The sequence below is a fragment of the Kitasatospora sp. NPDC056531 genome (genome assembly GCF_042794375.1).
Lineage (GTDB): Bacteria > Actinomycetota > Actinomycetes > Streptomycetales > Streptomycetaceae > Kitasatospora.
The window spans coordinates 150,746-198,475 of the sequence record NZ_JBHTTU010000003.1 but is presented as its reverse complement, the minus strand read 5'-3'; the positions used below and the strand labels follow the sequence as shown (position 1 = coordinate 198,475).

The 47,730-nt window shown below is 74.0% G+C and carries 46 protein-coding genes, 1 other RNA gene and 1 riboswitch (1 of these 48 running past the window's edge); of the genes, 20 read left to right on the top strand and 27 right to left on the bottom strand.

Going from position 1 to position 47,730, the window contains the following annotated elements; all coding sequences use genetic code 11:
• Positions 1-98 precede the first annotated feature (98 nt).
• The 3 genes from ACFQ87_RS05620 to ACFQ87_RS05610 all read right to left on the bottom strand — a co-directional run bounded on the left by ACFQ87_RS05620 (position 99) and on the right by ACFQ87_RS05610 (position 2,371).
• On the bottom strand, positions 99-488 hold the full coding sequence (locus ACFQ87_RS05620; protein ID WP_380609284.1) for a DUF3040 domain-containing protein: 390 nt from the start codon (positions 486-488) through the stop codon (positions 99-101).
• A gap of 464 nt (positions 489-952) precedes the next feature.
• Positions 953-1,705, bottom strand: coding sequence for a methyltransferase domain-containing protein (locus ACFQ87_RS05615; protein WP_380609283.1), 753 nt, complete (start codon positions 1,703-1,705; stop codon positions 953-955).
• Positions 1,706-1,750: 45 nt separating this feature from the next.
• Positions 1,751-2,371 carry an SAV_6107 family HEPN domain-containing protein gene (locus ACFQ87_RS05610; protein ID WP_380609282.1) on the bottom strand — a complete coding sequence of 207 codons (621 nt, stop codon included), beginning with the start codon at positions 2,369-2,371 and terminating at the stop codon, positions 1,751-1,753.
• A 580-nt stretch (positions 2,372-2,951) separates the two neighbouring features.
• Here ACFQ87_RS05610 and ACFQ87_RS05605 point away from each other — a divergent pair.
• Together ACFQ87_RS05605 and ACFQ87_RS05600 are read left to right on the top strand one after the other, a co-directional pair.
• Entirely contained in the window at positions 2,952-3,569 is a 618-nt protein-coding gene (locus tag ACFQ87_RS05605; RefSeq protein ID WP_380609281.1) for a DUF4126 domain-containing protein, read from the top strand.
• A gap of 11 nt (positions 3,570-3,580) precedes the next feature.
• Positions 3,581-5,074, top strand: a complete 1,494-nt coding sequence (locus tag ACFQ87_RS05600; RefSeq protein ID WP_380609280.1) for a phytoene desaturase family protein — start codon at positions 3,581-3,583, stop codon at positions 5,072-5,074.
• 18 nt (positions 5,075-5,092) lie between these two features.
• Here ACFQ87_RS05600 and ACFQ87_RS05595 read toward each other — a convergent pair whose 3' ends face one another.
• Positions 5,093-5,947, bottom strand: coding sequence for a hypothetical protein (locus ACFQ87_RS05595; RefSeq protein ID WP_380609279.1), 855 nt, complete (start codon positions 5,945-5,947; stop codon positions 5,093-5,095).
• Positions 5,948-6,165: 218 nt separating this feature from the next.
• Entirely contained in the window at positions 6,166-7,080 is a 915-nt protein-coding gene (metF, locus tag ACFQ87_RS05590; RefSeq protein WP_380609278.1) for a methylenetetrahydrofolate reductase [NAD(P)H], read from the bottom strand.
• 174 nt (positions 7,081-7,254) lie between these two features.
• Between metF and ACFQ87_RS05585 the strand changes: the two genes are divergently transcribed.
• Positions 7,255-8,361 carry a polyprenyl synthetase family protein gene (locus tag ACFQ87_RS05585; RefSeq protein ID WP_380609277.1) on the top strand — a complete coding sequence of 369 codons (1,107 nt, stop codon included), beginning with the start codon at positions 7,255-7,257 and terminating at the stop codon, positions 8,359-8,361.
• Positions 8,362-8,386: 25 nt separating this feature from the next.
• On the opposite strand, the gene thiE is transcribed toward ACFQ87_RS05585, so the two are convergent.
• The 3 genes from thiE to ACFQ87_RS05570 form a co-directional block, all read right to left on the bottom strand.
• Positions 8,387-9,034, bottom strand: coding sequence for a thiamine phosphate synthase (gene thiE, locus ACFQ87_RS05580; RefSeq protein WP_380609276.1), 648 nt, complete (start codon positions 9,032-9,034; stop codon positions 8,387-8,389).
• Positions 9,034-9,399 (bottom strand): Rv2175c family DNA-binding protein, encoded by a 366-nt coding sequence (locus tag ACFQ87_RS05575; protein WP_380609275.1) that lies wholly within the window; start codon positions 9,397-9,399, stop codon positions 9,034-9,036. The genes thiE and ACFQ87_RS05575 overlap by 1 nt, the downstream gene beginning before the upstream one ends.
• A gap of 157 nt (positions 9,400-9,556) precedes the next feature.
• The gene (locus tag ACFQ87_RS05570) at positions 9,557-10,759 is read right to left on the bottom strand and encodes an NAD(P)/FAD-dependent oxidoreductase (RefSeq protein ID WP_380609274.1); all 1,203 of its coding nucleotides are present in this window, start codon (positions 10,757-10,759) and stop codon (positions 9,557-9,559) included.
• Positions 10,760-10,887: 128 nt separating this feature from the next.
• Positions 10,888-11,000, top strand: a riboswitch (TPP riboswitch).
• Between the two features lie 3 nt (positions 11,001-11,003).
• On the opposite strand from ACFQ87_RS05570, the gene thiO reads away from it, so the two are divergent.
• The 4 genes from thiO to pknB all read left to right on the top strand — a co-directional run bounded on the left by thiO (position 11,004) and on the right by pknB (position 15,065).
• Positions 11,004-12,179: a glycine oxidase ThiO gene (gene thiO, locus ACFQ87_RS05565; RefSeq protein WP_380609273.1), complete on the top strand. Its 1,176-nt coding sequence runs from the start codon at positions 11,004-11,006 to the stop codon at positions 12,177-12,179.
• On the top strand, positions 12,176-12,385 hold the full coding sequence (gene thiS, locus ACFQ87_RS05560; RefSeq protein WP_380609272.1) for a sulfur carrier protein ThiS: 210 nt from the start codon (positions 12,176-12,178) through the stop codon (positions 12,383-12,385). Before thiO ends, thiS begins: the two co-directional genes overlap by 4 nt.
• A gap of 3 nt (positions 12,386-12,388) precedes the next feature.
• On the top strand, positions 12,389-13,186 hold the full coding sequence (locus tag ACFQ87_RS05555; protein WP_380609271.1) for a thiazole synthase: 798 nt from the start codon (positions 12,389-12,391) through the stop codon (positions 13,184-13,186).
• A gap of 100 nt (positions 13,187-13,286) precedes the next feature.
• Positions 13,287-15,065 carry a Stk1 family PASTA domain-containing Ser/Thr kinase gene (gene pknB / locus ACFQ87_RS05550; protein ID WP_380609400.1) on the top strand — a complete coding sequence of 593 codons (1,779 nt, stop codon included), beginning with the start codon at positions 13,287-13,289 and terminating at the stop codon, positions 15,063-15,065.
• A gap of 12 nt (positions 15,066-15,077) precedes the next feature.
• Here pknB and ACFQ87_RS05545 read toward each other — a convergent pair whose 3' ends face one another.
• On the bottom strand, positions 15,078-15,707 hold the full coding sequence (locus tag ACFQ87_RS05545; protein ID WP_380609270.1) for a molybdopterin-dependent oxidoreductase: 630 nt from the start codon (positions 15,705-15,707) through the stop codon (positions 15,078-15,080).
• Positions 15,708-15,938: 231 nt separating this feature from the next.
• Here ACFQ87_RS05545 and bfr point away from each other — a divergent pair, with 231 nt between their 5' ends.
• Positions 15,939-16,418 (top strand): bacterioferritin, encoded by a 480-nt coding sequence (gene bfr / locus ACFQ87_RS05540; protein ID WP_380609269.1) that lies wholly within the window; start codon positions 15,939-15,941, stop codon positions 16,416-16,418.
• Here bfr and ACFQ87_RS05535 read toward each other — a convergent pair.
• Both ACFQ87_RS05535 and ACFQ87_RS05530 read right to left on the bottom strand, forming a co-directional pair.
• The gene (locus tag ACFQ87_RS05535; protein ID WP_380609268.1) at positions 16,415-16,714 is read right to left on the bottom strand and encodes a (2Fe-2S)-binding protein; all 300 of its coding nucleotides are present in this window, start codon (positions 16,712-16,714) and stop codon (positions 16,415-16,417) included. The genes bfr and ACFQ87_RS05535 overlap by 4 nt on opposite strands.
• 208 nt (positions 16,715-16,922) lie before the next feature.
• Complete coding sequence (locus ACFQ87_RS05530) at positions 16,923-18,257, bottom strand: class II 3-deoxy-7-phosphoheptulonate synthase (RefSeq protein WP_380609267.1); 1,335 nt, start codon at positions 18,255-18,257, stop codon at positions 16,923-16,925.
• Between the two features lie 305 nt (positions 18,258-18,562).
• On the opposite strand from ACFQ87_RS05530, the gene ACFQ87_RS05525 reads away from it, so the two are divergent.
• On the top strand, positions 18,563-20,521 hold the full coding sequence (locus ACFQ87_RS05525) for an anthranilate synthase family protein (protein ID WP_380609266.1): 1,959 nt from the start codon (positions 18,563-18,565) through the stop codon (positions 20,519-20,521).
• Between the two features lie 42 nt (positions 20,522-20,563).
• Here the strand turns inward: ACFQ87_RS05525 and ACFQ87_RS05520 are convergent, their stop codons facing one another.
• From ACFQ87_RS05520 to ACFQ87_RS05510, 3 genes are read right to left on the bottom strand one after another with little or no spacing between them, the layout of a single operon-like run.
• Positions 20,564-21,244 (bottom strand): response regulator, encoded by a 681-nt coding sequence (locus ACFQ87_RS05520; RefSeq protein WP_380609265.1) that lies wholly within the window; start codon positions 21,242-21,244, stop codon positions 20,564-20,566.
• On the bottom strand, positions 21,244-22,455 hold the full coding sequence (gene macS / locus ACFQ87_RS05515; protein WP_380609264.1) for a MacS family sensor histidine kinase: 1,212 nt from the start codon (positions 22,453-22,455) through the stop codon (positions 21,244-21,246). The genes ACFQ87_RS05520 and macS overlap by 1 nt, the downstream gene beginning before the upstream one ends.
• A gap of 33 nt (positions 22,456-22,488) precedes the next feature.
• A complete protein-coding gene (locus tag ACFQ87_RS05510; protein WP_380609263.1) occupies positions 22,489-23,331 on the bottom strand; it encodes a lysophospholipid acyltransferase family protein in 843 nt (280 codons plus the stop codon).
• A gap of 177 nt (positions 23,332-23,508) precedes the next feature.
• Between ACFQ87_RS05510 and ACFQ87_RS05505 the strand changes: the two genes are divergently transcribed.
• A complete protein-coding gene (locus ACFQ87_RS05505; protein ID WP_380609262.1) occupies positions 23,509-24,303 on the top strand; it encodes an alpha/beta hydrolase in 795 nt (264 codons plus the stop codon).
• Between the two features lie 10 nt (positions 24,304-24,313).
• Complete coding sequence (locus ACFQ87_RS05500; RefSeq protein WP_380609261.1) at positions 24,314-25,069, top strand: hypothetical protein; 756 nt, start codon at positions 24,314-24,316, stop codon at positions 25,067-25,069.
• A 4-nt stretch (positions 25,070-25,073) separates the two neighbouring features.
• Here the strand turns inward: ACFQ87_RS05500 and ACFQ87_RS05495 are convergent, their stop codons facing one another.
• The 5 genes from ACFQ87_RS05495 to ACFQ87_RS05475 all read right to left on the bottom strand — a co-directional run bounded on the left by ACFQ87_RS05495 (position 25,074) and on the right by ACFQ87_RS05475 (position 29,216).
• Positions 25,074-25,820, bottom strand: coding sequence for an endonuclease/exonuclease/phosphatase family protein (locus tag ACFQ87_RS05495; protein ID WP_380609260.1), 747 nt, complete (start codon positions 25,818-25,820; stop codon positions 25,074-25,076).
• A gap of 110 nt (positions 25,821-25,930) precedes the next feature.
• Positions 25,931-26,875 carry an ROK family glucokinase gene (locus ACFQ87_RS05490; protein ID WP_380609259.1) on the bottom strand — a complete coding sequence of 315 codons (945 nt, stop codon included), beginning with the start codon at positions 26,873-26,875 and terminating at the stop codon, positions 25,931-25,933.
• 192 nt (positions 26,876-27,067) lie between these two features.
• Positions 27,068-27,481 carry a DUF5304 family protein gene (locus ACFQ87_RS05485; protein WP_380609258.1) on the bottom strand — a complete coding sequence of 138 codons (414 nt, stop codon included), beginning with the start codon at positions 27,479-27,481 and terminating at the stop codon, positions 27,068-27,070.
• A 93-nt stretch (positions 27,482-27,574) separates the two neighbouring features.
• The gene (locus tag ACFQ87_RS05480) at positions 27,575-28,747 is read right to left on the bottom strand and encodes an ArsA family ATPase (RefSeq protein ID WP_380609257.1); all 1,173 of its coding nucleotides are present in this window, start codon (positions 28,745-28,747) and stop codon (positions 27,575-27,577) included.
• A gap of 34 nt (positions 28,748-28,781) precedes the next feature.
• On the bottom strand, positions 28,782-29,216 hold the full coding sequence (locus tag ACFQ87_RS05475) for an SRPBCC family protein (protein ID WP_380609256.1): 435 nt from the start codon (positions 29,214-29,216) through the stop codon (positions 28,782-28,784).
• Between the two features lie 323 nt (positions 29,217-29,539).
• Here ACFQ87_RS05475 and ACFQ87_RS05470 point away from each other — a divergent pair, with 323 nt between their 5' ends.
• Positions 29,540-31,333, top strand: a complete 1,794-nt coding sequence (locus ACFQ87_RS05470; RefSeq protein ID WP_380609255.1) for an AMP-dependent synthetase/ligase — start codon at positions 29,540-29,542, stop codon at positions 31,331-31,333.
• A 119-nt stretch (positions 31,334-31,452) separates the two neighbouring features.
• Here the strand turns inward: ACFQ87_RS05470 and ACFQ87_RS05465 are convergent, their stop codons facing one another.
• From ACFQ87_RS05465 to lanL, 3 genes are all read right to left on the bottom strand, one after another.
• Complete coding sequence (locus ACFQ87_RS05465) at positions 31,453-31,596, bottom strand: VenA family class IV lanthipeptide (protein ID WP_157882160.1); 144 nt, start codon at positions 31,594-31,596, stop codon at positions 31,453-31,455.
• A 174-nt stretch (positions 31,597-31,770) separates the two neighbouring features.
• The gene (locus tag ACFQ87_RS05460) at positions 31,771-33,816 is read right to left on the bottom strand and encodes an alpha/beta fold hydrolase (RefSeq protein ID WP_380609254.1); all 2,046 of its coding nucleotides are present in this window, start codon (positions 33,814-33,816) and stop codon (positions 31,771-31,773) included.
• Complete coding sequence (gene lanL / locus ACFQ87_RS05455) at positions 33,813-36,692, bottom strand: class IV lanthionine synthetase LanL (RefSeq protein WP_380609253.1); 2,880 nt, start codon at positions 36,690-36,692, stop codon at positions 33,813-33,815. Before lanL ends, ACFQ87_RS05460 begins: the two co-directional genes overlap by 4 nt.
• 512 nt (positions 36,693-37,204) lie before the next feature.
• Here lanL and ACFQ87_RS05450 point away from each other — a divergent pair.
• From ACFQ87_RS05450 to ACFQ87_RS05440, 3 genes are read left to right on the top strand one after another with little or no spacing between them, the layout of a single operon-like run.
• On the top strand, positions 37,205-38,041 hold the full coding sequence (locus ACFQ87_RS05450) for a Nif3-like dinuclear metal center hexameric protein (protein WP_380609252.1): 837 nt from the start codon (positions 37,205-37,207) through the stop codon (positions 38,039-38,041).
• A 23-nt stretch (positions 38,042-38,064) separates the two neighbouring features.
• Positions 38,065-38,808 carry a zinc ribbon domain-containing protein gene (locus tag ACFQ87_RS05445; RefSeq protein WP_380609251.1) on the top strand — a complete coding sequence of 248 codons (744 nt, stop codon included), beginning with the start codon at positions 38,065-38,067 and terminating at the stop codon, positions 38,806-38,808.
• A 4-nt stretch (positions 38,809-38,812) separates the two neighbouring features.
• Positions 38,813-39,946 carry a bifunctional RNase H/acid phosphatase gene (locus ACFQ87_RS05440; RefSeq protein WP_380609250.1) on the top strand — a complete coding sequence of 378 codons (1,134 nt, stop codon included), beginning with the start codon at positions 38,813-38,815 and terminating at the stop codon, positions 39,944-39,946.
• A 39-nt stretch (positions 39,947-39,985) separates the two neighbouring features.
• Here the strand turns inward: ACFQ87_RS05440 and yaaA are convergent, their stop codons facing one another.
• Positions 39,986-40,771: a peroxide stress protein YaaA gene (gene yaaA, locus ACFQ87_RS05435; protein WP_380609249.1), complete on the bottom strand. Its 786-nt coding sequence runs from the start codon at positions 40,769-40,771 to the stop codon at positions 39,986-39,988.
• Positions 40,772-40,919: 148 nt separating this feature from the next.
• Between yaaA and ACFQ87_RS05430 the strand changes: the two genes are divergently transcribed.
• The 3 genes from ACFQ87_RS05430 (at position 40,920) to rnpB (ending at position 44,441) form a co-directional block, all read left to right on the top strand.
• Positions 40,920-42,431 carry an RNB domain-containing ribonuclease gene (locus tag ACFQ87_RS05430; RefSeq protein WP_380609248.1) on the top strand — a complete coding sequence of 504 codons (1,512 nt, stop codon included), beginning with the start codon at positions 40,920-40,922 and terminating at the stop codon, positions 42,429-42,431.
• 105 nt (positions 42,432-42,536) lie between these two features.
• Positions 42,537-44,030, top strand: a complete 1,494-nt coding sequence (locus ACFQ87_RS05425) for an MFS transporter (RefSeq protein WP_380609247.1) — start codon at positions 42,537-42,539, stop codon at positions 44,028-44,030.
• 13 nt (positions 44,031-44,043) lie between these two features.
• Positions 44,044-44,441, top strand: an RNA gene (rnpB, locus tag ACFQ87_RS05420) — RNase P RNA component class A.
• 78 nt (positions 44,442-44,519) lie between these two features.
• Here the strand turns inward: rnpB and ACFQ87_RS05415 are convergent.
• Positions 44,520-44,777 (bottom strand): Prokaryotic metallothionein, encoded by a 258-nt coding sequence (locus ACFQ87_RS05415; protein WP_380609246.1) that lies wholly within the window; start codon positions 44,775-44,777, stop codon positions 44,520-44,522.
• Positions 44,778-44,869: 92 nt separating this feature from the next.
• On the bottom strand, positions 44,870-45,268 hold the full coding sequence (locus ACFQ87_RS05410) for an ACT domain-containing protein (RefSeq protein ID WP_380609245.1): 399 nt from the start codon (positions 45,266-45,268) through the stop codon (positions 44,870-44,872).
• Positions 45,269-45,411: 143 nt separating this feature from the next.
• Here ACFQ87_RS05410 and ACFQ87_RS05405 point away from each other — a divergent pair, with 143 nt between their 5' ends.
• Positions 45,412-46,062: a PadR family transcriptional regulator gene (locus ACFQ87_RS05405; RefSeq protein WP_380609244.1), complete on the top strand. Its 651-nt coding sequence runs from the start codon at positions 45,412-45,414 to the stop codon at positions 46,060-46,062.
• A 58-nt stretch (positions 46,063-46,120) separates the two neighbouring features.
• Here the strand turns inward: ACFQ87_RS05405 and ACFQ87_RS05400 are convergent, their stop codons facing one another.
• The gene (locus ACFQ87_RS05400; RefSeq protein WP_380609243.1) at positions 46,121-46,330 is read right to left on the bottom strand and encodes a hypothetical protein; all 210 of its coding nucleotides are present in this window, start codon (positions 46,328-46,330) and stop codon (positions 46,121-46,123) included.
• A 47-nt stretch (positions 46,331-46,377) separates the two neighbouring features.
• Positions 46,378-46,608: a hypothetical protein gene (locus tag ACFQ87_RS05395; protein ID WP_380609242.1), complete on the bottom strand. Its 231-nt coding sequence runs from the start codon at positions 46,606-46,608 to the stop codon at positions 46,378-46,380.
• A gap of 437 nt (positions 46,609-47,045) precedes the next feature.
• On the opposite strand from ACFQ87_RS05395, the gene ACFQ87_RS05390 reads away from it, so the two are divergent.
• Positions 47,046-47,730 carry the 5' portion of a bifunctional DNA primase/polymerase gene (locus tag ACFQ87_RS05390; protein ID WP_380609241.1) on the top strand. The gene runs 14 nt beyond the window's last position, so only the first 685 of its 699 coding nucleotides appear in the window; it begins with the start codon at positions 47,046-47,048; the stop codon falls past the right edge of the window.

Below are 47,730 nucleotides of genomic sequence, written 5' to 3'. Positions count from 1 at the left end.
CGGAAACCGAAGAGAAGCGGTGGCGGGCGTCCGCCCCCCTCCCTCCCCCGGCTCATTTCGTTCTACGTCGTCTGCGTTCCACGTTGTCGTCGAGCGGCTCAGAAGCCGCCGGTCTGCTCGTCCCGGCGGCGCTGCCAGCGCTGCTCCACGCGGTCCATCATCCCGGCCTTGCGGCGCGGGGCGGCGGCCTGACGGGGGCCGGAGCCCTGGCCCGCGGGCCCGCGGCGCCAGCCGGTCACGGCGAACACCGCGCACCCGAGCATCACCAGGAAGCCCACGACACTGACCCAGATCTGGTCCGGAACGACCATGCCGCCCATCAGCAGGCCGATCCCCACCACGAAGCCGGCGATGGCCAGATAGACCCGCCGACGGGTGTAGGTGCGCAGCCCGGTTCCCTCAAGCGCTGACGCGAATTTGGGATCTTCGGCATACAGCGCTCGCTCCATCTGGTCGAGCAGTTGCTGCTCGTGCTCCGAGAGCGGCACGGAGTCCTCCTACTCGTCGGTCGCGGGTGCGACCGGTCCGCCACCCCGGTCGGGGAGGCAAGTCCAATCAGCCTTGGGCACACGGTCGGACGCCTGTGCGGGGGGACCCGGCCCGTGTCGTCCATATGCCCCACGCATCCGGCTGTCATGCTTTCCGGCTTTACCCAGATCATACGGTCCGTGAGCCCGTTACGGGGTGGTCTGCGCCGCGTGGGACGGGCCACTTCGACCGGGCGGGGCCGCACCCGTCTCAACGCGGGACGGCTCGGACAAGTGCCCGATGCGGTGGAATCGGCCCGGAGCCGGGGAGGATTCGCGAGCGCACCGAGGCGAGGCGCGGGAGACCGGCACCCGTCCGGGAAGCGAACCGCCGCCGCACGGTGTGCGAACCCTACGGCGGCGGGCAGGCCCCAGGGCTTGGACCGAGGGCTCCGCGGGGGCTCCGCGGTTGGCTCCGCAGGGGCTCAGGCCAGGGTGGCCAGCAGGTGCAGCTGGGTGGCCACGGCGTGGAAGGCGGGCTGCGCGGCGGCGGCCTCCTCCAGCTTCAACAGCGCCTCCATCGCGCCCGGCTCGGTGTCCACCAGCACGCCGGGCACCAGGTCGGCGAAGACCCGGACGCCGTGCACCGACTCGACCCGCAGGCCCGCGCCCTCGGCCAGTCGACCAAGCTCCTCGCCGGTGAAGCGGCGCGGCATCGGGTCCTGCTCGCCCCAGCGGCCGTCGACGGCGGAGAGCACCGCCCGGGCCTCGTTGAAGTGGCCGGCCAGCGCGCGGGCCAGGACGGCGCCGTTGCGGTTGGCGGCCAGCAGGCTGACCAGGCCGCCCTTGCGCAGGGTGGCGGCCAGGCTGCCGAGCGACTCGGCCGGGTCGTCCACGACCTCCAGCACGCCGTGGCAGAGCACCGCGTCCACGGTGCCGGGGGCGACCAGCTCGGGCAGCGTCTGGGTGTCGCCCTGGACGGCGCGCACCAGATCCGTCACGCCGGCCTCGGCGGCCCGGCGCTCCAGCGCGAACAGCGCGTCCGGGCTCGGGTCGACCACGGTGACCCGGTGGCCGAGCTTGGCCACCGGCACGGCGAAGTTACCGGTGCCGCCGCCGGTGTCGACCACGTCGAGCACCGGCTGGTCCAGCTCGGCCGCCCGCTTCTCCAGGGCTGCCCGCACCACCTCCCACACCACGGCGGTACGCAGGGCACTGCGGGGACGCGTCGGGTACAAGGTCGGGCTCCTTGGCACGTGCAGTTCGATCAGGATGCCTCCACCTTAAGCCTGCCCGGCGGCCGCCCACCCCTGCCGGGTGGCCGCGCCGTTCACGGCAGGGGGCTCGTCGTCGCCCAGCGGGAGCCTGGGGGCGGGCGGGGTCGGGTGGAGGCCGAGCAGGCGCTCGACCAGACGCAGGAACAGGGCGGAGTTGCGGATCAGGTCGTCGGCGTCGCGGGCCGAGGCTGCTCCCCGGATCCCGGCCTCGGCGGCGGCCCGGCGGCGGGCGCCGGCGCCGTAGTAGAGCGCCCACTCGGCGAGTTCGGGGGCCACCTCGGGCAGCACCTCCCAGGCGCTGCGGATGGCCTTGCGCCTTCGCGGGCTCTTCTCCGGCCGCCCGCGCACGGCCAGCACGGCCGCCACCGTGCGCAGCGCGGCCAGGTGGGCGGTGGCGTAGCGCTCCAGCGGGTCCTCCAGCGCGCGGGCGCGGGCGAGGGTGCGGTGGGCGTCGGCGAGCAGGTCGAGGGCGGCGGGCGGCGCGGCCGTCCGGCGCAGCACGGGATGGACGTCCCGCCCGGCGGGGCGCCCCCCGGAGGAACCCGGGGATCCCGGGAAGCCCTGGGAGTGCGGCAGGGCGGCGGAGTGGAGGCGGGCGGTGACGGGCTCAGGACGGCTGATGGTCATGGTCTCCCCCGTTCCGAGGCAGCGCGCGGACCGGGTGGTCCGTGCTCCCCCATCGTGAACGGCACCACTGACAATCCTCACCCGGTCGGCGTACCGGCGGCGGGCGCGGGCCCTCCCCCGTGCCGCGCCGCCGCCGTTTGCCGTCGCTCCGCCGTCCCCCCACCGGGAGGCGGGGCGCGGTTCCCCCCTCGGTGGCCGGTCTCCCCCCGGCCCGCTCCGCCGCCCCGTGTCGGCGGTGCGGGGTCCGTGACCGGCACCTGTGCGGACTTCCGCCGCCGCCCCCGGGCCCTCCCGGCCGGGGGACGGACGGATCCGCCACCCGGGCGGTCCGGCGCCCGACGCGCCGACCCTCCCGGGTGCCACTACTTTCCCGTCTCGGCAGGTCGGAGGCCATCCGCTGACGTACTCAACCCTGGATCTGAGTATCCGTACTCAGTCCGCCGTCCTCCGCCCGGTCCGGAACCGCGGCGGTGGGCCGCGACGTCCCGGGTCCCGGTACGGTACGCGGGGCCGGAGCTGCCCGGTCGGCCGGGGCGAATCATGGAGTCTCGGATCCCGGGACTGCGAGGAGGGGGACACGATGACGATCCTGCCGCTGATCTTCACCAGCGGTCTGGCCAGCGGCATCAACGCGTACGCGGTGGTGCTGCTGCTCGGTCTGCTGGGCCGCTTCGCCGACGCCCAGTCGGTGCCGCACGCACTGGAGCGCACCGATGTGCTGATCGCGGCGGCGGTGCTGTTCCTGCTCGAGGCGGTCGCGGACAAGATCCCGTACGTGGACACCGTCTGGGACGCCGTGCACACGGTGATCCGGCCGATCGCGGGCGCCGTGGTGGGCGTGCTGATCGCGAGCACCGACCCGGGTTCGCTCAGCGAGGTCGTGGCCGGTGCGATGGGCGGGACCACGGCGCTGGTCAGCCACCTGGTGAAGGCCTCGCTGCGGATGGCCGTCAACACCTCGCCCGAGCCGGCCAGCAACATCGTGGTCAGCCTGCTGGAGGACCTGTCGGTGGCCGGCCTGGTCATCCTGGCGATCTTCCACCCCTGGCTGGCGGCCTCGATCGCCGCCGTGCTCCTGGCCGTCGGCCTGCTGCTGGTCTGGCTCGCGATCAGTAAGATCCGTGCCTTCCGGGCCCGCCGCCGCGAACGCAGGGCCGCCCGGGCGGCCGGGGCGGGTGCGCTCTCCCGACAGGCCTAGGATCGGGTGCCATGGCAAAGATCGTCATCATCGGTGCAGGAATGAGCGGGCTCGCGGCGGCCTCCCGGCTGGCGACCCTCGGCCACCGGGTGACGGTCTGCGAGGCCGGCGGCACGTACGGCGGCATGGTCGGCCGGTACGAGCGCGACGGCTTCGCCTTCGACACCGGGCCCGGCCTGCTCCCGCTGCCCGCCGTCTACCGCGACCTCGCCCTGAAGACCGGCAAGGAGCCGCTGGAGCAGCTGGTCGAGCTGGCCCCGGTGGACCCGGAGAGCCGACACCTGTTCGCCGACGGCACCGCCGTCACGCTGCCCAACGCCTCGCGCGGCGGCGTCAGCCAGGCCCTGGACGCCGCCTTCGGCGCGGGCTCCGGCGCCCGCTGGAGCGCGGTGATGAACCACGGCCGGACGGTCTGGGAGGCCACCCGCCGCCCGCTGCTGGAGGAGCCGCTCCCGACCGACCGGGGCTTCCTGGGCACCGACCCGTACCCCGTCCCGGCGCGCGGCGGACTGGCCCGGCTGCGCCGTCCGCGGCCGTGGACGCTGGCGGACGTGGCACGGCGCGAGCTCGGCGGCCACCCCGGCCTGTCCGCCCTGCTGTTCGAGGCCGCGGTGCGGTACGGCTTCACCCCGGGGCAGGCGCCGGCCGGGGCCACCGTGCTGCCGTACATGGAGCAGTCCTTCGGCGTCTGGTACGTCCGGGGCGGCCTGCGGGCCCTCGCGGAGGCGGTGTTCCGGCGCTGCGAGCTGCGCCGGGTCGAGTTCCGCTTCGACACCCCGGTCACCCGGGTGGTCGTCGAGGACGGCCGGGCGAGCGGGGTCGAGACGGCGGCCGGCCGGATCGACGCGGACCTGGTGGTCTCGGCGATGGACGTCAACGCCCTCTACCGCCACGGCCTCGCCGAGTGTCCGGGCCTGCCGGTCGAGCGCTGGGAGCCCCAGGAGGTGCCCGGCCGGTTCAGCGTGCTGCTGGCGCTGCGCGGTCCGCGCCCGGAGGGCACCGCGCACCGGACGGTGGTGCACGCGGCCGACCCGGCCGCCGAGGAGAACGCCCTGACCCTCTCGGCGCCGCCCTGCGAGCGCCCCACCGTCCAGGTGCTGCGCCCGGACGACCCGGCGCTGCGCCCCGACGACGCCCACGAGAGCGTGGTGCTGACCGCGACCGTCCCGGCCCAGGGCGAGTTCGACTGGACCGCCCCGGGCGTGGCCGACCGCTACGCCGACCAGTTGCTGGCCCACGTGGACGCGGCTGGCCTCGGCCTGCGCGAGCGGGTGCTGTGGCGGGTCGTGCGGACCCCGGAGGACACCCGCCGGGAGACCGGCGCGCTGGGCGGCGCGATCGCCCGGCCGGTCCTGGCCGGATCCTCGGGAGCGTGGCTGAAGGCCGCCAACGAGTCCCCCGTCCCCGGGCTCTACCTGGTCGGCGGCAACGCCCACCCCGGCGGCGGGCTCTCCCGGGTCGGTATGTCGGCCTGCATCGCGGCTGGCCTCATCGGCCCGGCGTAACCGGGGAGCCGCCGTCCGTCAGCCCTGGTGCCAGGTGCTCTGCTGCTGGTAGCCGTAGCCGCCCTGGTCGTACATCGGCTGCTGCGGGACGCCCTGGCCGTGCTGGTCCAGGTGGGGCTGCTCGGGCTGGGGCTGCCACTGCTGCTGGGCGTTCGGGTCCCAGGCCTGCTGCTGCTGTTGCTGCTGGTAGCCGGCGTACTGGTCCTGCTGCTGGACGTAACCGCCGTACGGGTCCTGCTGCTGGACGTAACCGCCGTAGGCCTGCTGGTCGTAGGCGAAGGCGGGCTGCTGCTGGGTCTGCCACTGCTGCTGGTCGTAGCCGGACTGGTAGGCCGCGGCGTACGGGTCCTGGGGCTGCTGCTGGGCCTGCTGCTGCTCGTAGTACGCGGGGGCGTAGACGCCGTCCTGGGCCAGCTCCTGCATCTCGAAGGCGGCGGTCTGCTCGACCTCCGGGACGTCCTCGGTGACCGGTTCCGGGGCCGGGGTCTCCTCGACCGCACTGACCTCGCCGACCAGGTCCTCGGTCGCCGCGACGGCCGCGACCGTCGCCGCACCGCCGGTGAGGGCGCCGAGCAGCGGCACCTTGGCGAGCGGACCGGGCAGGCTGCCGTCGGCCTTCCGCAGGGACCAGCCGGTCCGGTAGCCGCGCTTGACCGACAGGGTGACGAAGGTCTGGCCGACCGCGAACAGTCCGGCGCCGGCGCCGATCACCACGACCGAGCCGAGGGCCATCCCCGCGGCGACGCCGAGGAAGCCGACCAGGGCGAGCACCCGCCAGTGCAGCGGCGCCCGGTTCTGCAGCAGGACCTCGGCGATCAGCCAGAGCGCCACCACCGCCAACGCGACGTACAGCAGCAGGAATCCGATGCCCATCCGCGCGCTACCTCCAGTCGCGTGCCCGCGCGCGCCGCGCGTGTGCGGCGACTGTACCGGTTCAACGGCCGGGGTACCGCATCGCGTTCCCGCCGCCGGCGGCTCCGGCCGCACACGACCGAGCCCGCCACCGTCGAGACGGTGACGGGCTCGTGAACACCCACCGAAGAACGCGCGTGACCGGAGCACCAGGCGCTTCTCCGGAGCGCCATGCGCTTCTAACGCCGGTGCAACCCCAGGTTCTGGTAGATCTCCAGCGTCGCCGTCGAGTGGTTGAGCGTGATGAAGTGCAGGCCGGGCGCGCCCTCGGCGAGCAGGCGTTCGGCCATCGCGGTGGCGTGCTCCATGCCGATCGCCCGCAGCGCCGCCGGGTCGTCGATGGCCGCCCGCAGCCGGGCCTCCAGCTCCGCCGGAAAGGCCGAGCCGCTGAGCTGCGGGAAGCGCTCCAGCTGCTTGGCGTTGGTCACCGGCATGATCTCCGGGATGATCGGCGTCTCGCAGCCCGCGGCGGTCACCCGGTCGCGGAACCGCAGGTAGTCGTCCACCTCGAAGAACATCTGGGTGATCGCGTAGTCCGCGCCGGAGCGGATCTTCGCGACGAAGTGCCGGATGTCCTCGTCCCAGTCGTCCGAGCGCGGGTGCCGGTTCGGCGAGGCCGCGACGCCGACGCAGAAGTCGCCGATGCCCTTGATCAGCTCCACCAGCTCGTACGCGTAGGTGACGCCGTCCGGGTGCCGGACCCAGTCGCCCATCGGGTCGCCGGGCGGGTCGCCGCGGACCGCGAGGATGTTCCGCACCCCCTGGTCGGCGTACTGGCCGATGATGTTGCGCAGCTCGGCGACCGAGTGGTCCACCGCGGTCAGGTGGGCGACCGGGGTGAGCGTGGTCTCGGTGGCGATCCGGCCGACCATGTTGACGGTGCGCTCGCGGGAGGAGCCGCCGGCGCCGTACGTCATGCAGACGAAGTTGGGGTCCAGCGGTTCGAGTCGACGGATGGCGTCCCAGAGCTTCTGCTCGCCGACCTCGCTGCGGGGCGGCATGAACTCGAAGGAGAAGGAGCGCTTTCCGGCCGCCAGGAGCTCGCGGACCGTCTGCGCGCGATCCGGTCTCGTGGAAGCGATGCCGAGTGCCATGCTGGCAGGTTATCCGGCGTTCGAAGGGGCCGGACAACTCGATTCCACCATGTGGGACAAGAGGTGGACCCTCCTCCGCTTGCCTTCCGGGCGCCCCCGGGAGCCCGCTCGCACGCCCGTTCCCAGCTCCCCCGCTACGCTTGCTGCACCCCAGCGAACCAGCGGAGCATCATCGTGACCTCGTCCAGCAACCGGCCGGCCAACCCCATTGACGTGGAGGACGTCCGCGCGCGCGTCAACGCCGCCCTCACCACGTTCATGGACGGCCAGTCCGCGCTGCTCGGCAAGATCTCGCCGCAGCTGGTGCCCGCCTCCGACGCGCTGCGCGACTTCCTGCTGGACGGCGGCAAGCGGCTGCGCCCGGCCTTCTGCTACTGGGGCTGGCGCGGCGCCGGCGGCCCGGCCGCCGGCGAGGGGATCGCCAACGCGGCGGCCGCGCTGGAGCTGCTGCAGGCCAGCGCCCTGGTGCACGACGACCTGATGGACCGCAGCGACACCCGCCGCGGCCTGCCCTCCGTCCACCGCCGCTTCGAGGCCCTGCACCGGGACAGCGGCTGGCGCGGCGACCGCGAGCAGTACGGCACCTCGGCCGCGGTGCTGCTCGGCGACCTGCTGCTGATCTGGTGCGACGAGCTGTTCCTGCGCTCCGGACTGGACCCGGCCGCCGTGCTGGCCGCCAAGCCGGTGTTCGACCTGATGCGCACCGAGGTCATGGTCGGCCAGTACCTGGACGTGCTGGAGCCGGTGGCCGGCGACTCGACCGACGAGGGCGCGCTGGACCGCGCGCAGACCGTCCTGCACTACAAGTCGGCGAAGTACACGATCGAACGACCGCTGCAGGTCGGCGCCCTGCTCGCCGGGGCCGGGTCGGAGCTGGTCGAGGCCTTCGGGGCGTTCGGGCTGCCGCTGGGCGAGGCCTTCCAGCTGCGGGACGACCTGCTCGGGGTCTTCGGGGACCCGGCCGTCACCGGCAAGCCGGCCGGGGACGACCTGCGCGAGGGCAAGCGCACCCTGCTGGTCGCGCACGCGATGCGCGCCCTGCCGCCCGCCGACGCCCGGCACCTGGACGCCCGGCTCGGCGCGCCGGACCTGGCCGCCGAGGAGGTCGTCGAGCTGCGCGAGCTGGTCGCCCGCAGCGGCGCGCCCGAGCTGGTGGAGCGCCGGATCGAGGAGCTGATGCGACAGTCGCTGGCCGCGCTGGAGGCGGCGCCGCTCGCCGACGAGCGGGCCCGCACGGTGCTGCTGGCGCTGGCCGAGGCCGCCACCGTCCGCAAGTACTGACGGACGGCGGCGGCCCCGGAGGCGGTCAGAGCGCCCCGCGCACCCGGCGGGACAGCTCGGCGGCGGCCGCCTGCGGGTCCTGCGCCGCGGTGATGGCCCGGACCACGACGATCCGGCGGGCCCCGGCGGCCAGCACCTCGTCCAGGTTGCCGAGGTCGATCCCGCCGATCGCGAACCACGGCCGGTCGGTCGGCTGCTTCGCCGCGTACGACACCAGGCCGATGCCCGGCGCCGGGCGGCCCGGCTTGGTCGGGGTCGGCCAGACCGGGCCGGTGCAGAAGTAGTCCACGCCCGGATCGGCGATCGCCGCGTCCACCTCGGACTCGGCGTGGCAGGACCGTCCGATCAGCACGTCCTCGCCGAGGATCGCCCGGGCGGCCATTACCGGCAGGTCGTCCTGGCCGAGGTGCAGCACGTCCGGCCGGGCCGCGTGGGCGACGTCGGCGCGGTCGTTGACGGCCAGCAGCTTTCCGTGGCGGCGGCAGGCGTCGGCGAAGACCTCCAGGGCCGCCAACTCCTGCTTGGCCTCCAGGCCCTTGTCGCGGAGCTGGACGATGTCCACCCCGCCGGCCAGCGCCGCGTCCAGGAACTCGGCGAGGTCGCCCTGCTCGCGGCGGGCGTCCGTGCACAGGTACAGCCGGGCGTCGGCCAGGCGTCCGCGCAGGCCGGTCATCACAGCGCCATGGCCTGGGCGCGGCGCTTGACCTCGGTGGCGCGGTTCTCCCACAGCGCCTGCACCGGGGTGCCGGGCAGCGACGGGTCCTCGGTGAACATCCACTCGATGATCTCCGCGTCGGAGAACCCGCTGTCCCGCAGCACGGTCAGCAGTCCGACCAGGTGCTTGACCGGGCCGGTCTCGTCGATGAACGCCGCCGGGACCTGCAGCGACTTGTTGGGACCGCGGCGGACCGCGATCAGGTCACCCTGCTTGACCATGTTGCGGACCTCGGTGACCACCACACCCCACCGCTCGGAGATGTCGGGGAGGTACAGCCACTCGGGGACCAGGGCTTCAGTCTTGGCATCGATCTCACTCACGGCACCAGACTGCCACCTCAGCCCCCCGCCACGCACACGCCCCCCAAGGGCCCGTCCTCAAACCCTCGCCTGCGGGGCGGCCCCGGGGCACGCACCTCGCACCCCAACGCCGCTCCGCCCGCCCTTCGGGCGGACGACGGGGCTTTGAAGACGGGCCCTAGCCGACGGCAGCCTTCAGCGGCACCGACGGGTCCGCCGCGCGGACCGGGTCCAGCACCGCACCGCGCTCGATCAGCTTCCGCCCCTGGGTCAGGTCCCGCGGCCGGTCCACCGCCAGCAGCGCGCTCGGCACCCCGTCGCGCAGCCAGAGCACCGACCAGGCGGCATCCCGCGGGCTGCCGCGCCACAGCAGCTCGTCGCCCTCGGCGTGCCGGCCGGCGTACTGGACCATCCGGCCGAACTGCTCGGACCAGAAGTACGGCACCGGGTCGTACGGCACGTGCGCCCCCAGCACGGCGGCGGCCGCGGCCTCGCCGGACTGCAGCGCGTGGTCCCAGTGCTGCACGGCCAGCCGGGCACCGGAGCGGGCCGACGGGTAGCTGACGCAGTCCCCGGCCGCGAAGACCCCGGGCAGGCTGGTGCGCAGCCGCTCGTCCACCAGGACCGCCCCGGCCTCGTCCAGCTCGACGCCCGAGCCGGCCAGCCAGCCGGTCGCGGGCCGGGCGCCGACGCCGACCACCACCTCGTCGGCGGGCAGGTGCGAGCCGTCCGCCAGCAGTACCGCGCCCGGCTCGACGGCGGCCACGCCGACCCCGCAGCGCAGCTCGACCCCGGCCTCGGCGTACCAGGCGGCCATCGCCGAGCCGACCCCGGTCGGCAGCGCGCCCGGCACCGGCGCCGGGCCGGCCTCCACCACGGTCACCTCGCAGCCGGCCTGCCGCGCGGCGGTGGACACCTCGGCTCCGATCCAGCCCGCGCCGACCAGCACCAGCCGCAGCCCGGGGCGCAGCAGCGCGCGCAGCGCCAGGGCGTCGTCCAGGGTGTGCAGCAGGTGGGCGCGCTCGGCGCCGGGCAGGGCGCGCGGGGTGGCGCCGGTGGCGATCACCAGCGAGTCGTACGGGAGGTCGCCGTCGTCGGTGTGCAGCACGCCCGGGGTGAGGCCGGTGGCGCGCCGGCCGGTGAGCAGCTCGATGCCGAGCTGCCCGTAGTCGATGTCCAGGGTGGTGGCGTCGGCCTTGCCGAGCAGCACGTCCTTGGAGAGCGGCGGCCGGTCGTACGGCGCGTGCGGCTCCTCGCCGACCAGGGTGATCCGCCCCCGCCAGCCGCCCTGCCGCAGCTTCAGGGCGCACTGCGCCCCGGCCAGCCCGGCCCCGACGACGACCACCTGATCCGTTCCGCTCAGCTCTGCCACGCCCGTCACTGTACTCAGCGCCGCGGCGGCACCCGGCGGCCGTCCACCCCTCGGGCGGGCCCGGCGGCAACCGTCCTGCTCACCCGTCCCACCCCTCACACGGCCCTTCGGCCGGGCCGACCCCCGGCGTTAAGGTGGGTGCACCACACGGGAGCCCGGCGTACCGGGCTGAGAGGCGGGCTGGCACGGCCCGCGACCGTCCGAACCTGATCCGGGTCATACCGGCGAAGGGAGAAGAGCAGCTTTGTCACGCTTGCCATCAGGCGCCCGCGCCGACGTGCTGGTGATCGGCGGGGGCATCGTCGGCCTCGCCGTCGCGTGGCGCGCCGCGCAGCGCGGGCTGAGGAACGTGATCGTGGTCGACCCCTCCCCCGGCGGCGGGGCGGCCTCAGTCGCGGCCGGGATGCTCGCCCCGGTCACCGAGCTGCAGTACGGCGAGGAGCCGCTGCTGCGCCTCGGCATGGCCTCGAACGAGCGGTACGCGGCCTTCGCGGCCGAACTCACCGAGGCGAGTGGCGGGGAGGACACCGGCTACCGCCGGTGCGGCACGATCGCCGTCGCGCTGGACTCCGACGACCGCGAGGAACTGCGCGAACTGCACGCCTTCCACCAGCGGCTCGGCCTGGAGTCGAGCTGGCTGACCGGCCGGGAGGCCCGCAGGCTGGAGCCGATGCTGGCCCCCGGCGTGCGCGGCGGCCTGCACGTCGCGAACGACCACCAGGTGGATCCCCGGCGGCTGCTCACCGCACTGCTGCTGGCCGGTGAGCGCGCGGGCGTCGTCGGTCGGCGCGCCGAGGCCGTCGAGCTGCTCGTGGAGGACGGCCGGGCGGTCGGCGCCCGGCTCAGCACCGGGGAGACGGTGGCCGCCGATCAGATCGTGCTCGCCGCGGGCCCGCACAGCCACCGGCTGCCCGGCCTGCCCGAGGGCGTGCTGCCCGCGATCCGCCCGGTGAAGGGGCAGGTGCTGCGGCTCCACATCCCGGAGGCCTACCGGCCGTTCCTCTCCCGCAACGTCCGCGCGGTCGTGCGCGGGCAGCACCTGTACCTGGTGCCGCGCGAGAACGGCGAGCTGGTGATCGGCGCGACCACCGAGGAGCAGGGCTACGACACCACCGTCACCGCCGGCGGCGTGTACGAACTCCTGCGCGACGCCCACGAGTTGGTCCCGGGCATCACCGAACTGCCGCTGCTGGAGACCTCCGCCGGACTGCGCCCCGGCTCACCGGACAACGCCCCGCTGCTGGGCCCGACCCCGCTGCCCGGACTGGTCGCCGCCACCGGCCACTACCGCAACGGCGTGCTGCTCACCCCGGTGACCGCCGACCTGGTCGCCGAGTACCTGGTGACCGGCGAAGTCCCGGATCTCGCAAGGCCGTTCACGCCCGCCCGGTTCTCCCCCGACCACTCCACGACGAAGGCCTCCGCATGACCGAGATCGCCCTGACCGTCAACGGCGAGCCCCGCCGGACGCCCGCCACCACGACCCTCGCCGAGCTGGTGGCCACCGTCAGCAAGGCCAACACCGGCGTCGCCGCCGCCCTCAACGAGGCCGTGGTGCCCCGCAGTTCGTGGTCCGAGACGCCGCTGAGCACCGGCGACCGGGTCGAGATCCTCACCGCCGTCCAGGGAGGCTGAGCCATGGCCGACGACCTTCTCACCATCGCCGGGACGACCTTCTCCTCCCGGCTCATCATGGGCACCGGCGGCGCGCCCAGCCTGGAGGTCCTGGAGCGCGCGCTGCTCGCCTCCGGCACCGAGCTGACCACGGTGGCCATGCGCCGGGTCGACGCCACCACCCAGGGCTCCGTCCTGGACGTGCTGACCCGCAACGGCATCCGGGTGCTGCCCAACACGGCCGGCTGCTTCACCGCCGGCGAGGCCGTGCTGACCGCCCGGCTGGCCCGCGAGGCGCTCGGCACCGACTGGGTGAAGCTGGAGGTGATCGCCGACGAGCGCACCCTGCTGCCCGACCCGATCGAGCTGCTGGACGCCGCCGAGATCCTGGTCGACGACGGCTTCACCGTGCTCCCGTACACCAACGACGACCCGGTGCTGGCGCGCAAGTTGGAGGACGTCGGCTGCGCGGCGATCATGCCGCTGGGCTCGCCGATCGGCTCCGGTCTGGGCATCCGCAACCCGCACAACTTCCAGCTGATCGTGGAGGACGCGGGCGTCCCGGTGATCCTGGACGCGGGCGCCGGCACCGCCTCCGACGTCGCGCTGGCGATGGAGCTGGGCTGCGCGGCGGTGATGCTGGCCTCCGCGGTGACGCGCGCTCAGGACCCGGTGCTGATGGCCGAGGCGATGCGGCACGCCGCCGAGGCCGGCCGGCTCGCCCACCGGGCCGGCCGGATCCCGCGCCGCTTCCACGCCGAGGCCTCCTCCGCGATGGCCGGCCGCGCCGCCCTGGACACCCGGGAGCGGCCGGCCTTCTGAGACCGGGTGTCCCGTGTCACAAGCCGGGCACAGCCGGGCCCGGAGGAGGTGTCCTCCGGGTCCGGCGCGCGGCTTCACCACTAGACTCGCCCGGGTGGACATGGCTTTGCACGACCCCCTGATCGGTACCCTGCTCGACAACAGGTACCGGGTCGAGCAGCGCATCGCGACCGGCGGGATGTCCACCGTGTACCAGGGCACCGACACCCGGCTGGACCGGGTGGTCGCCCTCAAGGTGATGCACCCCCAACTGGCCGGGGACGAGGGCTTCACCGCCCGCTTCATCCGCGAGGCCAAGGCGGTCGCCAAGCTCACCCACCCCAATGTGGTCAACGTCTTCGACCAGGGCGCGGACGGCGGAAACGTTTTCCTCGCCATGGAGTACGTCCCCGGCCGCACCCTGCGCGACCTGCTGCGCGACCGCGGCGCCCTGTCGGTGCGGGCCGCGCTGGACGTCCTGGAGCCGGTGCTCGCCGCCCTCGGCGCCGCCCACCGGGCCGGGCTGGTCCACCGGGACGTCAAGCCGGAGAACGTGCTGATCACCGAGAGCGGCCTGGTCAAGGTCGCCGACTTCGGCCTGGTCCGGGTGCTCGGCAGCGCCGACGGCGCGCCCACCTCGACCAGCACCGCCACCGGCGGCACCGTGATGGGCACCGTCTCCTACCTGGCCCCCGAGCAGATCCTCCCGGACGCCCCCACCGACCAGCGGGTCGACGTCTACGCGGCCGGCATCCTGCTGTACGAGATGCTCACCGGCCGCCGCCCGCACACCGGCGACAACCCCGTCCAGGTCATGTACAAGCACCTGCACGAGGACGTCCCCGCCCCCTCGCTGGTCGCCCCCGCCGTCGCCCCGGCGCTGGACGCCATCGTGGCCGGCGCCTGCTCCCGGGCCGCCGACGCCCGCCCGTACGATGCGGTCGAGCTGCTCGCCGCCGTCCAGCGGGTCCGCCGCACCCTCGCCCCGGCCGAGCTGGACGCCGAACCGCCGGCCTCCACCCGGCCCAGCCCGCGCTACCCGACCAGCGAGCCGACCTCGGTGATCCAGCCGCTGCCCCGGACCGCCGACGCCCCGCCGCCGGAGCGCACCAGCGTGCTGGACGTCCCGGCGGAGCTGATGGACCAGCTGCTGGTCGAGCCGCGCCCGTACGACGAGCCGACCCCGGTGCGGACCCGCCGGCCGGGCCGGCCGCGTCGCCTCCCGCGCAAGCCGATGATCTGGGCGGCCGCACTGACCGCCCTGGTGCTGGCGGTCGGCGGCGCCACGTACGGCATCTCCGAGGGACTGTACGGCTCGGTGCCGGGCGTGCTCGGCAAGGACCGGGGCGAGGCGCAGCGGATCCTGGACAAGGAGGGCATGCACGGCAGGTTCGTCGAGGTGTACAGCGAGTCCGTCCCGACCGGGCAGGTGATCTCCACCGACCCCGGGGTGGGCGCGCGCACCCGCAAGAGCGACTCGGTGACGGTCACCGTCTCCAAGGGCCCCAAGCGGATCGCGGTGCCGGACGTCACCGGCAAGAGCGCGGATGACGCGGCCGCCGCGCTGGCCGCCGCCCAGCTGACCAGGGGCACCGTGACCGGGACCTACGACGACGGGGTGCCGGAGGGCTCGGTGATCAGCAGCTCGCCCGCCGCCGGGCAGCTCCTGCAGGAGAACGCCGCGGTCTCGCTGGTGGTCAGCAAGGGCATGGTGGCGATCCCGAACGTCACCGGGATGAGCCGGGACGACGCGCAGAAGGCGCTGCAGGCGGCGGGCTTCACGATGAAGGCCGCCACCGACTGGACCCTCGGCATCGGCAAGGTGAGCGGCCAGTCCCCGGCGGCCGGCGAGCGGCGCCCGCAGAAGACCGCGGTGACGGTCACCTTCTCGTTCTTCTGACCGGGCCGGGCCTCAGCGCAGCGGCCCGTCGCCGGGCTCCTCCTGGTAGGAGTAGCGCTGCTCGCGCCAGGGGTCGGCCAGGTTGTGGTAGCCGCGCTCCTCCCAGAAGCCGCGCCGGTCGGCCCGCATGTACTCCACCGCCCGCACCCACTTGGGGCCCTTCCACGCGTACAGCCGCGGGACCACCAGCCGGACCGGGAAGCCGTGCTCGGCGGTCAGCGCCTCGCCGTTGCGGTGGGTGGCGAGCAGGGTGTGCTCGTCGGCGAAGTCGGCCAGCCGCAGGTTGGCGCTGTAGCCGTACTCGGCCCAGACCATGACGTGGGTGACGCCGGGCGCCGGGGGAACGAGGTCGAGCAGGGTGGCGGCGGGCACGCCCGTCCACTCGTTGCCGAGCAGTGAGAACTTGGTGACGCAGTGCAGGTCCGCGACCACGGTGGCGCGCGGCAGGGCGGTGAAGGCCTCGAAGTCCCAGCTGTGCTTCTCCGCCGAGGCGGTGGCGCCGAACACCTGCAGGTCCCAGGTCAGCGGTTTGAAGCGGGGCACCGGCCCGTAGTGCAGGGCGGGCCAGCCGCGCTGCGCGCGCTGGCCCGGGGGGAGCCTCGGGTCAGACGGCGGAAACGGTTCTTGTTCGGACTGACCCATGGCTCCATGGTGACAGACGGCGGACAGGCCATGGCGCGCGCCCCTTCACGCGCGGTTCACGCCCTGCCCGTACGGACCAATGGTCGATCACCCACCCTCCGACTTCACCCCAAATCAGACATTCCGCCACATGTCCTAGTGAGTGTGAACTTACTGGAATTTCCTCCCAATACGGTGCCAGGATGCGCAGCGCAGGACTCACCGCAGGACGTAGCGCAGGGAGGCAGCACCATGCAGGGCGACCCGGAGGTCATCGAGTTCCTCAACGAGCAGCTCACGGCCGAGCTCACCGCGATCAACCAGTACTTCCTGCACGCCAAGATGCAGGAGAACTTCGGGTGGACGAAGCTCGCCAAGTACACCCGGCACGAGTCGTTCGACGAGATGAAGCACGCCGAGACGCTCACCGACCGGATCCTGTTCCTGGAGGGGCTGCCCAACTACCAGCGACTGTTCCACGTCCGGATCGGCCAGACGGTCAAGGAGATGTTCGAGGCCGACCGCCAGATCGAGGTCGAGGCGATCGACCGGCTCAAGCGCGGGGTCGTGGTGATGCGGGCCAAGAACGACATCACCTCGGCGAACATCTTCGAGGACATCCTGGCGGACGAGGAGCATCACATCGACTACCTCGACACCCAGCTGGAGCTGCTGGAGAAACTCGGCGAGGCGCTCTACATCGCCCAGGTGATCGAGCAGCCGGAGTCCTAGGCCACCCGCAGCGGGACCACCGGGGCGATCGGGGCTGCCAGGCCCGGCTTCGGGGCGGTCGGCGCGGGAACGTCCTGGACCTCCGGGTCGGCGAGGCCGAGCTTCGCGGCCAGCCTGGCGGTCGGGCAGGGCCGGGCGCCGTGCTCACCGAGCAGCGCCTGGATGCGGCGGACGCAGGACCCGCAGTCCGTGCCCGCCTTGCAGCCCTTGGCTATCTGGCGCGGGGTGCTGGCGCCCCCGTCGATCGCCTTCTTCACCTGGTCCTCGGTGACCGCATGGCACATACACACGTACATCGCGGTCTCTCCCTGGGTGAAGCGCGGGCGAAGCGCACAGAGTGGATCTTGACTAAGGCTTGCCTTAGCTCACTAAGCCTCACCTTACCCGGCGATCCGGGCACGAAAAAGCCCCTCCGGGCTCGGGAATCCCGAATCCGGAGGGGCCTTCGTCACAGTTGTTCGCCCGCCCGCCTCCGAGCAGCGGCTCGGGGCGACAGCCCACTCGTTACTGGCCGCGGTACATCTCCGCCACCAGGAACGCCAGGTCCAGCGACTGGCTGCGGTTGAGCCGCGGGTCGCAGGCCGTCTCGTAGCGCTGGTGCAGGTCGTCCACCAGGACCTCGTCGCCGCCGCCGACGCACTCGGTGACGTCGTCGCCGGTCAGCTCCACGTGGATGCCGCCCGGGTGGGTGCCGAGCGCGCGGTGCACCTCGAAGAAGCCCTTGACCTCGTCCAGCACGTCGTCGAAGCGGCGGGTCTTGTGACCGCTGGACGCCTCGAAGGTGTTGCCGTGCATCGGGTCGCAGATCCACACCGGCTGGGCGCCGGAGGCGGTGACCTTCTCCACCAGGCCGGGCAGGTGGTCGCGGATCTTGCCCGCGCCCATCCGGGTGATGAAGGTGAGGCGGCCGGGCTCGCGCTCCGGGTCCAGCTTCTCGATCAGGGTGAGCGCCTCGTCCACCGAGGTGGTCGGGCCCAGCTTGACCCCGATCGGGTTGCGGATCCTGGAGGCGAACTCGATGTGCGCGTGGTCCAGCTGGCGGGTGCGCTCACCGATCCACACCATGTGGCCGGAGACGTCGTACAGCTCGCCGGTGCGCGAGTCCACGCGGGTCAGCGCGGTCTCGTAGTCGAGGATCAGCGCCTCGTGCGAGGAGAAGAACTCGACGGTCTTGAACTCCTCCGGCGCCACACCACAGGCGTTCATGAACGCCAGGGCGTTGTCGATCTCCCGGGCGAGCTGCTCGTAGCGCTGGCCGGCCGGCGAGTTGCGCACGAAGTCCTGGTTCCAGGCGTGCACCTGGCGCAGGTCGGCGTAACCACCGGTGGTGAAGGCGCGCACCAGGTTGAGCGTCGCGGCGGAGGCGTTGTACATCCGCTTCAGGCGCTCCGGGTCCGGGATGCGGGACTCGGGGGTGAACTCGAAGCCGTTCACCGAGTCGCCGCGGTAGACCGGCAGGGTCACGCCGTCACGGGTCTCGGTCGACTTGGAGCGCGGCTTGGAGTACTGCCCAGCGATCCGGCCGACCTTGACGACCGGGACCGAGGCCGCGTACGTCAGCACGGCGGCCATCTGCAGCAGGGTCTTCAGCTTGTTGCGGATGTGCTCGGCCGAGACGCCGTCGAAGGCCTCGGCGCAGTCGCCGCCCTGGAGGAGGAACGCCTCCCCACGCGCCACGGCAGCGAGCCGGGCGCGCAGCTGGTCACACTCGCCGGCGAAGACGAGGGGCGGATAGGAGGCGAGCTCAGCAAGGGTCTTGCGCAGAGCCTCTTGGTCCGGCCATTCAGGCTGCTGCGCCGCGGGCAGGGACTGCCAGGAGTGGAGATTCGTCACGGTCACAAGGCCAAGGCTACGGGGTGGCACGAGCGATTCGTGCCGATTGCCCGAGGGATGAGACACATCTCGGACGAAGCCGCGTGCACCCTCACCCGCTCGGCAGTGTCCGATACGCTCGACCCATGCACGCGCCCCACACCCACTCCTGGTGGTGGGCCTCCTCCATGGGTGGCCCACAGATCGCGCGTTCCTAGACGAACACGACGGCCGCCCCTCGGGGCGGCCGTCGACGTCTGAGGCAGAGACGGCCCTCCGGGAGCGGAACCCAGCACCGCCCTCGACACTCCTCCCGGAAGGAAGCCGTACTCGTGACCACCCCTGCCGAGCTGCTCGCCCGCCTCACCGCCCCCGGCGCACCCGCCTTCGCCCTGCTGCACCGCCGCACCCCCCGGCACGCCCCGGACACCGTCGAGGTGCTGTTGGGCACCGTCGGCAGCTACGACCGCCTCGCCGACCTGCCGGTCCGCGCCGGCATCCCGTCCGCCGGCCCGGTCCACGACCTGCTCGCCCTCGTCCCGTACCGCCAGATCCGCGAGCGCGGCTTCGAGGCGCACGACGACGGCACCCCGCTACAGGCCCTCTCGGTGACCGAGCAGCACGCCCTGCCGCTGGCCGAGTTCACCGCCGCCCTGCCGCAGCTACCGGTGTCGCTGACCGGCGGCGCCTTCGACGTGGACGACGCGGAGTACGCGGCCATCGTCCGCCGGGTGATCGAGGACGAGATCGGCAACGGCGAGGGCGCCAACTTCGTGATCCGACGCGACTTCCACGCCACGCTGGACGCCCCCGGCGGAGCCGGAAACGGACACTGTTCCCCCGAGCTGGCCCTCTCCCTGTTCCGGCGACTGCTGGACCAGGAGCGCGGCGCGTACTGGACCTTCCTGGTCCACACCGGCGAGCGCGTGCTGGTCGGCGCCTCCCCCGAGGTGCACGTCCGGCAGAGCGGCGGCACCGTCGTGATGAACCCGATCTCCGGCACCTACCGCTATCCGGCCGGCGGCGCCGACCTCGACTCACTGCTCCAGTTCCTGCACGACCCGAAGGAGTTGGAGGAGCTGACCATGGTGGTCGACGAAGAGCTCAAGATGATGTGCACGGTCGGCGACCTCGGCGGCCAGGTGCTCGGGCCCCGACTCAAGGAGATGTCCCACCTCGCCCACACCGAGTACGAGCTGCGCGGGCAGACCTCGATGGACGTCCGCGAGGTGCTGCGCGAGACGATGTTCGCCGCCACCGTCACCGGCAGCCCGGTGCAGAACGCCACCCGGGTGATCAAGCGCTACGAGCCCACCGGGCGCGGCTACTACTCCGGCGCGCTCGCCCTGATCGGCCGCTCCGCCAGCGGCGGGCAGCTGCTGGACTCGCCGATCTGCATCCGCACCGCCGACATCGACCCGGCCACCGGGCAGCTGGTCGTCCGGGTCGGCGCCACCCTGGTGCGCCACTCCGTCCCGGAGTCCGAGGTGGCCGAGACCCACGCCAAGGCCGCCGGGGTGCTCACCGCCATCGGCGCCCGGCCCGCCCCCGTCCGGCTGCCCAGCCCCACCGGGCCCCGGCTCGCCGACGACCACCGGGTGCAGGCCGCGCTCGACGCCCGCCGGGCCGACCTCGCCCCGTTCTGGCTGCGGATGCAGTCGCCGTCCGAGGTCACCGAGGCCGAGCCGACCCTGGTCGTGGACGGCGAGGACACCTTCACCTCGATGCTCGCCCACCTGCTGACCTCGCTCGGCCACCGGGTCACCGTGGTCCGCTTCGACGAGCCGGGCCTGCGCGACCTGGTCGCGGCGCACCGCGGCCCGCTGGTGCTCGGCCCCGGCCCGGGCGACCCGGCGCTCGCCGACGACCCCAAGATGGCGCTGCTGCGCCCGATCGTCGCGGACGCCCTGGCCGCCGTCCGCTCCGGCGCCCGCACCGCGCCGCTGCTCGCGGTCTGCCTCAGCCACCAGCTGCTCTCCGCCGAGCTCGGTCTCGCGCTCGGCCGCAAGGCCGTCCCGTACCAGGGCGCGCAGGAGAGCATCGACCTGTTCGGCAGCAAGCGGACGGTCGGCTTCTACAACACCTTCACCGCGCGCTGCTCGGAGGCCGACGCGGCCCGGCTGGCCGCCGAGGGCATCGAGGTCGCCCGGGACGCCGTCACCGGCGACGTCCACGCCCTGCGCGGCCCCGGCTTCGCCGGCCTGCAGTTCCACCCGGAGTCGGTGCTCACCCGGGACGGCGTGGACATCGTGGCGGCCCTGCTGAAGCAGGCGGCGGCCGTACCGCGCTGAGGAAGTGGAAGGGTCCCGGGCACGCACCGGCCCGGGACCGCTTCACAGCTCCTCGTCCAGCCCCCGCTCGATCGCGTACCGCACCAGCTCCACCCGGTTGTGCAGCTGCAGCTTCCCCAGCGTGTTCTGCACGTGGTTCTGCACCGTCCGGTGCGACAGCACCAGCCGGTCGGCGATCTGCCGGTAGGACAGACCCTTGGCCACCAGCCGCAGCACCTCGGTCTCCCGGGCGGTCAGCTGGGGGACGGCGGGCGCCGAGGCCGGGGCCGGCTCGGCGGCCAGCCGGCGGAACTCGCCCAGCACCAGACCGGCCAGCCCCGGGGTGAACACCGCGTCGCCGACGGCCGTGCGGCGCACCGCGTCCAGCAGTTCGTCCCGCCCGGCCGACTTCACCAGGTACCCGGTCGCGCCGGACTTCACCGCCTCCAGCACGTCCTGGTGCTCACCGCTGGCCGACAGCACCAGCACCCGCACCGCCGGGTCGTGCGCGACCACCTGACGGCACACCTCGACGCCGGGCAGGCCGGGCAGGTTGAGGTCCAGCACGACGACCTGCGGCGAGCAGGCACGGGCCCGGCGCACGGCCTCCTCGCCGTCGCCCGCCGTGGCCACCACGTCCAGCCCGGCCTCGGCCAGGTCGCGGGAGACGGCGTCGCGCCACATCGGGTGGTCGTCCACCACCATCACCCGCACCGGCCGGTCGGTCGTCGGCTGATCGGTCATCAGAAACCTTCCCTCGGAACCCGCAGTTCGACCTCGACGCCCTCCCCGGGCGCCGAGTACAGCTCGGCCGTACCGCCGAGGTCCAGCAGCCGGCCGCGGATGGACTGGGAGACGCCGAGCCGCCCGGCCCGCTCCGCCTCGCCGAGTCGGCCGGGGGCGAAGCCGGGCCCGTCGTCGCGGATGCTGACGGTGACGGCCGCCGACTCGTCCTCCACCAGGATCCAGGCCCGGGTCTGCTCCCCCGCGTGCTTGCGCACGTTGTCCACGGCCGCGCCGACCGCCGCGGCGAGCTCCCGCGCCGCCGGGCCCGGCAGCAGCACCGGGGTGCCCGGGGCCGAGAGCGTGATCCGCTCGTCGGCGTACGGGCGCAGCAGCGCGGTGAGGTCGCACGGCTCGGCGGCGTCGGCCTCCGGCGGGTCCACGGCGCGCTGGGCCGGGAGCGGACCGCCGGTCATCAGCGCCCGCAGCGCGCGCTCCTGCTCGCCGGCGAGCCGGCCCAGCTCGGCGAAGTCCGCGCCGCCGCCGGCACCCTCGCCCAGCTCCGCGCCCCTGCGCTGGACCAGCGCGAGCACCTGCAGCACGCCGTCGTGGATGTCCCGGGAGAGCCGCTCGCGCTCCCGGGTGGCCGCCTCGACCTGGAGCGCCCGAGCCAGGGTGGCCTCGCTGGCGCGGGCCAACTCGATCACGTACCCGATCGCGATCCCGGCCACCAGCAGCAGCACGATGTTGTGGATGTTGTCGCCGGTCGGGCCGCCGTGCCCGAGGATGTTGGCGACCCCGATCACCGAGCCGGTCGCCGCCGCGGGACGCCAGCCGCCCTTGGCGGCGCAGCCGAGCACCGAGCCAGCGGCCCAGATGGTCGGCAGGGTGAGCGCGCCGTGGCTGATCCGGGCCGGGGCGTCGATCATGCCGCTCATCACGATGCCGGTCACGGCCAGGGCGAGGTCGAAGCCCAGCACGAACCAGGTGCAGCGCTGCGGGTTGGCGAAGGCCCGGGTGCTGGCGAGCGTCCAGAGGGTGAGCGCGCCGAGGAAGATCCAGCCGGAGACCGGGTGCAGGAAGTGCAGGTAGGCGTTGAAGTACCGCAGCAGGGCGTAGCAGAGGGCCAGCACCCGGAAGTAGGAGATCGCCTTCCACAGCGGGAGTTCGACGGACATCCCGCCGGCCGCCACCGTGCCGCCGAGTGCTCCGGCTCTCGCGCCCTCCGCCATCCCCAAGCCCTCCCCTGGACCCGACCGGGTCGGTCAGTCCGACCCGGTCCCCTTCTGCTCCGGCTTCCCGGTGTTCTCGCCCTTCTCGGCCTCGGCGGCCTTCTCGGCTTCCGCGGCCTTCTCCGCCTCGGCGGCCTCCGCCTTCTCGGCCTTGGCGGCCGCGCGGCGCTCGGCGTCGGCCTTCTTCTTCTCGTCGGCGATCTGCCGCTTGGCGGCGGTCGCGTAGATGTCCACGTACTCCTGGCCGGAGAGCCGCATGATCTCGTACATCACCTCGTCCGTCACCGAACGGAGGATGAAGCGGTCGTTCTCCATGCCGTGGTAGCGGGAGAAGTCCAGCGGACGGCCGATCCGGATGCCCGGGCGGATGCCGAAGTTCGGGACCACCTGGCCGGGCGGCTGCACCTTCTCGGTGTCGATCATGGCGACCGGGATGACCGGCGCGCCGGTGGCCAGCGCGACGCGGGCCAGACCGCCGACCTTGCCGCGGTAGAGCTTGCCGTCGGGCGAGCGGGTGCCCTCGGGGTAGACGCCGAACAGCTCGCCGCGGTCCAGCACCGCGATGGCGCTGCGGATCGCGGCCTCGCCGGCGCCGCGCACGCCCGAGCGGTCCACCGGCAGCTGGCCGACGCCCTTGAAGAAGGCGGCGGTCAGTCGGCCCTTGAGGCCCGGGGTGTTGAAGTACTCGGCCTTCGCGATGAAGGTGACCCGGCGCTTGATCAGCGCGGGGAAGAAGAAGGAGTCCGAGAAGGACAGGTGGTTGCTCGCGATGATGGCCGCGCCCTCGGTGGGGATGTTCTCCTCACCCTCGATCCACGGCCGGAAGAAGATCCGAAGCAGTGGCGCGACGATCATCTTCATCAGTCGGTAGAACAACCCGGGCCTCCTGTTATGCGGACCGGTCGATCCTAATGCCCCGCGGCCGTCCGCTGTGCCCGGCCCCGCCGAAGGGGGTGTACGTCCCGGCGCGGGGCGTGGGACGATGCGGAAACCCGCAGCTCTCCCGTTCCGCGTCCCCTCCCCCAGCGCCACCAGTCCGCGAAGGAGTCCGCCATGCCGCTGCTGCCCGGTGCCGAACCGTACCGCCACCGCGGCGGACCGGTGGGAGTACTGCTGTGCCACGGCTTCACCGGCTCGCCGCAGTCGCTGCGGCCGTGGGCCGAGGAGCTGGCGGCGGCCGGGTACACCGTCTCGCTGCCGCTGCTGCCGGGGCACGGCACCCGGTGGCAGGACATGCAGGTCACCCGGTGGGAGGACTGGTACGCCGAGGTCGAGCGCGAACTGCTGGCCCTGGCCGGGGAGTGCGAGCAGGTCTTCGTCTGCGCGCTGTCGATGGGCGGCGCGCTGGCGCTGCGGCTGGCCGCGCTGCACGGCCCGGAGGTGGCCGGACTGGTCCTGGTCAACCCGTCGGTGCGCTCGGACAACCCCGCGAGTGTGCTGCTTCCGGTGCTCCGTCACCTCGTCCCGAGCCTGCCCGGGATCGTCGACGACATCCAGAAGCCGGACGTGAGGGAACTCGGCTACGACCGCACCCCGCTGCACGCCGCATGGTCACTGGCCCGACTGTGGCAGGAGGTCCAGCGGCGGCTGCCGCAGGTGACCCAGCCGGTGCTGCTCTTCCACAGTCCGCAGGACCACGTCGTCTCGCCGGCCAACTCGGAACTCGTGCTGGCCCGGATATCCTCGACCGACGTGACGGAGCGGCTGTGCCAGCGCAGCTTCCACGTCGCGACGCTGGACCACGACGCGGCGGAAATATTCTCGGCGAGCCTGGACTTCATCCGACGGCTGGCCCCCGCGCACGCGGCGGGGGCGGGCAGGGCCGAATCCGACGATCACCAGGGCTGAAGGGCCGGAAGTGCACGAGAGCAGCACGGCGGGCGGCGGGGACGAGAAGCCCCGCGAGGACGGCGCGCGGACGGACGGCGCGCCCAAGGACAGCACCGTCCAGGGGGACGGCACCATGGGCGGCCCGACGGGCGGTACGGAGGCGGACGGTACGGAGGCGGACGCAGCCGCGCCCACCGTGCCCGCCGCCGAACCGGACGCCGCCCCGGCCTCCGCGGAGTCCCGCGCGCGCCGCACCCCCGAGCGCAGCCAGGCCGAGCAGGACGCGATCTTCGCCGCGCTGGTGGCCCAGTTCGACGACCCGGTGGACCTCACCAACCCCAACTGGCCCGAGATCGAGAACCTCCGGGCGCAGAACGAGCTCAAGGGCGGCTTCAAGGACGGCGTCGGCCCCGAAGCCGACCCGGACGACCTCGCCGACCTGGCCCCGCAGCCCCGTTCCCGCTCCGGCCGGCCCGTCCTCCCGGCCGCCGCGTCCGGCCCGCGCGACTTCGAGCTGGACGAGGAGACCGACGAGGGCCACTACATCCCGCCGGAGCCCCCGCCGCTGCCCGCCGCCGACGTGACCGCCAAGTTCGCCTGGCTGGCCGTGCTCGGCGGCCCGGCGCTGCTGCTGATCGACGCGGTGGTGTGGCGGGAGATCTCCGGCTGGCCGGCCTGGGTCGGGGTCACCGCCTTCCTCGGCGGCTTCGTCACCCTGGTCGCCCGGATGAAGGACCGCGACGAGGACGAGCCGGAGGACCCGGACCACGGCGCGGTCGTCTGACCTTTCAGCCCTCGGGAAGCTCCAGGAACGCCAGCACCGGCAAGTGGTCGGTCGCGGCCCGCAGGTCGGCCCCGGTGACGCCGGGCAGCCCGTGCGGCACCCCGCAGCCGAGGACGGTGATCCCGGGCGTGGCGAAGACGGCGTCGATCCGCTGGTACGGGTTCTCGGGCACGGAGGTGAACTCCCCGCCCCAGGGCGCGGTCGGGTAGCCGTCCCACAGTCGCGAGGCCAGCAGCCGCCAGCCCGACCCGTCCGGGTGCTCGTTGAAGTCCCCGGCCACGATGCCCTGTTCGGCGACGGCGAGCTGGTCGAGCAGCAGCTCGAACTGCCCGTACCGCTCCTCGGCGTCCAGGCTGAGGTGGCAGCTGGTGACGGTGAACGGCGCCGCGCCGGGCAGCCGCAGCAGTGCGGTGGCGAAGCCGCGCGCGTGCAGGCCGCGGGTCTTGGGCAGCAGCCGGTCGTGCACGCCGAGCACCTCCACCGCGCCGGGCCTGCCGAGCAGCAGCGGCCCCGCGGCGGTGCGGCCGCCCCCGGCCAGCACCACCGTCCCGGTGCTCCGGGCCAGCCGGGCGGCCTGCCCTTCGGGCCGCCAGTAGCGCGGCGATTCCTGGATGCAGACCAGGTCGGGCGCGCAGGCCCGGATGACCCGCACCAGTGCCCGCCGGTCGTCGCGCAGCGAGCGGATGTTGTAGCTGAGCAGGCGCAGCCGGCGCGGGCCGGGCGGCGGCGGTTCGACGGGTGCGGCGGTCATGGTCCCCCCTGTGCGTGCGTCACTGGGTCCGACCGTAATGCGACGACGGCGGCGCGTCCGGGATTGGTCGGGGCCCGGTCGCACCGCCGTCGGCGGGCTTCAGAGAACGGTCAGGCGGTACGGGCGAGGTCCGCCGCGCCGACGATGCCGGCCGCGGAGCCCATCGAGGCGAGCACGACCTCGGCGCGCGGGCGGTGCACGCCGCCGGTCAGGTAGTGCTCGAAGGCCTTGGCGACCGGGTCGAGCAGCAGGCGGCCCGAGTCCGAGACGCCGCCGCCGAGGACGAAGACGCCCGGGTCGAACAGCGCGGCGAGGTCGGCCATGCCGCGGCCCAGCCAGTCGGCCAGCTCGGCGTAGCACTCCAGGGCGAGCGGGTCGCCCGCCTCGGCGGCCTCGGTGATGTGGATGCCGCGGATCGTCTCGGCGACGCCGTCGTTGAGCTCCAGCATCCGCCGGCCGCGCACCGGGTCGGCCGCCGCCTTCTCCCGGCCGTAGCGGCGCAGCGCGCGCCCGGAGCCGTACTGCTCCCAGCAGCCCTTGCCTCCGCAGCCGCACTGCAGGCCGTCCGGGACCATGTTGAGGTGGCCGATCTCGCCGGCCACGCCGAAGCGGCCGCGGTGCAGTCGGCTGTCCAGGACGATGCCGCCGCCGATGCCGGTGCCGACGGTGATCAGCACCATGTCGTGGTGGTCGGCGGCCGCGCCGAAGCGGAACTCGGCCCAGGCGGCGCAGTTGGCGTCGTTCTCGACCACCGTGGACAGGCCGGTGAGCTCCTCGATCCGGCCGCGCAGCGGCTCGTTCTCCCAGTCGATGTTGGGCGCGAAGATCACCGTGGAGCGGTTGCTGTCGACGAAGCCGGGGGCGCCGACGCCGACCGCGGTGACGTCGGGGTGCTGCTCCTTGAGTTCGCGCACGGCCTGCGCGATGGCGTCGACCGCCCACTGCGGGTCGGCCGGGGTGGGCACCCGGGTCCGGGCCAGGATCGCACCCGCATCGTCGACCACGCCTGCCGCGATCTTGGTCCCGCCGACATCGACGCCGATGGTCAGAGCCATGTGTCCCTCAGCTATTCACTCGTTCCCGCCGGACGGAACGGTACCGCCCAACCCTGTCCCCGTACATAGCCTCGCATACATTATCCGAAGACATTTCTGGGACAGCCGGGCCGAGAGACTTCAAAAGTCGTATCTAATCTCCTTCTTCGTGACGTACGAGAGCAGCGCGTTCACGCTGCGCGATTTACGGATTCACTGCTTGGCGGACGTCTCGTCAGCCCCGTCGGGCCCCTCGGCCCCGCCCGGCGCGTCGAGGTCGATCTTCTCCGCCGACGCCCCGTCCCCCGCCGTCCAGCGCCGCTCGTGCCCGGCCACCGCGGCGCGGTAGGCGGCCAGCAGCTCGGCACCCGCGGCGGCGATCCCGGAGCCGGCGGCGGCCAGGTGGGAGTAGACCTCCGGCTGCTGGGAGCGCAGGCGGTCGGCCAGCCCGGAAAGGGTGATCAGGGTGGTGGCGCTGGTCTCCTGCGCCTTCTCGCCGAGGGCGGTGGCGAACCGGCGCACCTCGTCCACCAGCGGGCCCAGCTCGGGCCCGAAGGGGTGGGACTGCCCGTCGGCCGACTCGGTGCGGTCGGCGCCGGGCTCGGTGCGGTCGTCGGTGCTGGTCATCGCGGGCGCCTCCTCGGCCGTGGCCGCACCCCGCGGCCCTCGGGCCCGACGCTACCGGACGGCCCCGCGCCCGAAGAAAAGTCGGAAGACCCGTCAGCCGTGCGGCCAGAGCGAAGGATCGGGTGCGAACCGCACCGAGAGCAGCCCCTCGTGCAGCCCGGCCCCGGCCACCGTGCAGCGGCGCAGCGCGGAGGGCAGGGCGAGCACCCGGCGGTGGGCGCCGAGGCCGACCACCAGGTCGTCGCCCCGGCGGACCAGGTCGAGTTCGGCGCGGTCGGCGCCGGGCAGGTCGAGGTGCCAGACCAGCAGGCCCTCCTCGGCGAGCCGGTCCTCGACCGTCCAGGGCACCGGGTCGAGCCGCTCGGGGCCGGGCCCGTCCCCGTACAGGTGGTCGGCGACCGCCTCCAGGGTGCCCTCGGCCTGGCTGGAGACCAGCACCGGGGCGTCGGTGTCGGCGGTGAGCCGGTCCAGCTCCTCCTGGCGGCGGCGGGCCAGTGCGGCCAGCCAGGGGTCGGGCGAGGCGAGGGCGGCCGGTGGCAGGGCGCCGTGCACGACGACGGCGTCCGGCCGGTGCCCGTGCAGCGCGAGCCCGGCCCGGATCCGGCGCAGCTCCCCGTACGGGTGGCCGTCGGCCGGGACGACCAGGCGCACGCTGGTGCCGGGGTCGTCGATCGCGGCGCGGGACTCGGCGAGCGCCGCGGCGGCCTTGGCGCGTCCCCCGTACAGCCACTCGGCGGGCATCGGGACGCCGGCCAGCCCGGCCAGCAGCGGGCGCAGCGCCCGGGCGGCCTGCCGCTGCTCGGGGACCAGCCGGTCCAGGTAGCGGGTCAGCTGCTCGGGCAGGGCGAGGGTGGCGATCAGCTCGGCGGGCGGCGGGGCGAGCACCACCAGGACGTCCTGGTCGGCGGCCGGCAGGGCGCGCAGCAGGGCGAGCCTGGCGATGCCGGGGAGGGCGGTCAGCTCCTCGGGGTCGAGCTGTTCGGCGCCGAGCAGGTCGAGGGCGGGCTTGAGCCGGCCGGTCAGCTCGCCGACGGCGTAGCGGAAGGCGGCCTGCTCGTCGATCCGGGAGACGGTCAGGCCCGGTGCGTAGCGCAGCGGTTCGGGTTCCAGTCGGGTGCCGAGGACGGAGTCCAGGGCGCGGTGCGGGTCGTCGGCGGCAAGCAGCCAGGTGCGGTGGCCGCGCCCGGCGGCGTGCAGGGCGGTGGCGGCGGCCACGGTGGGCGCGCCCGCGTCGCCGCTGACCAGGATGGTGCGCGTCGCCGTCATGCCGTCAGGCCCCGTTCCGCCGTGTCAGCCCTCGTCAGCCCTCGACGCGCTTCTTCAGACCGGCCAGCGCGCGGTCGATGATGACCTTCTCGGCCTTGCGCTTGATCATGCCGAGCATCGGGATCTTGACGTCCACGGCGAGCTGGTAGGTGACCTCGGTGCGGCCGCCGGCCAGCGCGGCGAGGGTGTAGGAGCCGTCCAGCGAGCGGAGCATCTGGCTGCGGACGAGGGTCCAGCCGACCTCGCGGTCGCCGTCCCAGGTGTAGGCGAGGACGTGCTCGTCGCGGATGGCGCCGGCGTCCAGCAGCAGCCGGACCTTGGCGGCGCGGCCGTCCTCACCGGTCTCCAGGACGTCGATCTCCTTGACCTCACCGGTCCAGGCCGGGTAGGCGGCGAAGTCGGCGATCACGGCCATGACCGTGGCCGGGGTCGCGTCGATGGTGATGCTCGACCTGGTGTGCTCCGCCATGGAATGGCCCTCCGTGTCGTCCCTCTGGCTGCCGGTCCGGTCGGGGCGCGCTCGACCCGATCCGCCCGGAGCAGGCTATCGCGACCGACGATCCACCCGGCCGCACGGGCACCGGCGCCGGGCGGTGCGGGCCGGGCGGCGGGGCATGCCACCGACCGGTCACCCGGGCCCTGCCGTAGGGTGCCAGTCGAACGACCCGGTCACCGCCTGGTCCGACCCGGCCGGGTGTGACACTTCGAACACCGGGGCCGACCCCCTGGTCGAAGCTGCCTACCGGGCAGTAACGTCCTGCCGTCCCGCAGCGTCGCGAACGAGGAGCAGTCTTGCTCGACTTCAGCCTTCCGGCCCTCTATCAGGTACCGAGCGGCGGTAACCTCTCCGACCCTGTGCACCGGAACGCCGAGGAGCACCCGGACGTCGCGGTGCTCAGCCGGAAGGTGGACGGCCGCTGGCAGGAGTTGACCGCGGTCCAGTTCCTCGCCGAGGTGCACGCAGCCGCGAAGGGCCTGATCGCCTCGGGCATCGAGCCGGGTGACCGGGTGGGCATCATGTCCCGCACCCGCTACGAGTGGACGCTGCTGGACTTCGCGATCTGGACGGCCGGCGCGATCACGGTGCCGGTGTACGAGACCTCCTCCGCCGAGCAGGTCGAGTGGATCCTCGGCGACTCGGGCGCGGTCGCCGTCCTCACCGAGACCGACCAGCACCACAAGGTGGTCGAGGAGGTCCGCGACCGGCTGCCGGAGCTGAAGCACCTCTGGCAGATCGAGGGCGGCGCGCTCGCCGCGCTGGCCGAGGCGGGCAAGGACGTCCCGGACGCGACGGTCCAGGAGCGCTGCTCGATCGCCGGCCCCGACTCGGTCGCCACCATCGTCTACACCTCGGGCACCACCGGCCGCCCGAAGGGCTGCCAGCTGACGCACGGCAACTTCCTCGCCGAGTGCGGCAACATCGTCGAGCGGCTGGCCCCGCTGTTCCGCACCGGCGAGAGCTCCATCCTGCTCTTCCTGCCGCTGGCCCACGTGCTCGCCCGGATCGCCGAGATCTGCCCGGCGATGGCGCCGATCAAGCTCGGACACGTCTCCGACATCAAGGACGTCACCGCCGAGCTGGCCGCCTTCAAGCCGACCATGATCCTGGGCGTGCCCAGAGTCTTCGAGAAGGTCTACAACACCGCCCGCGCCAAGGCCCAGGCCGACGGCAAGGGCAAGATCTTCGACAAGGCCGCCGAGACCGCGATCGCCTACAGCCGGGCGCTGGACACCGGCGGTGCGGGCCTGGTCCTGCGGCTCAAGCACGCGCTCTTCGACAAGCTGGTCTACAGCAAGCTGCGCGCGGCCCTCGGCGGCCGGGCCACCCACGCCCTCTCCGGCGGGGCTCCGCTCGGCGAGCGCCTGGGCCACTTCTACCGGGGCATCGGCTTCACCGTCCTGGAGGGCTACGGCCTGACCGAGACCTGCGCGGCCACCACCTTCAACCCGTGGGACAAGCCGAAGATCGGTACGGTCGGCCAGCCGGTGCCCGGTGCCTCGGTCCGGGTCGCCGAGGACGGCGAGGTGTTCTTCAAGGGCCCGCACGTCTTCACCGGCTACTGGAACAACCCGCAGGCCACCGCCGACACCCTCAAGGACGGCTGGATCGCCACCGGCGACCTCGGCTCGCTGGACTCCGAGGGCTACCTGACCATCACCGGCCGCAAGAAGGAGATCATCGTCACCGCGGGCGGCAAGAACGTCGCCCCGGCCGTGATCGAGGACCGGATCCGGGCCCACGCCCTGGTCGGCGAGGTCATGGTGGTCGGCGACCGCAAGCCCTTCATCGCCTGTCTGATCACCGTCGACTCGGACTTCTTCCCCAAGTGGAAGGAGCTCAACGGCAAGCCCGCCGCCGCCACCGTCGCCGAGCTCGCCGACGACCCGGACCTGCTGGCCGCCCTGCAGTCCGCGGTGGACGACGGCAACGCGGCCGTCTCGCACGCCGAGGCGGTCAAGAAGTTCCGCCTGCTGGACACCGAGTTCTCCGAGGAGAGCGGCTACCTGACGCCCTCGCTCAAGCTCAAGCGCAACGTCGTGCTGAAGGACTTCGCCGCCGAGATCGAGGCGCTCTACAAGAAGTAGGCACAGCGGGAAACAAGCAGACGCGGGGGGGGGGGAGGAGGAGGGGGGGGGTTTCTTCCCTTGTTTGGCGGAAGGGGTGGGACCGGCACCCACGGACTACTGCCTGGTCAGCCGATGGCTCAGCTGTTGGTGAAGATCAGGCAGGTCAGGATGAGACAGGTGTACTGGCAGCCGCTGCCGTGGCCGGTCAGCTCGACGGACTCGGTCTCCGGCAGGTCCTGCAGCGCCGCGAGGTCGGTCTCAAAGTCCACCATGTTCTCCATGATCGGGTCCTCCCCTTGGGTTCACGCCCGCCGCGATCTGCCTGCGGGCGTCGGGTGTTGCCCCCGGGTGGCCTCCATCCGCCGCACCGGGGGTGGTGCCCCGGACCGCTGTGGGTCCGGGAGTCTGTGGGAAGCCGGGATCAGCCCGGCATCGGGGTCGGTCCTGGGCCGGGATCAGCCCGGCCGGCCGGTCCGCAGGAAGCCGGCCAGCAGCTCGTGCAGCACGGCGGCGCCCTCCTCGGCGAGCACCTCGTGCCCGGATCCGGCCGCCTCGACATACCGGAAGTCCGCGCCCTCGACCCGGCCGATCCGCAGCAACTCGTGCCGCAGTGACCGGGATTGGCTGACCGGTACGACCTCGTCCCGGTTGCCGTGCACCACCAGCAGCGGTGCGCTCAGCCGGTGCGCCAGCTGTAGGACGTCGCGCGGGCCGCGGGCGTCGGCGATCGGCTCGCCGCCGCCCAGCCGGGTGGTCAACGCCCGTACGGGTGGCGCCGCTTCGGCCAGCAGTCGGGCGCCGGACAGGAACGGCGCGACCACCGCGCAGCGGGCGACCTGCTCGGCCGGCGCGTGCGCGGCCGCCAGCAGCGCCAGGAACGCGCCGTAGCTGACGCCGAACAGCGCGGGCGGTTCCAGGCCGAGTGCCGCGCGCTGGCCGGCGATGCCGTCCAGCAGGTACAGCACGTCGTCCAGGTCGGGTCCGCCCCAGGCGCCCCGGATGGCCAGCGCGTGCGGCACCCCGTAGCCGGTGGAGCCCCGTTGGTTGGGCGCGACCACCGCCAGGCCTTCGGCGGCCATCCGTTGCAGCGCCGGGTCGAACTCCAGCCGCCAGGCGTCCGCCGGGCCGCCGTGCAGCGCCAGCACCAGGTGCGGGCTGCTCAGCCAGGCGTCCCCGCCGTACACCACCGCCTCCAACGGGCCTGCCGGGCCGGCGAGTTCGAGGCTCTGCGCGGGCTGCCAGCGGCCGCCTTCGCCGGGCGGCGTGCTGCCGTCGAGGCGCCAGCCGACGGGCGGGGTGCGGGCGGCGCGCAGCCCGCCGGGCTGCCAGGGCAGTACGGTGTCCCGCCACGGGCCGGGCAACCCCGAACCCAGCGGCGCGAGTTGGAGCGGCAGCGGCATGGGGCTGGAACCGGCCGGGACCGGGCCGTGTGCCAGCAGTGCGTCCACGTCCAGGGTGGCCAGTGCCGTCGGGTGGTCGGGCGAGGAGTAGGGGAGCCGCAGCCCCGCCTCGCTCCAGTGCCCGACCGCGCCGAGCCGCCCGGGCGGCACCGGCAGCGGGTCCAGCCGGCCGACGCCGGGCCGCCACAGGGCTAGCGCCGACCCGGCGCCGTGGTCGATCTGTACGGCTACCCGGGGGCCGTCCGCCGCCTGCCGCAGCGCGACCGGCCGCAGGAACATGCCCGCGACGTGCAGACATTCCGGGAACCGCAGTGGTTCGCCGCCGCCCAGCACGCCCCAGCCGAGCCGGTCGGTGCCTGGCGCGTCGCTGCGCACCATCGCGAAGCGGGTGTCCGGGTCGAACAGCACCAGCCGGTCGTTGCTGTGCTCGCCGATCTCCAGCAGCGGGGTGGTGGTCCCGCTGCGCAGGTCCAGTACGACGGTGCGGACCAGTCCGCCGGCCACCCGGTCCAGTGCGAGCAGTACGCCAGCGCGGTCCAGCCAGACGCCGCCGCCGTGCAGGCCGGGGATCTCGGCGAGCTGCTCGGGCTCGCTGCCGTCCGCCCGGACCAGCCAGACGGTGGTCGCCGGACGGGTGTCCGTGCCGAGCGCGAGCGCCACCGGGGTGCGCGGGACGGCGTCGGGCGGCACCGGGAGCGGGAGCAGGCGTAGCCCGGGCATCCGGAGCGTGGCCAACTGCTGTTCCACGGCGGCGTTTTCACCTGGCAAGCCGGACGGGCCGGACCGGCCGGACGGGTCTGACGCGCCGGACGATCCGTGCGAGAGGCGGACCAGGTCGTGCCGCTCGCCGTCGTGCCGGCAGATCAGTGCCGAGCCGTCGGGCAGTGCGACCAGCTGTGAGCGCAGGTTCTCCGAGCGGTTGCCGGACAGCGGCAGTGCGGTCGGCGCGGCCGGTTCGCCGTTCGACGGAAGTCGCCAACTCTCCACGTACCAGCCGCTGTCGGCGGCCGCGGCGAGGCAGGCCGCGTGGCTGCCGTCGGCGGCGAAGGCGAAGCTGAGGCGCCGCAGGGCCCGGGTGGTGGTGCGGGTGGCCACGTTCATGCCTCGCTCACCCCGCCTGTGTCGGAGGGGAGTCGGCGTTCCACGGGCGGGACCGGATCGAGCCAGAGCCGCGGGCCGCTGTGGCGCAGCCGGAGCAGGAAGGCCAGCGGGCCCGCGGTGCCGGTGCCGTAGGCGGTGGCGCAGCCGGTACCGGTCTCGTCGGGGAGCGTCAGCAGGCCGTTGCGCAGGGCGGCTCGGGAGGCGATCAGCTGTCCCAACTCCAGTGCTCCGGTGTGGAATTCGGGATCGCCGGTGGCCTCGGCGAGGTCCAGCAGGTACTCGCCGTCGCCGGCCAGCCCGTGGCAGGCGCTCACCCCGCTGTGCCAGCGGCCGGCCAGTACGGCCCGCCCGGCGGCGTGGGCGAGGTCGAGGGGGGCGCGCTCGCCGGTGGCCCGCCAGAGCCGGAGCAGGAAGCTGCCCGCGCCGGAGGAGCCGCTGCACCAGTGGGAGAGCCGGATGTGGTCGGGGTCGGCCGCGCTCTGCGGCCACCAGGCGGTCCGTCGGTCGGAGCCCCACCGCACGGTCGCGGCTAGCGTCCGCCCGGCGTCGACGGCGGCAGCCAGAGCGTCGGAGGCGAGAGGGCCGTCGCGCAGGCCATCGACGGCGAGAGCTTCGGCGACGGCGAGGAGGAAGGCGCCCACGCCCGCCACCCCGTGCGCGAAGCCGAGATGGGTGATCCCCGCGAGCGCCGAGTCGAAGTCCGCCGGCACCGGCCAGACCGTGCCGTACGGCTCCTGCTGCGCGGCGGCGAGCAGGGTTCGGGCGCAGCCGGCGGCCCGGGAAAGGAAGTCGTCGTTGAGGTTCTCGCTGAAGTCCTCGCCGAAGTTCTCGGCAGCGAACCGCAGTTGGGCGAAGCCCGCGCCTGCCGCGCCGTGGCACACGTCGGGGTTGGGCCACTCGACGGCGACCCGGTGGGCGAGCGTGGCGGCCCGCTCGGCCAACTCGGCGTCGCCGAGTGCGCGGGCGGCGTCCAGCAGCGCCCACGCGGTGCCCGACCGCCCGAAGTGCAACCCGGGCAGCACCACCGGTTCGGCCGCGACGCGCCGCTCGATCCAGCTCGCGGCGGTACGGGCCGTGCGCGCGGCCTGCGCCCGGACGTCCTCCGGCAGCCCGTCGGCCGTCACGGCCCGCGCCAGGACGGCGAGTACGCCGGCCGCGCCGTGCTGGACGTTGCACGGGTCCGTCCGCTCCCCGGCGGGGACGACGGGCCAGAGCCGGTCGGCCCGCTCGGGCGTCGCGGTGGCGGCGAGGTGCCGCAGGCCGTCGCACAGCAGTCGGTCGAGCGGCGGGCCGTCGCCGCGCCGCGCGGCGGTGCCCGTGCTCTGCCGGGCGGCGGCCGCATGCCACAGCGGACTGACGGTGACCGAAGCGGCGCCGCCCAGCTCCGCCCGAGCCCTCGCCACCCCCCACCGCTGCCCCGGTTCCTCTGCGCGCAGCCCCAGCACCACCGGCGCCAGCCGTCGCGCCGTCGCACCCGTGCGGGCGGCGAGGGCGAGCCATCGCCCGAGGCACTCGGCGACCGGACGGGCCTGCGGCAGGTCCTCCGGCAGCAGCGGGTCGTGCCCGGTCGCGAGCAGGAAGAACAGCCCGCCGAGCGCGTACAGGTCGACGGCCGGATCGGCGATGCAGGAGCCGGCCAGGGCCAGTCGCCCCTGCTCCGGGGCCCGGTAGCCGGGGGTGCCGGCCGATCCGGCCAGGTGGCCGGTCTCGGCGGCGAGTTCGAGGTCGACCAGCCGCAGGCCGCCGTCCGGGCGGACCATCACATTGCCGGGAGAGAAGTCGCGCAGCACCAGCCCCTGGGCGTGCACCCGCTCGACCAGGTCGAGCAGCCCGTGCACCACCGGCTCGGCCTCGGCCCAGTCCACGTCCGGGCTGCCGTCGTGGCGCAGCCGGGTGGCGACCCAGGCGCCCAACGGCTGTCCGGCGATTCGTTCCTGCACCAGGAAGACGGAGTCGTCCTGCTCGATCAGTTCGACAGCGCGCGGCGCCAGCTCCTGCCCGTCCAGGCGGGCGAGCAACGCGGCCTCGTGCCGCAGCGCGTCGCGGGCGTCCGTCCCGGCGCGGTCGACCTCGATGTGCGCACGGGCCTGCTTGACCACGACCTCCGCGCCGCCGACCGCCTCCCGCCCGAGGAACACGCCCCCCTTCGCACCGTGCCGCACGGCGGCGGTCACCGCGTACCGCCCGGCCAGCAGTACTCCGCCCTTGCGCCGCCCGACAGCGGGAGAGGAGAACGGGTCCCGCACCCACCCCGGCGCCCGGTACGACCCCCCGCGCACGTCCTCGGCCCGCTCCCCGCCGGGCCCGCGCAACACGGAGCGGTACTCCCCGTCGTTGCCCAGCTCCGCCCGTGACGCGAACGCGCCGTACCGGTAGTGCACCCGGCTGCCCGGCCGGTACGGCCGGTCCGACAGCACCACCGGCCCCGGCAGCCCGGCCGTGACCCGGTCCAGCTCGGCCGCCAGCCGCTGGAACTGCGCATCGTCCGCCGGGTAGACGGTGATGAACTTGCCCGCCGAGCCCCGGTCGCTGTTACGGGAGTTGAGCTCGCGCAGGCGCTCCTCCCCGGCGGCGAACTTGAAGTCGCACGGGTCGGCGGCGAGCACCCGCACCACCGCCGCGAGCACCTCCCCGCCCACCACCGACGCCGCGCTGACGTGGAGCTTCCAGCCCTGCGTCGGTAAGGGCGATGACGCGGACGGCCTGGCCGTGCACCAGAAGCCGCCGACGGTGACGTCCCAGTCGCCGTCGCCTCCTCGGCCTGCGGCACCGGTCAGTGCCGCCCGCGTCGTCTCCGGCCACGAACCGGCCGCACCCGGCCCGTGCCCCGCCGACCCCCGGCCCCCGGCCGTACGCAGCGATGTGCCCGCCCCCATTCGCCACCACATCCCTTCGTCTCGACCGCCGTGTCCGGGTGCCACTGCTCGGCACCAGGACGCGGTGGCACGGCCTGATCGGTTTCCTCGGAAGGAGCGGGAGCGCCGCTCCGGCGCGGGAGTCCTCGCCCGGACCTCCGACCCACCGGTCGGGGCTACTGCCGGGGCAACTCCCGTTCGCAGGACTGAAGTTAGTTTCGAGAAAACCGGCGGCTCAACGCAGAGCCGGGTCACTTCACTCATAAGGGTGATCCAGGAGCGGTTTCGAATTCGTACGAGAACCCTGCTGTGAGTATCGGGCGCCGGGCGTACGGGAGCGCGCGGCCCGCGCGGGGCGCTTCCGACGCCTCCGCCGCAGGTTGACGCGCATCCGTACGCCCGCGGCACCGGCGTCCGAACACCCCGGGCTCCGGCGTCCGAACACCCCGGGTACCTACGCCCGGGCGCCCGGGGGCGCCGCCCCCCGAACGGCCGAGGCCCGACCGCCCCCGCGCGCACGGTAGTCTCGACAGGTGCCGAATCTGTCCGACGTCATCACCGCGCTCGAAGAGGTCTACCCCCCGCAGTGGGCGGAGTCCTGGGACGCCGTCGGCCTGGTCTGCGGAGACCCTCAGGCCGAGGTCAGCCGCGTGCTGTTCGCCGTCGACCCCGTCCAGGCGGTCGTCGACGAGGCCGTGGAGTGGGGCGCAGACCTCGTCGTCACCCACCACCCCCTCTACCTGCGCGGCACCACCAGCGTCGCCGCCACCACCTTCAAGGGCCGGGTGGTGCACACGCTGATCACCAACGGCATCGCGCTGCACGTCGCCCACACCAACGCCGACCACGCCGACCCCGGCGTCTCGGACGCGCTCGCCGAGGCGGTCGGCCTGCGGGTCACCGGCCCGCTGGTGCCGGACCCGACCGACCCGCTGGGCCGCCGGGGCACCGGCAGGATCGGCCTGCTGGAGCCCCCGCTGCCCCTGTCCGCCTTCGCCGCGCAGGTCGCCGCGGGCCTGCCCGCCACCGCCGCCGGGGTCCGTGTCTCCGGCGACCCGAACCGGCTGGTCAGCCGGGTCGCGGTGTGCGGCGGCTCGGGCGACAGCCTCTTCGCCGACGTACGGGCGGCCGGCGTGGACGCCTACGTGACCGCCGACCTGCGCCACCACCCGGCGTCCGAGGCCGCCGAGGCCGCGCCCGTCGCGCTGATCGACGCCGCCCACTGGGCCACCGAGTGGCCCTGGCTCGCGCTGGCCGAGCGCGCCCTGCGGGGCGCCGCCGACGAGCGCGGCTGGGCCCTGGAGACCAAGGTCTCCCACCGGGTCACCGACCCGTGGACCGCGCACGCCCCCATGTCCTTCACCGCCTGACCCGATTCACAGGAGCTTTCCGCTTGAACGCCGCGCCCGCTGACCAGATCCGCCTGCTCGACCTCCAGGCCTTCGACTCGAAGCTCGACCAGCTGGCCCACCGGCGCCGGAGCCTGCCGGAGCACGCCGAGATCGAGAAGGCCACCGCCGACCACACCGCCCTCAAGGACCTCGTCGTCGCCGCCGAGGCCCAGAAGGGCGACACCGCCCGCGAGCTGACCAAGGCCGAGCAGGACGTCGAGCAGGTCCGCTCCCGCGCCGCCCGCAACCAGCAGCGCCTGGACTCCGGCGCGATCACCTCGCCGAGGGACCTGGAGAACCTCCAGCACGAGATCGGCTCGCTGGCCAAGCGCCAGGGCGACCTGGAGGAGGTCGTGCTGGAGATCATGGAGCGCCAGGAGACCGCCAAGGCCCGGGTCGAGGAGCTGAGCGCCCGCCTGGAGCACTCCACCGTCGTCCTCACCGAGGCTGAGGGCCGCCGCGACGCCGCCTTCGCCGAGATCGACGGCGAGGCCGAGAAGGTCAAGCGCGACCGCGAGACCGTGGCCGCCGTCATCCCCGCCGACCTGCTGAAGGTCTACACCAAGCTGCGTGAGACCCAGGGCGGCGTCGGCGCGGCCCGTCTCTACCAGCGTCGCTGCGAGGGCTGCCGCACCGAGTTCTCGATCACCGAGCTGAACGCCATCAAGGCCGAGCCGGCCGACAAGGTCGTCCGCTGCGAGAACTGCTCGCGGATCCTGGTCCGCACCGCCGACTCGGGCGTCTGAGCCGGTGACGGCGCGCTTCATCGTCGAGGCCGACGGCGGGTCCCGGGGCAACCCGGGGCCGGCCGGTTACGGCGCGGTGGTCCGGGACGGCGACACCGGGCAGCTCGTCGCGGAAGCCGCCGAGTTCATCGGCCACGCCACCAACAACGTGGCCGAGTACCGGGGCCTGATCGCCGGCCTCAAGGCGGCCCGCGAGCTCGACCCGGACGCCTCGGTGGACGTCCGGATGGACTCCAAGCTGGTCGTCGAGCAGATGTCCGGACGCTGGAAGATCAAGCACCCCGACATGCAGCCGCTCGCCGCCGAGGCGCGCACGGTCTTCCCGCGCGGCCGGGTCACCTACACCTGGATCCCGCGCGAGCGGAACAAGGACGCCGACCGGCTGGCCAACGAGGCCATGGACGCCGGCCAGGCGGGCCGTCGGTGGGAGCCGAAGGCCAAGGCCGTGGTCGCCGACGAGCCGCCACTGGAGACCCCCGCCCCGAAGGCCGGCTGGGCCGCCCCCGCCGACCTCGGCACCCCCACCACCTTCGTCCTGCTGCGCCACGGCGAGACCCCGCTCACCCCGGAGAAGCGCTTCTCCGGCAGCGGCGGCACCGACCCGGAGCTCTCCGACAAGGGCCGCTGGCAGGCCGAACGGGCCGCCGAGGCGCTGGCCGCGCGCGGCAGCATCCAGGCGGTCGTCGCCTCCCCGATGCGCCGCACCCGGCAGACCGCCGAGACCGTCGCCGCCCGGCTCGGCCTGGAGGTCCGGCTCGAGGACGGGCTGCGCGAGGTCGACTTCGGTGACTGGGAGGGCCTGACCTTCGCGGAGGTCCAGGAGCGGTACCCGGACGACCTGTCGGCCTGGCTCGGCTCCGCCAAGGCCAAGCCGACCGGCAGCGGCGAGAGCTTCACCACGCTCACCCACCGGGCCGGCGTCGCCCGGGACAAGATCCTCGCCCGGTACGCGGGGAAGACCGTGCTGGTGGTCTCGCACGTCAGCCCGATCAAGACCCTGGTCCGGCTGGCGCTCGGCGCCCCGCCGGACTCGATGTACCGGATGGAGCTGTCCGCCGCCTCGATCTGCGCCGTCCAGTACTACGCGGACGGCAACGCCTCGCTGCGGCTGCTCAACGACACCTCGCACCTGCGCTGACGTCGGTGGGTGGGCGGGCCCCCGGGCCCGCCCACGCGCTCAGTGCACGTCCGTGACCACCACGTCCAGCTGCCACGGCTTGCGCGCCGTGCCCTCCGCCGCCAGCTCGACCCGGTGGCCCAGCCCCAGCAGCGCGTCCATCAGCTCGCCCGGCGTCTTCGGCTCGGCCCCGGCGACCAGCAGGTCCCGCACCAGCCGGCCCTTGGTCGCCTTGTTGAAGTGGCTGACCACCGTGCGCTTGCCGCCCCGCTCCTGCAGTACCCGGACGGTCGCGGTCCGGGCGGCCACCTCGCCGGCAGGCTTCCAGGCCGCCGCGTACGCGGAGCTGCGCAGGTCCAGCACCAGCCCGTCCGCCACCTCCGGCAGCACCGGGGCCATCGCGCCCCGCCAGTACGCGCCGAGCGCCCCCAGGCCGGGGAGTTTCACGCCCATCGAGCAGCGGTAGGACGGGATCCGGTCCGAGATCCGCACCGCGCCCCACAGCCCGGAGAACACCAGCAGCGAACGCTCGGCCCGGCCGTACGCGGCGGCGTCCAGGGTGGCCAGGCCCAGGTTGTCGAACAGCACCCCGGTGTACACCTCGGCCGCCGGACGGGCCCCCGCCGTCGGCAGGCCCGCGTTCTTGGCGATCTCGCCGCGCAGGCCGGGGGTGAGGCCCAGCACCTCGGCGGCGGTGTCCTCGTCACCCCGGCAGAGGCCGACCAGCGCGTCCAGCACCGCACCGCGTGCCGCCGTCAGCCCCGGCAGCGACAGCCGGTCGAGCGCGACCGGCTCGCCGTCCCCGGACCCGGCCTTGCCCTCCGAGGGTGGCAACAGCACCAGCACAGCGGACTCCTCAACAGTTTGTGGCGGACGAACCCCGCCACCCTACTGCGGCCGACGTCCGGCAACTCGGTGGGCTTCATGAGCGTTCACCGCTACGGTGAGTGGCGGAGGAGAGGGAATCCCCTGATCCCGCTCTACCCTGGCGTCCATGCCTCGCCGAAAACTGCGCGTCAAGGCCGCCGACTCCGCCCGGATCAACACCGAGCTGACCGAGCTCCGCACCCATCTGGAGATCCACACCGAGTGGCCGGAGGCGGTGCTCGCCGAGGCGGAGGAGGCGGCCGAGCGGCCCTGGCTGCCGGAGTACGACGCCACCGAGCTGCCGCTGTTCACCGTCGACCCGCCGGGCTCCCGGGACCTCGACCAGGCGATGCACCTCAGCCACCGTCCGGGCGGCGGCTACCGGGTGCACTACGCGATCGCCGACGTCGCCGCCTTCGTCCGCCCCGGCGGGGCGATCGACGTGGAGGCCCGGCGCCGGGTCGAGACGCTGTACTTCCCGGACCACCGCGTCCCGCTGCACCCCGCCCGGATCTCCGAGGACGCCGCCAGCCTGCTGCCCGGCGAGCCGCGTCCCGCCCTGCTCTGGCAGCTGGACCTGGACGCCGACGGCGCCGTCGTCCTGGCGGACGTCCGCCGCGCCGTGGTCCGCTCGCACCGCCGCCTGGACTACGCCGCCGTCCAGCGCGCCGTGGACCTCGGCGGCGCCGACGAGCCGCTCGCCCTGCTCGCCACCGTCGGCCGGCTGCGCGAGGAGCAGGAGCGCGTCCGGGGCGGGGTCAGCCTGCCGGTGCCCGAGCAGGAGGTCGAGGAGACCCTGCACGGCTACGTCCTCGGCTACCGCGCGCCGAGCCCCGCCGACGGCTGGAACGCGCAGATCTCGCTGCTCACCGGCATGGCCGCGGCCGAACTGATGCTGGACGCCGGCGTCGGCCTGCTGCGCACCCTGCCGGCCGCGCCCGCCGCAGCGTACGAGCGGTTGCGCCGGATCGCCGCCGCGCTGGACGTGGACTGGCCGCAGGCGCTCCCGTACCCGGAGCTGATCCGCTCGCTCGACCCGGAAGTGCCGCTGAACGCCGCCTTCCTCAACGCCTGCACCGGGCTGCTGCGCGGCGCCGGCTACCACGCCTTCGACGAGTCCCGCGGCCTGCCCGCCCCCGCCGAGCCGGGCCACGCCGCGCTGGCCGCCCCGTACGCGCACTGCACCGCGCCGCTGCGCCGGCTCGGCGACCGCTTCGCGCAGGAGGTGTGCGCGGCGGTGGCGGCGGGGGAGGACGTGCCGGACTGGGCACGGGAGGCGTTGCCGGCCGTACCGGCGCTGATGGCGAGCGGGGACCGCCGGGCGGCCGAGGTGGAACGGGCCTGCGTGGATCTGGTGGAGGCGGAGCTGCTGGTCGGCCGGGAGGGCGAGGACTTCTCCGCGGTGGTCATCGAGGTCGACGGGAAGCGCCCCGGCTCCGGCACCGTCCAGCTGCGCGAACCCGCCGTCCGGGCCCGCTGTGACCGCACCGGCCCAGCCGGTGGCGCAGGCGGACCAGGCGGAGCCGACCACGCGGACGGCACCGCCGACGGGCGACCGCTCCCGCTCGGCCGGGTGATCGACGTCCGCCTGACCAGGGCCGACCCGGCCACCCGGACGGTCCGCTTCGCCGCCGTCTGAGCGGCCACCCCCCCACACGGTCGCGGTCCGCGAACCGCGGAGCCCGCCACCCGGAAGGTCCGGTTCGTGCCCCCGCGCCCGCCTCGGGGGTGGGAGGATCGGTCCGTGTCCCACGCCGCCTCACTCGACGCCCCCGACTCCGGGCGACGCCGCCGCCTGCTCGTCCTCGCGATCTGCTGCATGAGCCTGTTCATCGTCGGCCTCGACAACACCGTGGTGAACATCGCCCTGCCGGCGATCCAGAAGGACCTGGACGCCCCGGCCTCCGGACTGCAGTGGATCATCGACGCCTACACCCTGGTGCTGGCCTCGCTGCTGATGCTGTTCGGTTCGGTGGCCGACCGCTTCGGCCGCCGCCGGGTGTTCCAGATCGGGCTGACCTGCTTCGCGCTCGGCTCGCTGCTGTGCAGCCTGGCGCCCGGCCTGGAGTGGCTGGTGGTGTTCCGGGCGGTGCAGGCGGTGGGCGGCTCGATGCTCAACCCGGTGGCGATGTCGATCATCACCAACACCTTCACCGACCCGAAGGAGCGGGCCCGGGCGATCGGCGTCTGGGGCGGCGTGGTCGGCATCTCGATGGCGCTCGGCCCGTTGCTGGGCGGCTTCCTGGTGGACGGCGCCGGCTGGCCCTCGATCTTCCTGATCAACGTCCCGGTGGCGCTGGCCGCCATACTGCTGACCGTCCGCTACGTCCCCGAGTCGCGCGCGCCGAGGCCGCGTCGGCTGGACCCGGTGGGCCAGCTGCTGATGATCGTCCTGCTGGGCTGCGGGACCGCCGCGATCATCGAGGGCCCTGACAACGGCTGGACCTCCCCGCTGATCCTCGCCCTGGCCGCCACGGCGGTGGCCGCGCTGGTCGCCTTCCCGCTCTGGGAGCGGCGGGTGGCCGAGCCGCTGGTGGACCCGCGGTTCTTCGCCAGCGCCCCGTTCACCGGCGCCACCGTCACCGCGGTCTGCGCCTTCGCCGCGCTCGGCGGCTTCCTCTTCCTCAACACCCTCTACCTGCAGGACGTCCGGCACTACGCTCCGGTCGTGGCGGGCCTGTGGACGCTGCCGATGGCCGGGATGATGCTGGTCTGCGCGCCGCTGTCCGGACGGATCGTCAGCAGCCGGGGTCCGCGCCTGCCGCTGGCCGTGGCCGGGCTCTGCCTCGCCGCGAGCGGCCTGCTGCTCACCCGACTGTCCGCCGGCTCGCCGCCGGCGCTGCTGCTGGTCGCGTACGCGCTGTTCGGCTTCGGCTTCGGCATGGTGAACCCGCCGATCACCAACGCGGCGGTCTCCGGCATGCCGCGCGCCCAGGCGGGCGTGGCCGCGGCGGTAGCCTCGACCAGCCGGCAGGTCGGCCAGTCGCTGGGTGTGGCGGTGATCGGCACGGTCGTCACCTCGGCCGTGGTCGGCCCGGTGGCCACCGGCTTCGCCCCGGCCAGCCACGCCGGTTGGTGGATCGTGGTCGGCCTGGGTGCCGTGATCCTCGCCCTCGGGCTGCTCGCCACCACCGCCTGGGCCACCGGCACCGCCGCCCGGGTGGCCGCCCGCCTCGGCGCCGAGCCGCCCGCGGTCCGGTCCGGTGTACGGGAGGCCCCGCCCGAGCGGCTACGATGACCACTACGGCGGAAGAGCCGGCCGGGCGGTCGCGACGGGTCCCTGACCCGCCGAGGAACGTCCGGGCTCCACAGAGCAGGGTGGTGGGTAACGCCCACCCGGGGTGACCCGCGGGACAGTGCCACAGAAAGCAGACCGCCCACCGCTACGGCGCGTGGGTAAGGGTGAAACGGTGGTGTAAGAGACCACCAGCGACCGGGGTGACCCGGCCGGCTAGGTAAACCCCACCTGGAGCAAGGTCAAGATCGGTGCCCTCGGGCACCGTGCGCGGACGTCTGAAGGCTGCTCGCCCGAGTCCGCGGGTGGACCGCACGAGGCTGTCGGCAACGGCAGCCCTAGATGGATGGCCGCCTCCCCGGGCCGCGTGAGCAACCCGGGAGACAGAACCCGGCGTACAGGCCGACTCTTCCGCCCCTGAACATCCGAAGGCCCTCCGGCCCGCGCGGGAAGCGCGGGTCGGAGGGCCTTCGTGCGTCGCGGGGACGGGGTTCAGGCGGGGTGGGAGCCGACGGCATCGCGGATCTGCTCGCCGAGGCCGCCGTTGACGCGGGCGCAGTTGGCGCAGCAGAAGAACAAGCCGGCCACTTCGACGCCGTGGCCGACGATGCGGACGTCGCACTGTTCGCAGCGGGGGGCGAGCTTCTCCATCGCGCACTCGAAGCTGTCGAAGGTGTAGGTGTCGCCGGTGACCGTCTTGATCTCGAAGGCGAGCCAGTAGTCGTTGCCGCAGGTGACGCAGATGGCCATGGCGGCCGTCTCCTTCCGGTGGGGCCGGCCCTGGCGGGGCGGCTGTTTCCAGTGTCGAAGGGTCGGTCGGCGGCGGCCACCCGGCGGGACCGTCAGACGGAGCGCGTGGAGAGTTCCTCCAGGGCCCGGACGGCCCGGTCGGCGTCGTCGGCGGCGACGAACAGGTGGTCGTGGTGGAAGCCGGCCACCACGTTGCAGCTGATGCCCTCCTCGGCGAGCCGCCCGGCCACGGCGGCGGTCAGCCCGACGGCCTCCAGCGCCGAGTGGATCTGCAGGGTGATCCAGGCCGCCACGTACTCGTAGCGCAGCCCGAGCGCGTCCGCCTCCTCCTGGGCGACCACCACGGTCACGCCTTCGGGTTCGGCGACGGTCACCACCGGCCGCATCCCGGCGGGCACCTTCGCGGGGAGGGTGCAGTAGACGTACCGCCCCGGGTTGAGCTGCGGTCGCATGCCGCGCAGCAGGGTCGCAAGGTCTCGTTCACCGGCCATGCCCGTCACCGTAGCCGCCGGCGGGCCCGCGCGCCCTGTGGCGCGGGCGTGTCGTCATCCGTTGACGAGCGACAGTCGCCGATATATCGTCGAGCTATCGAGACAGTAACTCGACTGTTTCGGCGAACAAGGAGGTGGGCGCGATGCGCTCAGGAATGCGATTTCGTGGAGAGGGCCCGCGCGGAGGCGGAAGGCGCCGCGGGCCGGGCCCGGAGTTCCGGGGGATGCCCGGGGAGGGCTTCGAGGGGCGGGAGGCCTTCGGCGGGTTCGGCCCGCAGCGCGGCGGCCCGTTCGGGCACGGCTTCGGCGGCCACGGCGCCCGACGCGGCGGCCCGCACGGGCGGCGCGGCGGCCGGGCCCGGCGCGGGGACGTCCGCGCGTCGCTGCTGGCCCTGCTCAAGGAGCGGCCGATGCACGGCTACGAGATGATCGCCGAGATCACCGAGCGGACCGGCGGGGCCTGGCGGCCCAGCCCGGGCTCGATCTACCCGAACCTCCAGCTACTGGAGGAGGAGGGCCTGATCACCGCGGAGGAGATCGGCGGCAAGCGACTGGTCTCGCTCACCGAGGCGGGCCGGGCCGAGGCCGAGGCCGGGCCGGCGGAGCCGTGGGCGGAGGCCGGCCGGGAGGCCGACTGGGAGGCGATCCAGGAGGTCGGCCAGGCGCTCGCCACGGTCGACCTGGCCGTCAACCAGGTCATGCGGACGGGCACCGAGGCGCAGCGCCTCAAGGGCCTGGCGGTGCTGACCGAGGCCCGCAAGAAGCTGTACCTGATCCTCGCCGAGGATGACTGACCGGCGCGGGGGGACGGACACGACGGGCGGTGCCGCTGCTCTCCGGCCCCTTGGAAGCTCAGGGCCGGACCGCGAACAGGGCCACACAGGCGAGCAGCAGCACCGCCCAGCCGATCCAGAGCCAGCCGTCGGGGCCGATCGTCGCGGTGTAGAGGGACACCATCAGCAGCAGCACCCCGGTGACCCCGGCGACCTGCCGGTTGTGGTGGGCGACCGCCTGCGAGCGGTTCCGGTGGTGTCGTGCGGGGTGCCGTACCGTCCTGGCCATGCCGACGCTCCCGGGGAGGCGATGGGGGAAGCGGAACGGGCGGCCCGTCAGCCGGAGGCCTTGGCGGTGGCCGCCTCGTCGTACTCGTAGCGCCAGAACCAGCTCAGGCCCCGAACCTGCTTGCTCCGGACGTACACCAGTGTGCGCGCGGGAGTCTCGCCGTGCGCGGGGACCGGGACCTTGTACTTCTTCGGCACGCCGAGCATCGGCCCCAGCGGGATCGGGAGGATCTTCCCGTCCAGGGGGCCGCCGACGAATTCGGTGTCCGCGCTCTTCACCCCTCCAGGGTCTCACCTCCACGTGGTGGCCACGCCCAGGGCATGGCCCGGGCACCCCGAGACGGAGGTCCGGTGAGGGCCGGGTGCCCGGAGTGTGACCGGAGAGGCACCGCCCCCGGTCATCCGGAGGCCCCGCGCACCCCTATCCTTTCCTGTACGCCCTCGGGGTTCACCCGGGTCAGCGGGCCCCGTACGGGCCGGGTGAGGCGCGGGTTCGCGCGCCCTCCGGTCGGAATCGGCGCGGACAGCGTGCTGCCGCGACTCCGTACCGTGACCCGGGCGTCGGCCGTCCGGTGACCCCGGGCCGCGGCCGGCAGGGCGCGGACAGCAGGGCCGAGCACCTACCTGGGAAGCAGCGGGGGGCGCTGTGCGTTGCGTCGGAGTGGTACGTCGAACGCTGTGTCACACCAGGCACAGCAGTGCGCGGAAGGGGCCCGATGGAAGCCGGCGGCAGGTGGACGACCTGGTGGCAGAGGCGTGATCGACAGCGGGCCCGCCCGGGGGGCGAGGACCCGTCCGCCGGACTGGATCAGCTGCTCGGCGCGGTGCGCGCCGGATTCCCGCTCGCACCCGCCGCCCACCCGGCCGGCTACCGATGTTCCTGTGACCGGGTGGCCTGCCCGGCCCCGGCCCAGCACCCGGTCTCCTTCGCCTGGCAGACCCAGGCGACCACCGATACCGAGCAGCTGTCCCGCTGGCTCTCCCGCGACCCGCAGGCCAACTTCATCACCGCCACCGGCCGGGTCCACGACGTGCTGGACGTCCCGGCCGAGGCCGGCCGGCTGGCGCTGGAGCGGCTGACCGCGCTGGGCGTCGAGGGGCCGGTCGCCGCCGTCGGCGAGGACCGCTACCTGTTCTTCACGGCCACCCGGGGCACCCCGCAGGACGAGGACGAGTGGTGGCCGAGCGCGCTCGACTCCACTCCCGACACCATGTCCGAGCACCCCGGCCTGCGCTGGCACTGCCGCGGCTCGTACACCCTGCTCCCGCCGGCCGCGCTGCCGGACGGCTCCCAGGTGCGGTGGCTGCGCGGGCCCGAGCAACCGCTGCCGGACCCGCTGCGCGTCCTGGACGTGCTCACCGACGCCTGCACCGAGGTGGGCGCGGTAGCCGAGGAGCAGT

Excerpts from the sequence above, each read along its gene's own strand:
- thiS (WP_380609272.1), top strand. The coding sequence starts at position 12,176 with ATGACCGAGATCGCCCTGACCGTCAACGGCGAGCCCCGCCGGACGCCC.
- ACFQ87_RS05475 (WP_380609256.1), bottom strand. The coding sequence starts at position 29,216 with ATGGCGGAGCACACCAGGTCGAGCATCACCATCGACGCGACCCCGGCC.
- ACFQ87_RS05610 (WP_380609282.1), bottom strand. The coding sequence starts at position 2,371 with ATGACCATCAGCCGTCCTGAGCCCGTCACCGCCCGCCTCCACTCCGCC.
- ACFQ87_RS05415 (WP_380609246.1), bottom strand. The coding sequence starts at position 44,777 with ATGGCCATCTGCGTCACCTGCGGCAACGACTACTGGCTCGCCTTCGAG.
- metF (WP_380609278.1), bottom strand. The coding sequence starts at position 7,080 with ATGGCACTCGGCATCGCTTCCACGAGACCGGATCGCGCGCAGACGGTC.
- ACFQ87_RS05410 (WP_380609245.1), bottom strand. The coding sequence starts at position 45,268 with ATGGCCGGTGAACGAGACCTTGCGACCCTGCTGCGCGGCATGCGACCG.
- lanL (WP_380609253.1), bottom strand. The coding sequence starts at position 36,692 with ATGGGGGCGGGCACATCGCTGCGTACGGCCGGGGGCCGGGGGTCGGCG.
- macS (WP_380609264.1), bottom strand. The coding sequence starts at position 22,455 with ATGGCGGAGGGCGCGAGAGCCGGAGCACTCGGCGGCACGGTGGCGGCC.
- ACFQ87_RS05400 (WP_380609243.1), bottom strand. The coding sequence starts at position 46,330 with ATGGCCAGGACGGTACGGCACCCCGCACGACACCACCGGAACCGCTCG.
- ACFQ87_RS05495 (WP_380609260.1), bottom strand. The coding sequence starts at position 25,820 with ATGACCGCCGCACCCGTCGAACCGCCGCCGCCCGGCCCGCGCCGGCTG.
- thiE (WP_380609276.1), bottom strand. The coding sequence starts at position 9,034 with ATGACCGGCCTGCGCGGACGCCTGGCCGACGCCCGGCTGTACCTGTGC.
- ACFQ87_RS05600 (WP_380609280.1), top strand. The coding sequence starts at position 3,581 with ATGGCAAAGATCGTCATCATCGGTGCAGGAATGAGCGGGCTCGCGGCG.
- ACFQ87_RS05535 (WP_380609268.1), bottom strand. The coding sequence starts at position 16,714 with ATGTACGTGTGTATGTGCCATGCGGTCACCGAGGACCAGGTGAAGAAG.
- ACFQ87_RS05480 (WP_380609257.1), bottom strand. The coding sequence starts at position 28,747 with ATGACGGCGACGCGCACCATCCTGGTCAGCGGCGACGCGGGCGCGCCC.
- ACFQ87_RS05430 (WP_380609248.1), top strand. The coding sequence starts at position 40,920 with ATGCCTCGCCGAAAACTGCGCGTCAAGGCCGCCGACTCCGCCCGGATC.
- ACFQ87_RS05595 (WP_380609279.1), bottom strand. The coding sequence starts at position 5,947 with ATGGGCATCGGATTCCTGCTGCTGTACGTCGCGTTGGCGGTGGTGGCG.
- ACFQ87_RS05460 (WP_380609254.1), bottom strand. The coding sequence starts at position 33,816 with ATGAACGTGGCCACCCGCACCACCACCCGGGCCCTGCGGCGCCTCAGC.
- ACFQ87_RS05555 (WP_380609271.1), top strand. The coding sequence starts at position 12,389 with ATGGCCGACGACCTTCTCACCATCGCCGGGACGACCTTCTCCTCCCGG.
- ACFQ87_RS05605 (WP_380609281.1), top strand. The coding sequence starts at position 2,952 with ATGACGATCCTGCCGCTGATCTTCACCAGCGGTCTGGCCAGCGGCATC.
- ACFQ87_RS05520 (WP_380609265.1), bottom strand. The coding sequence starts at position 21,244 with ATGACCGATCAGCCGACGACCGACCGGCCGGTGCGGGTGATGGTGGTG.
- ACFQ87_RS05505 (WP_380609262.1), top strand. The coding sequence starts at position 23,509 with ATGCCGCTGCTGCCCGGTGCCGAACCGTACCGCCACCGCGGCGGACCG.
- ACFQ87_RS05490 (WP_380609259.1), bottom strand. The coding sequence starts at position 26,875 with ATGGCTCTGACCATCGGCGTCGATGTCGGCGGGACCAAGATCGCGGCA.
- ACFQ87_RS05465 (WP_157882160.1), bottom strand. The coding sequence starts at position 31,596 with ATGGAGAACATGGTGGACTTTGAGACCGACCTCGCGGCGCTGCAGGAC.
- ACFQ87_RS05485 (WP_380609258.1), bottom strand. The coding sequence starts at position 27,481 with ATGACCAGCACCGACGACCGCACCGAGCCCGGCGCCGACCGCACCGAG.
- ACFQ87_RS05405 (WP_380609244.1), top strand. The coding sequence starts at position 45,412 with ATGCGCTCAGGAATGCGATTTCGTGGAGAGGGCCCGCGCGGAGGCGGA.
- ACFQ87_RS05545 (WP_380609270.1), bottom strand. The coding sequence starts at position 15,707 with ATGGGTCAGTCCGAACAAGAACCGTTTCCGCCGTCTGACCCGAGGCTC.
- pknB (WP_380609400.1), top strand. The coding sequence starts at position 13,287 with ATGGCTTTGCACGACCCCCTGATCGGTACCCTGCTCGACAACAGGTAC.
- bfr (WP_380609269.1), top strand. The coding sequence starts at position 15,939 with ATGCAGGGCGACCCGGAGGTCATCGAGTTCCTCAACGAGCAGCTCACG.